The organism is Sphingopyxis sp. (assembly GCF_034380315.1).
In the GTDB taxonomy this organism is placed as follows: Bacteria; Pseudomonadota; Alphaproteobacteria; order Sphingomonadales; family Sphingomonadaceae; genus Sphingopyxis.
In genome coordinates, this window is sequence record NZ_JAXMPB010000008.1 from 113604 (window position 1) to 171274 (window position 57671).

General features: G+C 61.6%; 40 protein-coding genes, 1 tRNA gene and 1 pseudogene (2 of these 42 cut by a window edge). 25 read left to right on the forward strand and 17 right to left on the reverse strand.

What is annotated here, in order from left to right:
* The 5 genes from U0S50_RS14870 to U0S50_RS14890 all read left to right on the forward strand — a co-directional run.
* Positions 1 to 29, forward strand: partial view of a class I SAM-dependent methyltransferase gene (locus U0S50_RS14870; RefSeq protein WP_322309519.1) — the 3' portion only. 1009 nt of this gene lie to the left of the window's left edge; the window shows 29 of its 1038 coding nt (coding positions 1010-1038); the start codon falls outside the window, past its left edge; its stop codon occupies positions 27 to 29.
* A complete protein-coding gene (locus tag U0S50_RS14875; RefSeq protein ID WP_322309520.1) occupies positions 26 to 544 on the forward strand; it encodes a GNAT family N-acetyltransferase in 519 nt (172 codons plus the stop codon). The genes U0S50_RS14870 and U0S50_RS14875 overlap by 4 nt, the downstream gene beginning before the upstream one ends.
* Positions 541 to 1311 carry a peptidoglycan editing factor PgeF gene (gene pgeF, locus U0S50_RS14880; RefSeq protein ID WP_322309521.1) on the forward strand — a complete coding sequence of 257 codons (771 nt, stop codon included), beginning with the start codon at positions 541 to 543 and terminating at the stop codon, positions 1309 to 1311. Before U0S50_RS14875 ends, pgeF begins: the two co-directional genes overlap by 4 nt.
* Positions 1312 to 1377: 66 nt before the next feature.
* On the forward strand, positions 1378 to 2784 hold the full coding sequence (locus tag U0S50_RS14885) for a DASS family sodium-coupled anion symporter (RefSeq protein ID WP_322309522.1): 1407 nt from the start codon (positions 1378 to 1380) through the stop codon (positions 2782 to 2784).
* A gap of 58 nt (positions 2785 to 2842) precedes the next feature.
* Entirely contained in the window at positions 2843 to 4168 is a 1326-nt protein-coding gene (locus U0S50_RS14890) for a cystathionine gamma-synthase family protein (RefSeq protein ID WP_322309523.1), read from the forward strand.
* A 29-nt stretch (positions 4169 to 4197) separates the two neighbouring features.
* On the opposite strand, the gene U0S50_RS14895 is transcribed toward U0S50_RS14890, so the two are convergent.
* Complete coding sequence (locus tag U0S50_RS14895; protein WP_322309524.1) at positions 4198 to 4917, reverse strand: HAD-IB family hydrolase; 720 nt, start codon at positions 4915 to 4917, stop codon at positions 4198 to 4200.
* Between the two features lie 89 nt (positions 4918 to 5006).
* Between U0S50_RS14895 and U0S50_RS14900 the strand changes: the two genes are divergently transcribed.
* From U0S50_RS14900 to U0S50_RS14925, 6 genes are all read left to right on the forward strand, one after another.
* Positions 5007 to 6113, forward strand: a complete 1107-nt coding sequence (locus tag U0S50_RS14900; RefSeq protein WP_322309525.1) for an ABC transporter permease — start codon at positions 5007 to 5009, stop codon at positions 6111 to 6113.
* Entirely contained in the window at positions 6113 to 6979 is an 867-nt protein-coding gene (locus U0S50_RS14905; protein WP_322309526.1) for an ABC transporter ATP-binding protein, read from the forward strand. Before U0S50_RS14900 ends, U0S50_RS14905 begins: the two co-directional genes overlap by 1 nt.
* Complete coding sequence (locus tag U0S50_RS14910) at positions 6979 to 7920, forward strand: MlaD family protein (RefSeq protein WP_322309527.1); 942 nt, start codon at positions 6979 to 6981, stop codon at positions 7918 to 7920. Before U0S50_RS14905 ends, U0S50_RS14910 begins: the two co-directional genes overlap by 1 nt.
* An 11-nt stretch (positions 7921 to 7931) precedes the next feature.
* Positions 7932 to 8531 (forward strand): ABC-type transport auxiliary lipoprotein family protein, encoded by a 600-nt coding sequence (locus tag U0S50_RS14915; protein ID WP_322309528.1) that lies wholly within the window; start codon positions 7932 to 7934, stop codon positions 8529 to 8531.
* A gap of 111 nt (positions 8532 to 8642) precedes the next feature.
* A complete protein-coding gene (locus U0S50_RS14920; protein WP_322309529.1) occupies positions 8643 to 8963 on the forward strand; it encodes a multidrug efflux SMR transporter in 321 nt (106 codons plus the stop codon).
* Positions 8964 to 9023: 60 nt separating this feature from the next.
* Positions 9024 to 9287, forward strand: a complete 264-nt coding sequence (locus tag U0S50_RS14925) for a hypothetical protein (RefSeq protein ID WP_322309530.1) — start codon at positions 9024 to 9026, stop codon at positions 9285 to 9287.
* A 15-nt stretch (positions 9288 to 9302) separates the two neighbouring features.
* On the opposite strand, the gene pepN is transcribed toward U0S50_RS14925, so the two are convergent.
* The gene (gene pepN, locus U0S50_RS14930; RefSeq protein WP_322309531.1) at positions 9303 to 11897 is read right to left on the reverse strand and encodes an aminopeptidase N; all 2595 of its coding nucleotides are present in this window, start codon (positions 11895 to 11897) and stop codon (positions 9303 to 9305) included.
* Between the two features lie 46 nt (positions 11898 to 11943).
* Here pepN and U0S50_RS14935 point away from each other — a divergent pair, with 46 nt between their 5' ends.
* Complete coding sequence (locus tag U0S50_RS14935; RefSeq protein WP_322309532.1) at positions 11944 to 12735, forward strand: SDR family NAD(P)-dependent oxidoreductase; 792 nt, start codon at positions 11944 to 11946, stop codon at positions 12733 to 12735.
* 36 nt (positions 12736 to 12771) lie between these two features.
* On the opposite strand, the gene U0S50_RS14940 is transcribed toward U0S50_RS14935, so the two are convergent.
* From U0S50_RS14940 to U0S50_RS14980, 9 genes are all read right to left on the reverse strand, one after another.
* Positions 12772 to 13779 carry a PhoH family protein gene (locus tag U0S50_RS14940; RefSeq protein ID WP_416195001.1) on the reverse strand — a complete coding sequence of 336 codons (1008 nt, stop codon included), beginning with the start codon at positions 13777 to 13779 and terminating at the stop codon, positions 12772 to 12774.
* A 129-nt stretch (positions 13780 to 13908) separates the two neighbouring features.
* On the reverse strand, positions 13909 to 15246 hold the full coding sequence (gene miaB, locus U0S50_RS14945; protein WP_322309533.1) for a tRNA (N6-isopentenyl adenosine(37)-C2)-methylthiotransferase MiaB: 1338 nt from the start codon (positions 15244 to 15246) through the stop codon (positions 13909 to 13911).
* A 7-nt stretch (positions 15247 to 15253) separates the two neighbouring features.
* Positions 15254 to 16051: a lysophospholipid acyltransferase family protein gene (locus U0S50_RS14950; protein ID WP_322309534.1), complete on the reverse strand. Its 798-nt coding sequence runs from the start codon at positions 16049 to 16051 to the stop codon at positions 15254 to 15256.
* Entirely contained in the window at positions 16020 to 16445 is a 426-nt protein-coding gene (locus U0S50_RS14955) for a Fur family transcriptional regulator (protein WP_322309535.1), read from the reverse strand. Before U0S50_RS14955 ends, U0S50_RS14950 begins: the two co-directional genes overlap by 32 nt.
* Before the next feature lie 141 nt (positions 16446 to 16586).
* Positions 16587 to 17018 (reverse strand): MucR family transcriptional regulator, encoded by a 432-nt coding sequence (locus U0S50_RS14960; RefSeq protein WP_322309536.1) that lies wholly within the window; start codon positions 17016 to 17018, stop codon positions 16587 to 16589.
* Between the two features lie 110 nt (positions 17019 to 17128).
* A complete protein-coding gene (locus U0S50_RS14965; protein WP_322309537.1) occupies positions 17129 to 17608 on the reverse strand; it encodes a GNAT family N-acetyltransferase in 480 nt (159 codons plus the stop codon).
* Complete coding sequence (tsaB, locus tag U0S50_RS14970; protein WP_322309538.1) at positions 17605 to 18222, reverse strand: tRNA (adenosine(37)-N6)-threonylcarbamoyltransferase complex dimerization subunit type 1 TsaB; 618 nt, start codon at positions 18220 to 18222, stop codon at positions 17605 to 17607. The genes U0S50_RS14965 and tsaB overlap by 4 nt, the downstream gene beginning before the upstream one ends.
* A 19-nt stretch (positions 18223 to 18241) precedes the next feature.
* A complete protein-coding gene (locus U0S50_RS14975; RefSeq protein WP_322309539.1) occupies positions 18242 to 18835 on the reverse strand; it encodes a malonic semialdehyde reductase in 594 nt (197 codons plus the stop codon).
* Positions 18836 to 18861: 26 nt separating this feature from the next.
* Complete coding sequence (locus tag U0S50_RS14980; protein ID WP_322309540.1) at positions 18862 to 19440, reverse strand: NifU family protein; 579 nt, start codon at positions 19438 to 19440, stop codon at positions 18862 to 18864.
* Positions 19441 to 19501: 61 nt separating this feature from the next.
* Here U0S50_RS14980 and U0S50_RS14985 point away from each other — a divergent pair, with 61 nt between their 5' ends.
* From U0S50_RS14985 to U0S50_RS15010, 6 genes are all read left to right on the forward strand, one after another.
* Positions 19502 to 20374 carry a hypothetical protein gene (locus U0S50_RS14985; protein WP_322309541.1) on the forward strand — a complete coding sequence of 291 codons (873 nt, stop codon included), beginning with the start codon at positions 19502 to 19504 and terminating at the stop codon, positions 20372 to 20374.
* Positions 20375 to 20454: 80 nt separating this feature from the next.
* A tRNA-Thr gene (locus U0S50_RS14990) sits at positions 20455 to 20530 on the forward strand.
* Between the two features lie 484 nt (positions 20531 to 21014).
* Positions 21015 to 22532 (forward strand): hypothetical protein, encoded by a 1518-nt coding sequence (locus U0S50_RS14995; RefSeq protein WP_322309542.1) that lies wholly within the window; start codon positions 21015 to 21017, stop codon positions 22530 to 22532.
* 2 nt (positions 22533 to 22534) lie between these two features.
* Complete coding sequence (locus U0S50_RS15000) at positions 22535 to 23146, forward strand: C39 family peptidase (protein WP_322309543.1); 612 nt, start codon at positions 22535 to 22537, stop codon at positions 23144 to 23146.
* Complete coding sequence (locus tag U0S50_RS15005) at positions 23143 to 23676, forward strand: hypothetical protein (protein ID WP_322309544.1); 534 nt, start codon at positions 23143 to 23145, stop codon at positions 23674 to 23676. Before U0S50_RS15000 ends, U0S50_RS15005 begins: the two co-directional genes overlap by 4 nt.
* Positions 23677 to 23721: 45 nt before the next feature.
* The gene (locus U0S50_RS15010) at positions 23722 to 23904 is read left to right on the forward strand and encodes a hypothetical protein (protein WP_322309545.1); all 183 of its coding nucleotides are present in this window, start codon (positions 23722 to 23724) and stop codon (positions 23902 to 23904) included.
* Between the two features lie 15 nt (positions 23905 to 23919).
* On the opposite strand, the pseudogene U0S50_RS15015 reads toward U0S50_RS15010, so the two are convergent.
* The 6 genes and pseudogenes from U0S50_RS15015 to U0S50_RS15040 form a co-directional block, all read right to left on the reverse strand.
* Positions 23920 to 25047 (reverse strand): annotated as a pseudogene (locus U0S50_RS15015) (IS3 family transposase).
* Between the two features lie 394 nt (positions 25048 to 25441).
* Positions 25442 to 26986: a M81 family metallopeptidase gene (locus tag U0S50_RS15020; protein WP_322309546.1), complete on the reverse strand. Its 1545-nt coding sequence runs from the start codon at positions 26984 to 26986 to the stop codon at positions 25442 to 25444.
* A gap of 42 nt (positions 26987 to 27028) precedes the next feature.
* Positions 27029 to 28333: an MFS transporter gene (locus tag U0S50_RS15025; RefSeq protein WP_322309547.1), complete on the reverse strand. Its 1305-nt coding sequence runs from the start codon at positions 28331 to 28333 to the stop codon at positions 27029 to 27031.
* 38 nt (positions 28334 to 28371) lie between these two features.
* Entirely contained in the window at positions 28372 to 29469 is a 1098-nt protein-coding gene (locus U0S50_RS15030) for a serine hydrolase domain-containing protein (RefSeq protein WP_322309548.1), read from the reverse strand.
* Positions 29466 to 31823 (reverse strand): S9 family peptidase, encoded by a 2358-nt coding sequence (locus U0S50_RS15035; protein WP_322309549.1) that lies wholly within the window; start codon positions 31821 to 31823, stop codon positions 29466 to 29468. Before U0S50_RS15035 ends, U0S50_RS15030 begins: the two co-directional genes overlap by 4 nt.
* Before the next feature lie 54 nt (positions 31824 to 31877).
* Positions 31878 to 34166, reverse strand: coding sequence for a TonB-dependent receptor (locus U0S50_RS15040; protein ID WP_322309550.1), 2289 nt, complete (start codon positions 34164 to 34166; stop codon positions 31878 to 31880).
* Positions 34167 to 34320: 154 nt separating this feature from the next.
* On the opposite strand from U0S50_RS15040, the gene U0S50_RS15045 reads away from it, so the two are divergent.
* The 7 genes from U0S50_RS15045 to U0S50_RS15075 all read left to right on the forward strand — a co-directional run.
* A complete protein-coding gene (locus tag U0S50_RS15045; RefSeq protein ID WP_322309551.1) occupies positions 34321 to 34923 on the forward strand; it encodes a TetR/AcrR family transcriptional regulator in 603 nt (200 codons plus the stop codon).
* A 453-nt stretch (positions 34924 to 35376) separates the two neighbouring features.
* Positions 35377 to 37554, forward strand: a complete 2178-nt coding sequence (locus U0S50_RS15050; RefSeq protein WP_322309552.1) for a TonB-dependent receptor — start codon at positions 35377 to 35379, stop codon at positions 37552 to 37554.
* A gap of 187 nt (positions 37555 to 37741) precedes the next feature.
* Positions 37742 to 39853, forward strand: a complete 2112-nt coding sequence (locus U0S50_RS15055; RefSeq protein ID WP_322309553.1) for a phosphocholine-specific phospholipase C — start codon at positions 37742 to 37744, stop codon at positions 39851 to 39853.
* Positions 39854 to 40342: 489 nt separating this feature from the next.
* Complete coding sequence (locus tag U0S50_RS15060) at positions 40343 to 47554, forward strand: SpvB/TcaC N-terminal domain-containing protein (RefSeq protein ID WP_322309554.1); 7212 nt, start codon at positions 40343 to 40345, stop codon at positions 47552 to 47554.
* Positions 47555 to 47577: 23 nt separating this feature from the next.
* The gene (locus tag U0S50_RS15065; RefSeq protein WP_322309555.1) at positions 47578 to 55890 is read left to right on the forward strand and encodes a neuraminidase-like domain-containing protein; all 8313 of its coding nucleotides are present in this window, start codon (positions 47578 to 47580) and stop codon (positions 55888 to 55890) included.
* Positions 55891 to 55949: 59 nt separating this feature from the next.
* Positions 55950 to 57356, forward strand: a complete 1407-nt coding sequence (locus U0S50_RS15070) for a hypothetical protein (protein WP_322309556.1) — start codon at positions 55950 to 55952, stop codon at positions 57354 to 57356.
* 57 nt (positions 57357 to 57413) lie between these two features.
* Positions 57414 to 57671, forward strand: partial view of a hypothetical protein gene (locus U0S50_RS15075; protein ID WP_322309557.1) — the 5' end (the start) only. The gene runs 408 nt beyond the window's last position; 258 of the gene's 666 nt are visible here — the first part of the coding sequence; its start codon is at positions 57414 to 57416; its stop codon lies beyond the right edge, outside the window.

The following is a 57671-nucleotide window of genomic DNA, read 5'->3' on the forward strand; positions in this document are numbered from 1 at the left end:
GTTTTGATGTCACAGGAAGAACCGCATGACCCAGATCAACCTCGCCACCGAGGCTGAGGCCGAGGAAATCTCGCGCTTTGCCGAGGCCAGCTTTGTCCACACCTTTGGGCATATCTATGATCCGGCCGATCTTGCCGCCTTCCTCGCCGAATGGAACCCGCCATCGCGCCTCCGCGCACAGATCGCCGACCCCGACATGGCGATCGCGCTGGTACGCGGCGACGGCGGCGCGTTGCAGGGGTTCATCAAGCTTGGCCCGATCGATTTCGACCTTCCCGAGGGGCAGCCGACCGAGCATGCGACCGAACTCCACCAACTTTATGTCGCGCCCGAAGCCAAGGGCAGCGGAATCGCCGCGGCGCTGATGCAATGGGGCATCGATTGGGCGCGCGAGCGGGCATCGATCCTTTACCTGTCGGTGTTCACCGAAAATCCTCGCGCGCAGGCCTTTTACCGTCGCTTCGGCTTTGTCGATGTCGGGCGCAATCCGTTCCGGGTCGGCAATCATATCGACGAGGACCGCATCTGGAGGCTGGACCTGTGACCCCGCCCTGTACCACAGCGGCCGCGCTCGGCGGGACGCCGCACGGTTTTTTCGGGCGCCGCGGCGGCGTGTCGGAAGGCGCGCTAGCCTCGCTCAACTGCGGGCTTGGTTCGGGTGACGACCCGGCACTGATCGCCGAAAACCGGCGCCGGGTGGCCGAAGCGGTGTTGCCTGAAGCACAGCTCACCGGCCTCTATCAGGTACATGGCGATCGCTGCATCATCATCGACACGCAAAGCGACCTTGCGGCCCGCCCAGAGGCCGACGCAATGGCGACGCGCACGCCAGGAATCCTGCTGGGCATCCTGACCGCCGACTGCGTACCGGTGCTGTTCGCCGATCGCGACGCCGGTGTCGTCGGCGCCGCCCATGCCGGGTGGAAGGGCGCGATTGCGGGAGTAACCGACGCGACGCTCGACGCGATGGAAAAGCTTGGCGCGCGCCGCGACCATATCGCCGCGGCAATCGGTCCCTGCATCGCCCGCGCATCCTATGAAGTCGATGACGCTTTCGTCGCGCGTTTCCTGTCCGACGATCCGGCCAACGAGCATTTTTTTGCCGCCGCCCCGCGACCCAGCCACGCGATGTTCGACATCGCCGCCTATGTCGCGGCACGCATCGCGAGAGCAGGCGTAGCGACGGTTGCCATCGGCGGCGAAGACACCTACGCCGGGACGCAAGAATATTACAGCTATCGGCGTGCGTGCCACCGAAACGAAAATGGCTATGGTCGCCAATTGTCGGTGATCGGGCTGGCGCAGCGCTGACACCGAACAACCTATCGCCGCGGCATCATGGCAACGGCTGGCAATGGAATGGGAATTGGGGGACCGATGACACGCACGCGGCTGTTGGGACTGATCGGCGGCGCGCTGGTCTTTTTCGCAATGCTGATGCTGCCCGCTCCCGAAGGGATGGCGCTGCCGGCATGGCGTATTGCCGCGCTGACGATCTTGATGGCTATCTGGTGGATGACGGAAGCTCTGCCGCTGACCGTCACCGCCCTGCTCCCTTTCCTGGTCGTTCCCTTTGCCGGGGTGATGTCGGCGAAGGAAATCGCCAATCAATATTATGACCCGATCCTGTTCCTGATTCTGGGCGGCGCCTTTCTCGCACTGGCGATCGAAAGGGTCGGATTGCACCGACGTCTGGCGCTGGCGCTATTGAAACTCGCGCCGCCAACGTCGAGCGGACTGCTCTTTGCCTTCATGGCGTCGACCGCCATCCTGTCGATGCTGATCTCCAACACCTCGACGACGCTGATCATGGTGCCGATCGCGCTGGCGGTGCTGCGCGCAGGCGGTGTCGAAGCGGCGGAGACGCGCGGCTTTGCAGGCGCGGTGATGATGGGCATCGCCTTTGCCGCGTCGATCGGAGGGCTAGGCACGCTGGTCGGCAGCCCAACCAATGCCATCGCTGCCGGATTGATCGAGCGCGCACTTGGCCTTCACATCGGATTTGCCACCTGGGCCCTGTATGGCATCCCCGTCGTTGCACTGGCGATCCCGGCCGCCATGGCGGTCCTGACGCGTGTACAGCGGTTGAAGCATCACCCGTTCGACGGGCAGGCCGCATCGACCGCACTCGGCCATCAGGCGATCTGGTCGGCGGCCGAACGCCGCGTGGTGCCTGTCGTCCTGTTGGTCGTCAGCCTGTGGATGCTCCAGCCGCTGCTAGAGCCCATGGTGCCCAAGGGCGCGCTGACCGACGGCACTATAGCGGTGGCGGGCAGCCTGTTGCTTTTCGTTCTGCCCGACGGCACCGGCCGTCCGCTGCTGGTCTGGAAAGAGGCCGACCGTGCCCCCTGGGGGGTCATCATGATGTTCGGTGGCGGCCTCGCGCTCGCGGCAGCAATCACCGCCAGCGGACTCGCCGCCTGGCTCGGCAGCGTACTCGCACCGCTGGGATCGATGCCGACGATCGCACTCGCCGCGATCATCGTCGCGCTGACCATCCTGATCACCGAATTTGCAAGCAATGTCGCGACAGCGAGCGGGATTATGCCGGTGCTCGCCGCGCTGATCGCCGCGACCGGAACCGACCCCGTGCTGCTGGCGCTTCCAGTCGCGATGGCGGCAAGCTGGGGCTTCATGCTGCCGTCGGGAACCGGCCCCAACGCCATTGCCTGGGCGACCGACCATATCGCGCTGCCGCGGATGCTGAAAGCCGGCCTGGCGCTTGACATCATCGGCGTGCCGCTGCTGATCGGGGTGATCTGGGCCATTGCAATGCTGGGGTGACGGGCCTGTCGGGGAACGCTAGTTTCGTTCGAAACCGTCTAGCGCAGGAGTCCCTCTCATGCCCCCAATCGACAATAACGATCTGACCGGCACCCCGCAGCGACGTGCGCCGAAGGCCGATGTGACTGAAATCGGCGGTCGGCCGCTATCCCCTTCAACGCTGATGATGGGATATGGCTATGACCCGATGCTGTCCGAAGGGTCGCTGAAGCCGCCGGTTTTCCTGACCTCCACCTTTGCTTTTGAAAGCGCGGCGGCGGGTAAGCGTCATTTCGAGGGCATTACCGGCAAGCGCCCCGGCGGCGCCGACGGTTTGGTCTATTCGCGTTTCAACGGCCCCAATCAGGAGATTTTGGAAGCGCGGCTCGGCGTCTGGGAACAGGCCGAAGACGCGCTGGTCTTTTCATCCGGCATGTCGGCAATCGCCACCTTGTTACTTGCGCATGTCAGCATGAACGACGTGATCGTCCATTCGGGTCCACTCTATGCGGCGACCGAAACGCTGATCGCGCGCATTCTGTCGCGCTTTGGCGCTAGCTATGTCGACTTCCCCGCCGAAGCCTCGCGCGCCGAAATGGACGCGATCCTTGCACGGGCACAGGCCATGGCGGCAGCCCAAGGCGGCAAGGTCGCGATGGTCTATCTTGAAAGCCCCGCCAACCCGACCAATGCGCTGGTCGATGTAGAAGCGATGCGCGCGGCGGTCGACGCTGCCTTTGCCGCCGACAGTCGGCCACCGATCGCCATCGACAACACATTTCTGGGCCCGCTGTGGTCCGCGCCGCTGCGCCACGGCGCCGACATCGTCCTTTATAGCCTGACCAAATATGCGGGGGGGCATAGCGATCTTGTCGCGGGCGGCGTGCTGGGGTCGAAGCAGTGGCTGGGACCGATCCGCATGATGCGCAACACGATCGGCACGATTTGCGACCCCAATACCGCTTGGATGTTGCTACGCAGCCTGGAAACCGTCGAACTGCGGATGAGCCGCGCGGGCGAAAACGCCGAAAAAGTATGTGCCTTTCTGCGCGATCACCCCAAGGTCGCCGGGCTCGGCTATCTCGGCTTCCTGAAGGACGGACCGCAAAAGGATATTTTCGAGCGGCACTGCACCGGCGCCGGATCGACCTTTTCGCTGTTCATCAAGGGCGGCGAGGAAGAGAGTTTCCGTTTCCTCGACGCGCTCAAGATCGCCAAGCTGGCGGTCAGCCTCGGCGGCACCGAGACGCTCGCAAGCCATCCTGCCGCGATGACGCATCTGTCGGTTCCCGACGAACGCAAAAAGGCGCTGGGGATCACCGACAATCTGGTGCGTATCTCGATCGGTATCGAGAATGCGGACGACCTGATCGCCGATTTCGACCAGGCACTGGCGGCGGTATAACCCTCCGCCCTTCCCAAGAAAGGAAGATTTCAGCGTCTGGCGCGCCAATCCACCACCTGCCAGCCCATTTTGGGCGCGAGCAGGCGGAGCTTGCGCGACGGGGTGGTGGCGATCGCCTCATCGGCGAAATGCAGCATCGGGTGGTCGGAGACATGGTCCGAATAGGCGCGGATATGCGCTTCATCACGGGTGATCGCATTGCCCTCCAGCCAATCGGCGATGCGGGCGAACTTCGCCGCGCCATAGCAATTGTCGCCAGCGAGCCGCGCGTGAATATGATCGGCGCCATCGGGTTCATCGAGGCGGGTCGCCAGCACATCGTCGATCCCCAACCGCCGCGCGATCGCGTCAACATAGAGGTGGAAGGACGCGGTCGCGAGAAGCAGCCGGTATCCCGCCGCGCGGTCGGCGGCAATCTGTTCGAGCGCCGCGGGATGCAGCCCCCGCTCGACGACATGGTCAGCGTAGCTTTCGGCGAGCGGCATGATCTCGGTGCGCTGGAACCGCCCGCCGACGAGCAGGCGAAGATTGATAGCTTTGAGCCGCGACCGGTCGATCAGGCGGAGCATATAGGCAAGCCCGGCAATTCCGACGAGCGGCAACAGCAGGAGCCGCCATTGCTGGCGTCGCCGCGCGACATGTATCAGAAATCCGCTGTAGGTTCCCGACCGGGTGATCGTGCGGTCCATGTCGTACATCGCGACGCGATGCGCATGAATCGGCGAGGCGGGAGGCGAGCCTTTGTCCATTCGGTGGTCCATAAGCGGTGTGCAGGCCGCGGCCAAGTCGCGGGATTCGCTTGCCGTGATAGGCCAAATAATACAAGGTCGTCCGTGCGATGGTGGCCAGGGCGGACTTCGAACATAGCGACGGCGCTGGTGGTGCCGAGGTTCGCTTCACCGGTCGGCTGACGCTCGCCCGGCTCGGCGACGTGCCCGAACGTCTTGATTCGCTGGGAGCTATTTCCAGCCTCGATCTGTCGTCGATCGACCGCATCGACACCGTCGGGGCGTGGATCGTCACCCGCAGTGCGCGCGCGCATGGCGCAACCGTCACCGGCGCCAGCCCGGAGGCCCAGCGTCTGCTCGACGCGCTGGCCAGCGACACCAGCGAATATCGCGTTCACCGCGATCGCCGGTCGATGTGGATGCGCATGCTGGAGCAGGTCGGCACGGCCAGCGTTTCGATATGGCGCGAATTGATCGGCATCATCGATTTCTTTGGCGCGATGGTCATCGCGCTGTTCAATCAGATCCGAGCCCGACGCAGCATCCGATGGCACGCCATCGTCACGCGCTTCCAGACCGTCGGGGTCGACGCGCTGCCGATCATCGGCCTGATGAGCTTTCTGATCGGGATCGTCATCGCACAGCAAGGCGCCGTGCAGCTTCGCCAGTTCGGGCTGGAAGTGTTCACGATCAACCTGGTCGGGCGCGTGTCGATCCGCGAGCTGGGCCTGCTGATGACCGCGATCATGGTCGCGGGCCGATCAGGTTCGGCGTTCGCCGCCCAGATCGGGACGATGAAACTGACCGAAGAGGTCGATGCGATGCGCACGATCGGCGTATCGCCGATGGAAGCAATCGTGCTGCCGCGCGTCGCGGCCTCGACGATCACCATGCCACTGCTCGGCTTTTACGCCAGCATCTGTGCCATTATCGGTGGCGGCGTGTTTTGCTGGATCGGACTCGAGATTCCGCCGCTTACCTATATTCAGCGGCTGCGCGAAATCATCCCCATGACCGATTTCTGGGCAATGCTGATCAAGGCGCCGGTGTTCGGCATATTGATCGGCGTGACCGGCTGTTACGAAGGTATGCAGGTACGCCAGAACGCCGAGGAAGTGGGACAGCGCACGACCTCTGCCGTGGTCGCCGCTATTTTCCTGGTCATTGTGCTCGATGCCTTTTTTGCGGTCTTCTTTTCATCGATCGGCTGGAACTGATGAGCGAAGAAGAAGCTGAACTGATCGCCGAGGAACAGGCGGCGGCCGACGCAGTACGGCCCGAAAAGTTCGAATATGCGATCCGCGTCCGCGGCCTGGTCAACCGGTTCGGCGATGCGGTGATCCACGACCAGCTCGACCTCGACGTACGTTCGGGCGAGATATTGGGCGTGGTCGGCGGATCGGGCACCGGAAAATCGGTTTTGATGCGGTCGATCATCGGGCTCCAGATCCCCGCGGCCGGCGAAATCGAAGTCTATGGCAAGACGCTCGACGCGATCACCAATGAAGAGGAATCGCGCGACCTCCGCCGCCGCTGGGGCGTGATGTTCCAAGGCGGCGCGCTGTTTTCGACGCTGAGTGTCGCGGAAAATATCCAGGTGCCGCTGCGCGAATATTATCCGCGCATGGATCAAACGCTGCTCGACGAAATTGCCGCTTACAAGGTCGCGATGGTCGGGCTTCCCCCCGATGCGGGACCGAAATTCCCGGCCGAACTATCGGGCGGCATGGTCAAACGCGCCGGCCTCGCGCGGGCTCTGGCGCTCGACCCGGCGCTCTTGTTCCTCGACGAGCCAACCGCCGGCCTTGACCCCATCGGCGCGTCCAAGTTCGACGAACTGATCCGCGAGCTTGCCGACACGATGGGATTGACGGTCTTTCTGATCACCCACGACCTCGATTCGCTATATGCGACATGCGACCGCGTCGCGGTGCTCGCGGAAAAGAAGGTGATAGCGGTGGGCACCATTCCGGAACTGCTTGCCACCAAGCATCCCTGGATACAGGACTATTTTAACGGCCCGCGCGGACGCGCCGCGGCGGGTTGCAATCAGGCCGCCGAGCGGCCGGACAGGAAAAGCTGATGGAAACGCGCTCGAACAATGTCGTGGTCGGGGCCTTCGTCCTCTTCTTTACCGTTGCGCTCGCAATCTTCGTCGTATGGCTTGCCAATGACAGCGGCGGGGCGAAACGCGAATATGACATCTTCTTCAAACAGTCGGTCGACGGTTTGAACAAGGGCGCGCAGGTGCAGTTTTCCGGCGTCCCGGTCGGGCAAGTACGCCAGATCGAACTATGGCGCGACGACCCGCAATTCGTGCGCGTGCGCATCGAGGTCGAGGAACAGGTGCCGATCCTGCAGGGAACGACCGCCGCGCTGGAAGGCGTCGGCTTTACTGGCGTGTCGCAAATCTCGCTCGACGGCGCAGTCAAGGGCGCCCCGCCGATCACCGACAAGGGGCCTGCTGGCAAGCCGGTGATCCCCAACCGGGTCGGCGGCCTCGGCGAACTGCTCAACACCGCGCCGCAATTGCTCCAGCGTCTTTCGACGCTGACCGAACGGCTGGCCGAACTCGCCGATGATGAAAATCAGGCGAGCTTTTCGGCGATCCTGAAGAATGTCGAACAATCGACCGCGATCCTGGCGCGCAACGGCCCGGCGCTTGAAAAGGCGCTCGCCGACACGCGCATCGCCATTCAGCAGACCGGCACCGCCGCCGAACAGATCGGCAATCTCGCCGCCGCGACACAGGGGACGATCGACCGCAATGTCGATCCCGCCATGCGAAACCTGCGCGATACGCTGGCATCGGCCAATGCGTCGATGAAAACGCTGGAATCGGCGATCGCCGACGCCCGGCCTGGCCTCCAGACCTTCAGCGAGACGACCATTCCCGAAGCCAATGCGCTGATCCGCGATTTGCGCCGTACCTCTTCCTCGCTGTCGAGCCTGACAGACAAGCTCGACCAGCAGGGCGCGGGTGCGGTCATCGGCGGCGCCAAGCTGCCTGACTATAAACGATAAGGATGCCGACCATGATCCGCCGCCTGTCCGTCCCGATGCTCGCCGCGGCGAGTGCGCTCGCCCTGTCCGCCTGCGTCAGCCTGGGTGGCAAACCCCCACCCTTTCTGCTGACGCTCGACGCCGATGCCGCCCCCGCCGCCGGACAAGCGCGCTCGTCGACGGCCCAAACCCCGCTCACCATCCTGATCCCGACCGCGCCGCAAAAATTGCGCACGCAGCGTATTCCGGTGCAACAGGATGACAGCAGCATCGCCTATGTAAAGGAAGCCCAGTGGGTCGAAGCGCCGCAGCGGCTCTTCCAGCGGCTACTCTCCGAAACGATCGCCGCCAGCAGTGCGCGCGTCGTCATGGACGAGGGGCAGTATCTTGCCGCCCCCGGCGATCAGCTCGCCGGGCAATTGATGGAATTCGGCGTCGATGCTCGAACGAACGAGGCCGTCGTCGCCTATCAGGCGATGCTGGTGTCCGCCGAAGGCAAGGCAGTGACGCAGCAACGGTTCGAAGTCCGCGAACCCATTGCCGGAAAGGTCGAGGCAAAGCCCGTCGGCGAAGCACTGGCCCGCGCGGCGAACAAGGTTGCGGCCGATGTCGCGGGTTGGGTGGGCGGCTGACCCGCTTGCCAAGCCGCGCCGGGGCGCCTATCGGCACCGGCGCGCACGGCCTCTTTCGGGTTTCCGGTCTGCGCCTTCCCGACGAGCCCGCCGACCGGAAAGGACTCGCTCGTGGGATGGATCATCCTCGCCATCGCCGTTTTCACTGAAATCTGCTGGGCCCTCAGCCTGAAATGGGCAGCAACGCTCGGGACATGGCAAGCCTCCGTCGTTCCGATCACGCTCAGTTTTCTCAATATGGCGCTGCTCGCTTTTGCCATGCGCGAAATTTCGGCAGGAACCGCCTATGCAATCTGGACCGGGCTGGGCGCGGTCGGCGTCATCATCGGCGGCACCATATTCTTTGGCGAAAAGGTAAGCACGGTGCAGGCCGGATTCATGACACTGATCGTGATCGGCGTGGTCGGGACGAAGTTATTCGCGTCAAACTGACGAGATACCCGCGCTATCTCCACCCACTTATCCCGAGCGACCAGCAAGGAAAATCGCACGATGGAATATTCTGAGGCCAGCCTGAGCGCTGCGCACCGCCATTCGAGTCGGCATCGCGCCGAACTTGAGCGCAGCGACCGCTGCGGCTGTTTCCACTGCGGCGCCGGTTTTGCCTTCGACGCCATCACCGAATGGATCGCGGATGAGGCGGGCAGCGCATTATGCCCGCACTGCGGCATCGACGCCGTTCTCGGCTCCGCGTCGGGTTACCCGGTCGGCGATCCCGCTTTCCTGGCCGCGATGCGCCGACGCTGGTTCGGATAAGGGGCGGCGGCGGCCTTAGCCGGCCAGGCTTTTCGACGCCTGTTCGGTCACGTCGCGCGAAAGGCCCGGCTGCGCAAGGATGCGCTCAAGCTCTGTCCTCATCAGCGCTTGCCGCGCCTCGTCAAAGCGCTTCCAGCGACCGAGCGGCGGGATGAGCCGTGCCGCCGTCTGCGGATTTTTGGGATCGAGCGCAATGACCAAATCCGCAAGCAGACGATATCCCGCGCCATCGGCCTGGTGAAAGGCCGCCTGGTTCGCTGCAAAGGCGCCATAGAGCGCACGAACGCGATTGGGGTTCGCCAAGGTGAAGTCAGGGTGGCGGGCCAGCGCCTCGACCGCAGCGACGGTATCGCCGCGCTGCGACCAGGCCTGCACCTGGAACCATTTGTCGAGCACCAGCGGATTGTCGCGATAACGCTGATAGAAAATATCGAGTGCGTGGGCGCGCTCGTCGCTGTCGCCATGCGCCAGCGTCGCCAGCGCGGCCTGCCGCTCGGTCATCCCGTCGGCCGCAGAAAAGATGTCGAACGCGAGCACGGCGGCATCGACAACACCGGCTGCGGCCAGATAGGAAAGGGCGACACCGCGCAGGCGGCGGCGCCCCTTTGCCGTCGGCGACAGGTCGGTCGCGGGCGGTACGACCCCGGCCAGAATGGCGCGCCATTCGCTTTCGAGTGCAGCACCGATCGCCGCCTGCAACGCCATCCGCGCTTGGCGGATCGCATCGGGATCGACCGTCACCATCTGGTCGCCGACAAAGGCCTCGCTGGGCAGCAAGAGCGCCTCCGCGACGAAAGCCGGGTCTTCGTCCGCCCCGCCCAGCGTTCCTCGCACCGCCTCGATCACCGCCGGCGCATCGCCTGGCTCGCCCGAAACCGCGGCGACCAGCGTGTCGAGCATCAGTTGCTGGAGCGCTTCATAGCGGGCGAAGGGATCATCGTCATGCGCCGCGAGCCAGGCGAGTTCACCCGGCGCGCGTTCGAAATCGACGATCACCGGGGCCGAAAAGCCGCGGTTGACCGATAGTGCGGGCCGCGCGGCGAAACGGCCGAGCGGCACCCGCTGTACCGCGTCGGTCAGCACCACCAGCGTATCGGCGAGCGCCGCACCGCTGCCGTCCATCGCAAAGGCGGCAAGGCGCAGCGGCATCATCATCGGCACCTTGTCGGGCTGCCCCGGCGTCGGCGGCACCGTCTGGGTGATGTCGAGAACCCATTCCTCCCCCTGCTGCGTCAGCGCGAGGTGCAGCTTCGGCGTCCCGGCCTGTTCGTACCAGCGACGAAACTGACCCAGGTCGATGCCGCCCCCCTCTTCCATCGCGCGCACGAAATCCTCGCAGGTGGCGGCGTCGCCATCGTGACGGTCGAAATACAGATCGCTGCCGCGCCGAAACCGTTCAGGGCCGAGCAACGTCGCTATCATGCGGATGATCTCCGCTCCCTTGTTATAGATGGTCGCGGTGTAGAAGTTCGATATTTCCTGATAGCTGTCGGGCCGGATCGGGTGCGCGAGCGGCCCCGCATCCTCCGGAAATTGCGCGGCACGCAGCAGGCGGACATCCTCGATCCGCTTGACCGGCGGCGACCCCATGGCCGCCGAAAAACTCTGGTCGCGATAGACGGTGAAACCTTCCTTCAGCGACAGCTGGAACCAGTCGCGGCAGGTAACGCGATTGCCCGACCAATTGTGGAAATATTCGTGCGCAACGACGCCCTCGACGCCGTCATAGTCCACATCCGTCGCTGTGTCGGGATCGGCGAGAATATAGCGGGTATTGAAGACATTGAGCCCCTTGTTCTCCATCGCCCCCATGTTGAAATCACTGACCGCGACGATGTTGAACAGGTCGAGATCATATTCGCGGCCATAAACGTCTTCATCCCATTTCATGCTGTGCTTGAGCGCGTCCATCGCATGATGGGTGCGATCGAGGTCGCCCTCGCGCACCCAGATGCCAAGCTCTACCCGGCGACCCGACGCGGTGGTGAAATGGTCGCGGTTGACGACAAGATCGCCCGCGACGAGCGCGAAAAGATAGCTCGGCTTGGGCCACGGATCTTCCCACAGCGCCCAATGTCGGCCGCCCTCTCCGTCGCCCGCCGCGATGCAATTGCCGTTCGAGAGCAGGATCGGAAAAAGCGCCTTGTCGCCTTCCATCCGCACCTTGTAGCGGCTGAGCACGTCGGGACGATCAGGGTGAAAGGTGATGCGGCGAAAACCCTCGGCCTCGCATTGGGTGCACAGCATGTTGTTCGAAGCATAAAGCCCCATCAACTGGCTGTTCGCGGCGGGGTTGATACATGTATCGACCTCCACCACTGCGGCGGCGCGGTCGCCGAGGTCGACGATCAGGTCGGGGCCGTTCATCTGCCAGCCGTTCCACACCTCGCCATCGACGCGCACCGCCTGCGGCCGGATATCGTCGCCGCGCAGAACAAGTGCCGAAGGCACCTCTGCGGCGCGCACCACCGAAAGAGCCGCCGTGACCCGCGTTTCGTCGATCCCCAGAGCAAAATCGAGCGCGATATCGGGCATCTGCCATTCGGGCGGACGATAATCGCCGCGATGGATGGTGACGGGAATGGCGGGAACGGAGGAAGCGTCGGTCATAGATGCGGTCTAGGCGCGGCGCCGCAACCGCGCAATAAGGGGCGCAATGGGACATATGGTGATTTTCGGGCTCGGCTATGCGGCGGGGCATGTGGCGAACCGCTTGATCGCACGCGGGTGGGAGGTGACCGGCACGACGCGCGGCGGGGGCGACGGCTGCCTCGCCTTTGACGACCGAAACGCCGTGCTCGCGGCGCTGCGTTCGGCGACGCATATCCTGTCCTCGGTCCCGCCGTCGGACGGCTGCGACCCGGTGCTCGACCTGTATGGCGAGGCGGTCGCGCTCGCCCCGGCGCGCTGGGTCGGCTATCTTTCCTCCACCGGCGTCTATGGCGATACGGGTGGCGCATGGGTCGATGAAAGCGCCCCCGTCAAGGGCCGCCGCCAGGACCGCAATGCCGCCGATGCCGCCTGGTCGGCGCTGCGCGGCGATATGCGCGTCTTTCGCCTGCCCGGCATCTATGGTCCCGGCCGATCGATTCTCGATCGCATAAGCGAAGGCCGCGCGCATCGCATCGCCCTTCCCGACCAGATATTCAGCCGCATCCATGTCGACGACATCGCGGGGGGCATCACCGCATCCTTTGGTGGGCCGCCGGGCATCTATAACCTCTCCGACGAGGCCCCATGCCATCAAAATTGCATCGTCGAGTGGGGCTGCGCAATGCTGGGGGTGCCTTTGCCGCCGCTTCAAAGCCTCGACGAAGCGGGTCTGTCGCCCGCCGCGCGCGCCTTTTATGCAGAGAACCGCCGTGTCGCGAACGGCAAGGCGAAACGGCTGCTCGGCTGGACGCCGCGCTTCGCGACCTATCGCGAGGGACTGGCCGCCTGCCGCTAACCCGCTGGAGCCGCGGCATTCGATCCGGCGCGGAGCCTAGGCGCCCGGCCCTTCATAGGCTTCGACGATGCGGCCGACAATCGGGTGGCGGACGACGTCGGCGCTGGTGAAGCGGCTGACGTTGATGCCTTCGAGCCCCTCGAGCCGTGCCACCGCATCGGCAAGGCCCGAGGTCGCGGGCATCGGCAGATCGACCTGTTTCGGATCGCCGCAGATCACCATGCGGCTGTTCATCCCGAACCGGGTCAGGAACATCTTCATCTGCGGAATCGTCGTATTTTGCGCCTCGTCCAGGATGATGAAGGCGTCGGCCAGCGTGCGGCCGCGCATGAAGGCGAGCGGCGCAATCTCGATCTCGCCGCTCGCAATGCGGCGCTCGACCTGCTCGGCGGGCAGGCAGTCGTGGAGTGCGTCGTAGAGCGGACGCAGATAGGGATCGACCTTTTCCTTCATGTCGCCCGGCAGGAAACCCAGCTTTTCGCCTGCTTCGACCGCGGGGCGCGAGAGGATCAGCCGCTGGACGCTACCGGTGATGAGCTGCGCCACCGCCTGCGCCACCGCAAGATAGGTTTTGCCGGTGCCCGCCGGGCCAAGCGCGAAAATGACGTCGTCACGCGCCAGGGCCTGCATATAGGGAACCTGCGACGGCGCGCGCGGAACGATCGTCTTCTTGCGGGTGCGGATCATCACCGGCGGCGCTTCGTCCTTGTCGTGGCGGATGATGCCGTCAAGCGTCGGCTGTGCCGACATGGCGATCACACCATCGACCATCCCGGCATCAATCTCTTCTCCGCGTTCGATCCGGCCATAAAGATCGGTCAACACGTCGCGGGCGCGGGCGGCGGCTTCGGCCTCGCCCTCGATCTGGACGCGGTTTCCTCGTGCCGAAATATAGACGCCAAGGCGATTTTCGATGGCGACGAGATTGCGGTCGAATTCGCCGAAAAGAATGCCGAGCAGCTGCGTTCGTTCAAATTCGGCCGTCAATCGGACGCGGTCGCCAGGTTCGGCGGGGGAGGCAGCGGTCAGCGGGCGTTTCGACACGTGGGCAGATCTCCTAGCTTGAAGACATAAACTGTGTACTCCCGCGAAGGCGGGAGTCCAGAGCGGGACGTTCGTGCTGTAGCGCAATATGCTCCCACCGACGCGGGATCGCGCGCGGTGCCAGGTGCACTAGCCAATCTCGGCCATCAGCGGTTCGGCGCCCAGACTGTTGGGGCCTGCCGACGTGATGCGGACATCGATCATGTCGCCGATCGCGAGGCCCGGCGCGGTGACATGCACCGATTGCAGCCAGGGCGATTTGCCGATCAGCTGGCCCTCGCGCTTTCCCGTCCGTTCAAGGAGCAGGCGGGTCGTGCGTCCGACCGTCGCGCTGTTGAACGCCTGTTGCTGCTCGTTGAGCAGCGCCTGAAGTCGCTGAAGCCGATCATTCATCACCGCTTCGTCGACCTGCTCGTCCATCGTCGCGGCCGGGGTGCCGGGGCGGCGCGAATATTTGAAGCTGTATGCCATCGCGTAATTGGTCGCCCGCACGATGGCGAGCGTCGCGTCGAAATCTTCGTCGCTCTCCCCCGGGAACCCAACGATGAAATCACCCGAAATCGCGATGTCGGGGCGCACGGCGCGGACACGCTCGATGATCCGCAAATAGCTGTCGACCGTGTGGCTGCGGTTCATCGCGGCCAGAATGCGGTCGCTGCCCGCCTGCACCGGCAGGTGAAGGAATGGCATCAGCTTTTCAACCTCGCCATGGGCCGCGATCAACCCGTCGGTCATGTCATTGGGATGGCTGGTGGTATAGCGGATGCGTTCGAGGCCATCCTCGCTTGCCAGCGCGCGGATCAGCCCGTCGAGGCCGATAGCCCGTCCCTTGTCGTCTTCCCCGTCCCAGGCGTTCACATTCTGGCCGAGCAAGGTGATTTCACGAACGCCGCCGGCAACCAGCGCGCGCGCCTCGGCGATCAGGTCGGCGAAAGGACGGCTGATTTCCGCGCCGCGGGTATAGGGAACGACGCAATAGGTGCAGAATTTGTCGCAGCCCTCCTGCACGGTCAGAAAGGCGGTAGGACGCTGCCCCCCGGCGCGCTTCGGCAACGCGCCGAATTTGCTGTCCACCGGCATATCGAGGTCGATCGCCTTTTCGCCCTTTTCCGCGCGCGCGATCAGATCGGGCAGGCGATGATAGGCTTGCGGGCCAACGACGACATCGACGCTCGGCGCCCGGCGGGCAATTTCCGCGCCTTCGGCCTGCGCGACACAGCCCGCGACCGCGATCGTCGGGCGGCTGCCGTCCTCGCGCTTCAGCCGGCCGATATCCGAATAGACTTTTTCCGCTGCCTTTTCACGGATGTGGCAGGTGTTGAGGACGACGAGATCGGCGTCACCTCCCTCGGCGGCGGGCACATATCCCTGTGCACCCAGCATTTCCGCCATGCGCTCGCCGTCATAGACGTTCATCTGGCAGCCGAAGGATTTGACGTGAAAGGTTTTGGGGGAGTCGGATTTCATCGGCGCGCTATAGGCGAAGCGACGCCGCGGCGGAAGGGTGCGCGGTCGCCGCCATGCAACCCGAGATCGCGGCGCGGGCCGCTTCGCTCAACGCCTTGCGATCCTGTTCGACCGCGTCGGGGAGTGGATCGAGATAATGGATGGTGAGCGCTATCGGACGCTTGCGCGCGAGCAGTCGCTTGAAATTGTCTAGCCCCGATTCGGGGTCGAGCCAGGCGACATCGGGCGCCTCGACGCCGTAATCTAGAAGCACGGGTTGGACCTGGAGCCGCGGCGGCGTTGGGATCACGGCTTGCAGAAGCGCGGGACGAAAAGGCAAAAGTCCGTCGCCCGGCCCCGTCGTACCTTCCGGAAACAGCGTCACCGGACGGCCCCGCGCCAACGCGACCCGCAGACTATCGGCCTGGTTGTGAATCTCCCGCTTCGCCTCGCGCTGAACATAAATAGTGTGATTCTGGTCGGCGAGCCAACCGACAAGCGGCGTCGTCCCGACCTCCGCCTTCGAAACGAAAGCCGAGCGCGCCGCGCCGCCCAGCGCCAATATGTCGAGCCAGCTGACATGGTTCGACACGAACAGCACATCGCGCCGCAGCCGCGTACCGGTGGTGCGGATGCGCAGCCCGGCGATCCAGCCCACTGCATTCAAAAAAGCCATGACCATCGGCGACGGACGACCGACAGCGCGATAGCAAAGGTGCGGGACGATCAGAAAAACAAGCGCCAGCACCATCAGCAAAAGGCGCGCGACAACGCGCCACGTAATGCGGGCGGGTTCAGCCCTTGTCGCGACCGATGGCGACACCATAAAGCTCCATGCGATGATCGACGAGGCGATAGCCGAGGCGTTCGGCGATAACCTTTTGCAACGCCTCCAGCTCCGGATCGACGAATTCGATCACCTTGCCGGTTTCGACATCGATCAGATGGTCGTGATGCGCCTCGGGCGCGGCTTCATAACGCGAGCGGCCGTCGCCGAAGTCATGACGGTCGAGGATACCCGCTTCCTCGAACAGCCGCACGGTACGGTAAACGGTCGCAATCGAAATGCCGCTGTCGATCGCCGATGCACGCTCATAGAGGGTTTCGACGTCGGGGTGATCCTGCGATTCAGAAATCACGCGCGCGATCACGCGGCGCTGTTCGGTGATGCGCAGCCCCTTTTCATGGCAAAGGGCTTCTAGGTCGATGGTACCGGACATGCGGGCCTTTCCTGCATTCAGCAGTCGTGTCGTTATCTTGTCACCTCTGTATAGGGTTAGCGCGCCCATAGAACAAGGGCGGCACCAATGGCGCCGCCCCCTTCTACCCCGTGGACGAGGTGATTATGGATGCAGGAAAGCTCAGGCCTTCTTGCGCTTGCGACCGCCGCCGCGGCCCTTGGTTCCAAGACCGATCTGCTTCGCCAGTTCGCGGCGCTTTTCGGCATAGTTCGGCGCGACCATCGGGTAATCGGCAGGAAGCCCCCACTTCGCGCGATAATCCTCGGGCGTCATTCCATAATGCGTCATCAGGTGGCGACGCAGCATTTTCAGCTTCTTGCCGTCCTCCAGACACACAATATGGTCGGGCTTCACCGATGCGCGGATCGAAACCGCCGGGACCGGCTTTTCTTCCTCAACCACTTCGGTTCCAAGCGCCGACAGAGCCGCATGGACATTGTTGATGATCAGCGCGAGATCCGAGATCGCGACACTGTTGTTGCTGACATGTGCGGCGACAATATCCGCCGTCAGCGTGACGAGCATTTCATTGCTATCGGCCTGTTCCGACATAAGACCATTCCTTTTATTCTGAGACCGGCTTTTGCTTTGGTTATCGTTGGGAGTTATGCCCCCGTCCGACTTGATGCCATTCTGGCAGCAATTTCGCAACGCCAGTTTTGCTAATTATCATTCAAAATTGTCCTTCGACGCATGGTAATTGCGTCCCGCAGGACACCATCTTTTCCCTTATAATAAGATGGCCGACGCCCACATTCAGAAAATCCGGCGCCATTATAAAGATATACCGCATCATTGTCAGCGCGCATCTCGAGGAAATAGTCATCGGCGCCATGCTCATGCGCCCAATTCTGCCAATCGGCCATCAAGCGTCTGCCGATCCCGTTTCCACGCCAGGCCGGGTCGACGGCCAGCAGCAACAGCTCGCTTTCCGGTCCGGCGATCCGCGCGGCATAGAATCCGCACGGCTGCTCCCCATCGCGAGCGAGGCCGACCCGCGCCGCAGGAAGCGCGAACAGCGTCAGCAATTGAGCCGCGCTCCACGCCTCGCCAAAAGCGGGGTCGAACGCCGCATCCATCACGCGCATCACGTCGCCGACATCACTGATCCGCGCCGCATCGAGCCGGATGTCGCCGCTCATGACACCGCCATCGGCTTGGCATCGGGCGCTCGCCCATAGATGGGCGATGGGTGATCGAAGCATGCCGTTTCGGGAAGACGCAAAAACGCCCGAGCGTCGGGAAGCAATGGCAAGGCGCGTCCAAACCCGCGACGCGCGACAAAGGCCTCCGCACGATTGCCTATGATCAGCGCATCCTGCTCCAATATCGCGGCATCGGGGACCAGCGACCGGACATTCTGGCGCGGCATCAGATCAGCGGCGAAGGGCTGCACAAACCATTGCCCGTGCCCGCCTTCCATCACCACCAGCGCTCCATCCGCCGCCGCAATCTCATCTGCGGCGACCGCCGCGACCAGCGTCAGCGTGGAAAAGCCGCGCACCGACGCGCTCCAGCCGAGCGCCAGTCCGCGCGCCGCGGCGACACCAATGCGAACCCCTGCAAAGCTGCCTGGGCCACAACCCACAAATATCTGGTCTGCGCGGCCACCATTCGCCAGTTCCGCAACAAGCGGCACGAGCCGTTCGGCATGACCGCGACCGATCACATCATGCCGATGATCGATCAGCATGCCGTCGTCGAACAAGGCGACCGAACAGGCTTCGCTGGCGGAATCGAGGACAAGGGACCGCATCGCGAAAAGCGCCGCCCGTTCAGTCGATGCGATTGAAGCGCGCGAAGTCGGGGCGCGGACTGCGCTCAAAAATGCTGGCGGGATCGCCATAGCCGAGCGTCGTAATGAAATTGCTCTTCACCATGGGCTGATCGGCGAAGAAAGCCGCATCGACCGCGGCATTATCGAATCCGGACATCGGCCCCGTATCGAGCCCCAACGCCCGCGCCGCCAGGATGAAATAGCCGCCCTGCAAGCTGCTGTTGCGAAAGGCCGTCGTTTCCGCCAGCACCTGATTGCCCGTGAACCAACTGCGCGCGTCGGTATGCGGAAACAGGTCGGGCAGATGTTCGAAAAACTCCTGATCCATCCCGATGATCGCAGTCACCGGCGCCTGCAATATCTTCTCGCCGTTCGACGGCATCGACAATGCCGCCAGCTTTTGCTTTGCCGCATCGGACACGCACCAGACGATCCGCGCCGGCAGGCTGTTCGCGCTGGTCGGGCCAAATTTCATCAGGTCCCAGATGGCATGCAATTGCGCCTCGCTCACCGGCTTGTCGAGATAGCCGTTATAGGTGCGCGCAGTGCGAAACAATTGGTCGAGGGCGCTATCGGAAAGCGGCTCGCTCATCGGGGTATTCTCCTGTCTCGAATTCGTCAGACGGCGTGAACGGCCGTCACCTCTGGCACATAATGTTTCAGCAAGGCCTCGATGCCATTTTTCAACGTCGCGGTCGAGGAGGGGCACCCGGCGCACGCGCCCTGCATCTTCAGATAGACATTGCCCTTGTCGAACCCGCGATAAACGATGTCCCCGCCATCATTGGCCACTGCGGGACGCACGCGCGTCTCGATCAATTCCTTGATCTGCTCGATGATGTCGGCGTCCGCCGGGTCGTCGGCAAAGCCGCCATCGGTTTCCGGAGGAACGGCGATGCCGGCGGCGCTCGCGGGGTGAAACAGCGGCAGATCAGCCAGGAAATGATCCATGACGATGCCGAGTATGTCTGGCTTCACATCGCTCCACGCCGCGCCAGGCGCGATGGTCACCGAAATGAAATCGCGACCGAAGAAAACGCCGGTGACATCGCCCAGCGTAAAGAGCGCCGTGGCGAGCGGCGATGCCTCGGCCTCTTCCGGGGTCGCAAAATCACGAGTCCCCGCCTCCATCACCGCCCTGCCGGGCAGGAATTTCAGCGTTGCGGGGTTGGGCGTCGATTCGGTTTCGATCAGCATGGGGCGCATGTGGGCGCGCGGCGCCCTTTGTGCAACCCGCAAGCGGCGCTAAACGTGCCCGATGCGCCGCTTCCGACATTTCGCTGCAATCGACTGGTCCGGCGCACGCGGCGCGCGCCAACCCGGCATCGCCATCGCGGCGATGAGTGACGGGGCCGCGCCGGCGCTGGTACGCCCCCGTCATGTCTGGTCGCGCGCCGAGGCGCTCAACTGGCTCGAATCGATTGCACGTTCGGGCGAAGACACGCTGATCGGTGTCGATTTCTCGGCAGCATTCGCATTTGCCGACCATGGCGCCTATTTCCCGGGCTGGGACACGAGCCCCGCCAGCATGCCCGCCTTGTGGGCACTGGTGGAGCGCCTGAGTGCAGCAGATCCGCATTTTGAAATCGGCAGCTTTCTGGCGCATCCCGAAGCCCGCCGGCATTTCCGGCACGCACGCGGCGACGTCGGCGATCGTTTCGAGGCAGGCACCGGGCGCCTGCGGCTGGTCGAGCGATATCAGCGCGACAGCCGCCAGGCCGCAAGTGTGAGCAATTTCAATCTGATCGGCGCAGCGCAGGTCGGCAAGGCAAGCCTGACGGGCATGCGCCTGTTGCATCGCCTGCGCGGCCATATGCCCTTCTGGCCGCTCGATCCGGTTCCGGCCACGGGACCGCTGATCGTCGAAATCTATACCAGCCTTGCCGCACGCGCCGCAGGGGTTCGGGCGGGGCGGAGCAAGATTCGCGACGGACAAGCGCTCGACACAGCCCTGTCCGCTTTGGGCGCTCCTCGGGTCGGGATCATCGGCCCCATTCGCGACCATGACAGCGACGCGCTGCTCTCCGCCGCCTGGCTGCGCACGATCGCACACGACCCGGCCCCTTGGTCCCCCGCCCCACTCACCAGCGCAATCGCACGTACGGAGGGCTGGACCTTCGGGATCAAATGAACGGATTTTCCGGCATCCTGCATTTTCGCAAAAGTCGGATATTCCCAAATGCCCCAAAAATGCTCTAGGGGGCAGTCAGCGCCGGCTTAGCTCAGTTGGTAGAGCAACCGCCTTGTAAGCGGTAGGTCGTCAGTTCGAGTCTGACAGCCGGCACCACATGACCCGCAAAAAATGCGATTTTCTCGCATTTTTGTAGATTTTCCGGTATCACCGTTCGCATCGGCGGTTCCAGCTTTTCTCCGTTTGCTCCTAACCGGAACAGCTCAGTAGGGTCGAATAGAAAGAGCCATACCGGGCTGAAAACACGGAACAAGACCGTCAGACAAAGCGAGCGCGGCTACAAACGCCGAAATCGCATTGGAATCATGTTCAGCTTCATCATTGAGGTAACGTCATGGACGATGCCAGGCATCGTCTATAGGAGGCCAGCGCCTCGCAACACGACGCTACGACAGATACCCAAAAGCCTTCTTCTCCACCGTAGCGTTCTCCGCAACCGTCGACTTCTGGCTCTGATCTTTGAATCCGAGTGCTAAATACTCCCCCACACCACTGGGGCATGAACACTGTCAGATTGGAACAGTCCTTTCTTACATTGCGCAGTCAGTTATGCGACAAATGCCGATCATTCTGTGGGGGAATGGCGGTGGATACGACATATCCAAACAAGCGGGCAGGATATTTGGCAGCGGCCGTACTTGCACTCTTGCTGACGTCGGGTTGCAAGGTGGCTTTGACCAGCAAGGCTGACCCCTCGGCCTATGCGGTACCGGCACGCGGCTTCCCCTACCGTCTCCCGATATCGCAATTCACGGTGACCCTGTCCTGGACGCTCAAGGACTGCCCGTCAGCACTGCCCACATCGGATGTCTCGACGGCGTTTGACGTGGCTGCAACCTACAAGAGTGACGTCATCGAGGGCGAGACGCTAAGCATAGATTATGAGAAGCTCAGCAAGCCGTTCAAGACAAGTGATCTCAAGATCGAATATCATGAGGGCACTCTCATCCTCAAATCCATAAACGCGACGATCACCGGCAAGGAGCCCGAAGCGATCGGCGCCGCGATCAAGCTCGGTCTTAATGTCGCGCGCATCGGGATCGGCCTGCCCGTGCCTGGGTCGGGCGGTGCCGCTCCGGAACGCCCGAACGAAATTCTGCTTTGTCCACCGGCGATCGCTGCCATGGTCCAGGAAATGGATCGCGCCCAAATGCGGATCAAAAGGATACCGGACGAGGCGCAGGCGATCGAGGACCAGCTTGTCGTGCTGCGCCTGCGCATCGCCAGCAATATGATCAGCCCATCTGACCGGAAAAGGTTCAACGCGCTGCAAACGCAGGCCGACGATCTTGCTGAGGAACTCGCCTCGCTGAAGAAAAGCCTCGACAAGATCAAAACCCGCCTCACCTATTCCGAGGAGTGGAAGCTCCCCGAGACGGCTGTTCCGGACAAGGAACCCAAGCTCTTCTCAGCCAATTCGGCAAAGCTCAAGCGGTGGCTCGCCTCAGTGTTGGGCGACGAGGTTGCCAATGATGTAAAGTCCGACAGCTTCCACTTTTTCCACTCGTTGAAACCGCTGATCGCACAGGCGGAATGCGACCCCGAGCACGGCTGCCCCAAGGTGGAGGGCGGCAGCGGGATCATCTTCCGCGACCCTGTCCAGGCATCGCTCCTAGTGACTACAACAGGTGCGGCCAAGCCGCTGCTCTCGGAAACCGTCAGCGTCGCCCAGTTCGGCAAGGTCCGAATGCTGGGGCTCGAAAGCGACTTTGGCGAGAGCAACAGCCTCTCGGCCACGTTCAGCAAGGACGGCCGCCTGACCGGTGGCAGCAACAAGTCGATCGAAGCGTCGGGCGTTCAGGCAATCGACCTCGCGAATGACGCCGCGAGCGGCGTCCTCGGCCTTATCGAGGCTAGCCGCGCGAAGCGCGAGGCCGAGGAGAAGGGAACTGACGCTGACGTGGCTGCGGCGCGCAAGGCCGAACTCGACGCCCTCACACACCAGATCACGATGCTCGAGAACCAGGTAAAGCTTACCAAGCTGCAGGGACCGGCATCCCCCGACGTCGATGCCCTCAATGCAGAACTTGCGGTCCTTAGACTCCAGAAAGAAAAGAGCGACCTCGAGGCTGCGATCAAGAAAAATCAGACGCCCTGACCATGCTCACCCCGCCCGCCTTCGCGCGGCCGGAGCCGCTCGCGATCCCATCGGATGGGACATTGAAATCGGACCCGGTTGTCCCGGGTGGCAAAGTCATATCCGATATCGCGTCCGACACGCAGGCACGAACAAACTGGTGCTGGGCTGCCGTCGGGGCTGCACTGTCGCGTTTTCTTGGGAGTCCCATGACGCAAGTTGACGTCGCGGTCCGCTGGTATGCGCCGGCCCAAGCCGGCAACGACGTCCAGTCGCTCTGGGCCGTCGTTCACAAGATTTTCGGCGTTTCGATGGAGAAAAGGCGAAGCGACGATCTTAAGAAGACCGAGAAGTCGCGCATTCGGATTGTAGCGAGCATCGATGCCGGGCACCCGGTCGGTGTAAATATCATCTGGGACGCTGGCGGCGGACATTTCGTGTGTATCTTCGGCTACGACCGTCTCGCTGGCGAACAGGCGTTCTGGATCTACGATCCCACTGGCCTGGACGGAAACAGCAGCAACTGCGAACTCCGACTGGTTTCCGAGATGGCCCGCTATCCCGAGCCCGCCGGAACACCCGGGCAATTTGGCCACTGGGCCGAGGCCCTCTTCCTCCCCGACAGCGGCGCATGACGATCGCGCGGGTCCGTGAGTCGCCGGTCGCCAGGCGCATCGCGATCGAGGTGCTGAACGACCGGCTCGCCAAGGATTTCGCGGCCCACCCGGTCGTCGGCACGATGGCCGTCCTTCCACTCTATGCCATTCCTGATATCCATATGAAAACCGGGGAATATCATCACAGCTGGCGGTGGGGGTGGCGCTATTTCTGGATTCATCCGCACATGGAGGAAGGCGCGATCGTCGACATCCGCCGCACCGCAGGCGGGCGAACGCGGCCGCAGCGTTACGCCAAGAGCTGCTGGGGCCTGCGCGTCACCAATGTAATGGCAAACGCCGCCATTCGCTACGCGGGGCCCGACGCACTCTATCGCCCTAGGATATTGAGGCTTCCCGACATCCATATGGAGGCTTTCTGGTTGAGCCCGTCGCGGCGCGAAGGCCATCATCATTTTACCAGTTTGACCGATGACGTCCCAGAGGATCGGTTCGTGACCGAAGCGCGGTCGAGGCTGTTCGCTTCGGGATCCGGGCTTCGCGAATGAGCAGCCCGAAACGCTGTTTCGCGCCAGCAGACAGCATGGAAACCAATGGCGCCGATGATCGACCATAGCCCGATACCCTACTACATTTTTAGACATATCAGTGCGGCACGCCTCATCCCCGCGGGCGCCATCCCATCAATCCAGTACCCGGCAGCGATCAATCTCGTCGATGTGATCGAACGATGGCGCTTGAGGGGAACCAAAAACGCAATCGTGACCGCTCACTGAATAGCCCCTAGTTTTCTAGCCGCCTTCTGCTTTCAAAATCTGCTGCCGTTCGAATTGTTTGGGTGACAGCATCCCGTTCCTGACCTGTTTGCGCACCGGGTTATAGAACATCTCGATGTAATCGAACATGTCCTGCCGGGCTTCATCGCGTGTTTTGTAGGTGCGGCGCCGGATATGTTCACGCTTGAGCGAGGAGAAGAAGCTTTCAGCCACTGCGTTGTCATGGCAGTTGCCGCGTCGGCTCATCGAATGCTCAAGATTGTGGGCTCGGATGAAGGCCGCCCAGTCCATGCTGGTGAACTGCGAGCCCTGATCCGAATGGATCAGCACCCGCTCGGCTTGCGCCGCCATACCGCCATGTGCAGCGCCTGCAGCACCACATCGGTGGTCTGCCTACTCTAGCCCACCATGCGGCGGGAGTAGAGATCAATCACGACGGCCAGATAGGCAAAGCCCTCCACGGTGCGGATGTAGGTAATGTCGGTCATCCAGGTCCTGTCGGGGGCCGCGACCTCGAACTGCCGGTCCAGAGTGTTGTCGACCGCCAGGGATGGCTTGCCGCCATAGCTCCCCGGCCGACGCTTGTAGCCGATCTGCGCCTTGATACCTGCCAGTCTGGTCAGCCGGGTAACGCGGTTCGGACAGCAGCTCTCGCTCTGATCCAGCAGGTCGTCGTGCAACTTGCGGTAGCCATAGACCTTGCCGCTGTCATTCCAGGCTTGCCGGATCAACTTGGTCTGCCGCGCATCTTCCCGGGCTCGCTGGCTCAGCGGATTCTTCTGCCAGGCATAGAAACCGCTGGGCTGGATGCGCAGGCACCGGCACATCGACCGAACCCGGAACCGGTCACGATGCTCGGCAACAAATGCGTATCTCACTTTGCATCCCTGGCGAAATACGCGGTGGCTTTTTTAGTATATCGCGCTCCTCGGTGACTCGGGCCAACTCGCGCTTCAACTGGCGGATCTCGGCATCTTTGCCAGCATCGCTAGACACCACCTTCGCCAGTTGCCGCTTCCACGCGTACAGCGAATGCTGACTGACGCCGAGCCGCTCCGAAACCTCCGCTACCGGATATCCGCGCTCGGTGATCTGCGCCACCGCATCACGCGTGAACTCATCACTGAAATTGGGCTTCCCCATCGTCGTCTCCTGTCCTCAAAATTAGGATAGAAGGCGTCCAGAAATCTACGGGCTAATCAGCCGCGGCTGACTGCCTGCCCCTTCGCGCTGGACGATAGCGTACGACAGCAACGACCGCGGCAGCCAACATGGCTCAGCCAAATGTACCTAGCATCTCGCTGGCGCCGGGATCGAGGCATCGACGGTATTCGCAGCCGGGTCCTGCGTCTCGTGCATGGAAACATCGTTGCCATCGATGATGACACAAACCTTGCCAACCGCAGCGCAGCCGGGACGCCATCGGCTCCCGAACGCGCCGAAGAAAGCGCCTCCATGCTTCATACCGCCCACCATGGCTCTACCGATGCTCAAAGGAAGCGGTCACTTGCGCACGGAGAGCGGGGGTCTCATCAGCTCAGCCGATTTGGTGAATTTCCGGCCAACGCATGTACTGTATCGGCCGATCCGTGACGAAGGCGGCGTCGCGGCGGACAACTTTCAATAATCGATAAGGAATATTCTCAAGGCTCATATTCAGTGAACCGGGAGCGTCACAGTAGATGGTGCCGCGGGAGAGGGAATCGAAACCGGCCCTGAAATGCTGGCTAGACTTCACAACAACAATCGACTTGTCCTGCAGGTCAATACCCAATCCAGTAAAGCACTCGGGCCCGAACACCTGCTGCCTGACGGCATTGATGACGATCTCTATCCCCGAGATACGCAGACGGACAGCTAAGCCAATGGGGCGCTCGGGTCCCGTTCCGAACATACGCTGCCGGATATCACAGCGGACTGCGACTACCTCTGCGTCGATATCGATCGGATCACCGGAAAAAGGCCCGACTTTGCCGCCGATCCGGATCGGAAGGCGCGCGCCGACGCCGGCATCCGCCGCGATCTGCGTTGCCTGTGGATCCCAGATCATTCCAATCGCCGCGGCCTCGCAGCGGCGTTCAATCAACTCGCGAAGCAGGAACGTGCTGTCGCAGCCGCAGCCTCCGCCGGGATTGTCCGAGCTATCAGCGATGACGACGGGCCCGCAGCCTGCAGGCCAATCCAGAGCTCGCTGAACCGCATCGGGTACGGACGGCCTGTCGATGGCTGCGTTGCCGATAATCGACAAATAGCCTTCGGCCAGATTGTCGCAGAGTGCCTCCATGGCGGCCGCGTCGCGGTTCTGCGATACGACGAGAACACAGCCTCCCGTATGCTCGGTGTCCGACCATGGAAAACCATGCATCAAAGTAACCGACCTTATGCCTTCCTGACTCTCTATCGTCTTGAGTCGGCGCACGAAGCCGCTCATCGGTTCTTCCGTTGTCCCGAGGAGATTGAGCGCGGGTATCGTGCGGTAATGCATCGACAGGCGGTCTCCCGCCGCCATGTCCACGAGGATTTGATATAGCTCGGCGGCGCGCTCTCCATAATCGATATGCGGATATTCCTTGACGCCCACGAGTATCGCCCCGCTTTGCACCATCGCTGGCGAGACATTGCCGTGGAGGTCAAGAATTGCGCCGATCGGCACCGACGGCCCAACCGCTGCGCGGACTGCATTTAGGAGGTCCGCCTCACAATCCGGATTGCCTTGCGCCATCATGGCACCGTGGAGAACGAGCAGCACCAAGTCGACAGGTCCGCCGTCGCGAAGCGCTGACAGGATTTCGTCCTTCAACTCGCTATAGACTTCGGAAGAAACCGGCGCGGATGGCTGGGCCCAGAAGCAGGGCCCCTCGATCACTTGGTCCCCATTGGCCTGCGCAAGGCGGATCGCATCGCCATGACCGGGCGCATTCAACGCGGACTCGCGGCCGATACCGGTGCGAGGGACATAATATAGCTGTTCGCGAAAGTTCCGGATACTCGTGGGAATGGGAGAAAAACTGTTAGTCTCATGTGCCAGGGACGCGACAAATACGCGCAAAGGTCTGCGTAAGCGGCTGGAATCGGCGGTCATAGATTGCTCGCTGTCGATGGAGGGTAATTGACGTCGAGGTCGTCAGCTGGCGACCTTGTCCGGCGTCGAAGGTGAATTCACGCGCGCAGCCATCCGGAAGCAGATATAGGCGCCGAATGAACAGGTGAGCCCGACGGACAATATGCCCGCGCCCAGCATATGGTCTCCCCCGAATGCCGAGGTCGCTGCGCCGACCATCGGCGCCGCGATTCCTCCGACAATTGCGAAGAGTACGACATATCCTGCCATGGCTAGGCCGCGCAGATCGTTAGGGATTCGGTAGTTGATCGCTATGACGGGAACCGAAATCGCAATCGCGTAAGTGAAGTTGGAAAGTGTGAGCAAAAACGCAAAGCCAATCACATTGGGCATTACCGCCATGAAGTTTCCGATGCTGCCGACAAGCGCGGCCGTTATGGCAGGAGCGAGAAGTTCGCGCATGTCTCCGGTCCGTACCCTTGCCTGCACCAACCGGCCGCCGACGATCATCCCGGCGATGCCGACAACAAGTGAAAGAGGTGCGAGCCAAGTCGCGAGATCGGCAGGACTTTGACCATAAAGACGCATCAAGGCCGGGACCGACCAAACCATCACGCCGCTGGCAAGTCCTGACAGGAACATCATCCCTCCGTAGAGCGGAAGCAGTTCGGCACGCCTGTCCCAGAGAATACGGAATTTTTTTGCGCCTTTCGCCGCGCTCCGTTCCATCCGTGGCGGCTCACGCACCGTGAGCAAAAGAGGCACCAACAGAAGGCTGCAGACCCCAAAAACCAGCGTGACACCCCGCCACGGCGTCAGCGGTTGCAGGAAAACAGGTTCGCTCACCACCATGCCAGTCAGTGCCGACAGCCCGAGACCGCCGACTAGAACTGCTCCAGCGCCGCCGAGCGTCTGGCCGACCGGAAAGCTCGCTGTGGCTGTCGCCCGCCGATCGGGAGAGAAATAGTCGGAGAACAGCGACATGGCGGAAGTGTATGTCAGGGCAAGCGCAGCACCGAGAATGAATTTTCCGAGTAACAGCACCGCCAGTCCACCAGACAGCGCAACAGAGCCTAGACCGACCGCCCAGAGGAGCATGGCAAACAGGAGAAGACGAACGCGGTTGAGCCGATCGGCAAGAAGGCCCGCCGGGATCGCGCACAGAGCATAAGCCAAAGAGCTTGCGGTGACATTGATGAAGCCCGCCTGGGCGTCGCTCAGGCCGAGTTCGGCCTTCATAGGTTCAAGCAGCAACTTGCTGACATGCACATCCATCGCAGTGACGATAGCGATGACGACGAGTACGGCCTGCGCGAAGCGAGCCCGCCCCCTTGCTGGATAGCCATCGGATTCAGGACTGTTCGCCATTGATGACTATCCCCAGACTTGCGGTCGCACGATGTCAGTCATCGGTCAGCAAGAGCATAGGCAGTCGCCAGCGCCATCGCGAACAGCTGGTCACGAGGGTATCGAAGGTCGCTTGTCCCAGCGACTGGCGACATTTCACGCGTCACGCATGTGGCCACGGCAATATCGAGTTCGGAGTCGATCCACGTCGACGTCAGATAGGCGAGGGTCGACCCCGGATGTCCCCAGACCTCACGCCCAGCCCAAGCCCTGCGTTCGATTCCGAGCCCATATTCGGTACCGACGCTGAGGGCAAAATGGGGATCGGCGCTAGGGCGCCCAAGCTGCCGTGTCAGGTCCGCCAGCGATACGCCGATCGGGCTTTGGGGTGCGTTGAAACTCCGATAAAAGGCCACAATATCGCGCATGGTTGAAATGCCGTTTCCTGCGGCATTCGCCCAATCCAGGTAACCGGAAACATCGATCGGATCAGGCGACACGGGCGTCACGATATAGCCCTTCAGCATGTCTTCGGTCGAATAGTCAGATGTGAAACTCGTTTCAGACAGGCCGAGCGGGGCGCAGATCATATCGCCAATTACTTCGCCAAAGGGCCGCTCGCACAGTTTCTCAATGATCAGCCCGGCGATGATCCATCCCGTATTGCAATAATCGAAATGTTCACCGGGTGAAAACAGCTGTCCCTGCGGCAGGGCTAGCGCGACCAGATCGCGCGAGGAATAACCGATCCGCGGATCAAGGAGTCCAACGGGAAACGCCTTGGTGAACTCGCCGAGACCGGACATGTTCATAATCAGGTGCCGACTTGTGATGCGCGGATCGATCGGCAAATCTACATATTCGGTGACCGGGCGGTCGAGGTCCAAAACATCTGCGCGGTCAAGCAGAAACATCGTGACCGCGACGAACGTCTTCGTCTGGCTGCCGATCTGGAAACGGTGTTCGGCAGAGACAGGGCTGGCCTTTTCGCGATCGGCAAAGCCGGCCGTGAAGGATATCATGTCGCTGCCTGGAAGGCTCAGGCTCACGACGACTCCCAGATTACCGAGCACATCAACGAAGTCCTGCACAACGCGGTCGAGCCGCGCTGCAGCGCCTTTGGCGGTCGATCGCGTAAGATCCAGAGGTGTAGTCATGACAACGCTTCCAATGTGAACATCCTCTGGAAGTGAAGAAGTTCGCTTTGAGAGTAGTTTAGGGTTTCCGTGTAGATGCAGCCCTCGCGGATCAGGTGCTCGTTGAAATAGCACCACACTCGCTCCTGAACGGCAGGGTTTGTCATCAGGAGAAAGTGTCCCTCGTTAGGGACGATCATGAGGTCCACCCAGCGACGATGACGCTGAATTTCTCCAGCGAGCGCTATGGTGTGGGAGACGTGGACATTGTCGTCCATGTCTCCCGATACCAGGAGCAACTTGCCCCGCAGGCCGCCTGCCAGCGCCAGATTGTCGAGCGGTGCGTCATCAGATCGGGCAGTCCCGACATATTTGTCAGTCCAATAGGAGCAATATCGATCAGGGTCATGATTGCCGCAAACAGCGACCCCGACATGAAAGAATTCCGGATAGGCCAGCAGTGCGCGGGCCGCCGCATAACCGCCTCCAGATTGGCCGAATATCCCGACCCTGGCGCCGTCAAGATAGGGCCTGCTGGAGAGGAGCTGACGCAATACCGCCACATGATCCTCGAGTTGCGGTTCTGCAAGGCTGCCATAGCCGGCATGGTGAAAGTTGCGCGACTGGAGAGGGAGGCCACGACTGTCGAACATGGCCACAACGCAACCGAGCTCGGCGATGGCTTGCGCCTGACCGGCCATGATCGACTGATATTCGCGCGGTCGATAGGAGGTTTGAGGACCCGGGTAGATGAAGTCGACAAGGGGATAAGACTTGCCGGGATGAAAGTCTGCCGGGCGGAATATTGCTCCATGCAATCGTGTCTGCCCGTCGGCAGCGAAGGCGGTGAAGCGTTCAGGCTCCGGCGACACGGAACCTGGCTGTTCATGCATCAGGGCAAGTTCGAATGCCCTCTTGCTCGCAAGATCGAATGCGATCGTGCGGGCGGGATCGCGGACGCCTGAATCGCGGATGATGACGTGCTGGCCGCCTGGCGCAGCGCCTGAAGATCGATATGCGGAGCTGTGCGGATTTCCGTGATCGAGACGCATCAGGGGCTGCTGGGATACGGCGATGTCGCCACAGCCGGAATATTCGACCCGAAAATCTTCACCGCCGAATCCTATCGAGCATAGTGAACGGCGCGCAGGATCGTCGTCCGGGTCTACTGCGCCCGCTGTAAAGAAAATGCGCCGCGCCGTCTCGTCGACATGGACGATATCGCGAACGAGATAGTTCCCCGTCGTGATCTGGTTTTTGAGGTCGCCGCTGGCACGGTCATAGAGATAAAGATGAGCCCAGCCATCCCTTTCCGAATACCAGATGATTTCGGCGGATGCGCAAAGGCACCTGATATTAGGCTGTCCGACGATGTTCTGGCTGAAGTCGAGATAGCCGGCCTTCGTTTCATCGGTCAGGATGACCCGGGAAACCCCGGTAGAAAGGTCCACTTCGACCAGTTCGACAGTCCGAACATAACGATCGAACCGAAGAAAGAAGAACAGCTTCGCGTCGGCGGAAAACCACCCATGACCGAGGAAAAAGGGCGAAGAAGCCGTGCTGATGATCGGATACTCGGCCGTGTTGATCCTTCTACCACTTGGAACATGGAACAGAATAAATTCGATCTCCGCGCAAGGCTCTCCAGCGATCGAATATTTGAAGCTATGGCATCTGGGCTTTTCACCCGGCCCCGGAAAATGCTGCACCAGCGTGACTTCAGGAATGTTACGTTCGTCAGCCCTTAGCGTTGCAAACCAGCAGGAATCCGGCGACCAGATACCGGCTGGCTGAGGTGCCGCGCGGGCCGCGAGCGCGCCTATCGCGGACTCTGGTTGCCTGCCATATGCGAAATAGGGAGCACCGTCGTTCGTCAGACGGGAGGTCTTACCGGAGCGACGATCTTCGAAAGCGAGATTTTCGCCATCCAGAACGATTGTGTACCGGCCATCGGGCGCAAATGCGCGTTGCGAAGGAGTTTCCCCCAAATCCTCCAGCGCAAGAGGATTTGAAACAATCCTGAACGAGCGCTGGCTATAGCGGAGAATCATAGATTCCCTGTCATCGAGATCGACAACGCCTCCGAATGCCTCCTTTGCCGACCGCCCGAACGCGGCGTGGGAAAGTGCCTCGAGATCCTCCGCCGCTATCAGGGTTTTAGTATCTTGCCGGTCCGCGTGAAAAATGCGCGGCTCGAACAAGTGTCGACCGTCCTTGTCGAAGAAGTCAACGACGTGGAAGAACCTGTCCCCGTTTATCCAATATCCGTGCAGATGTCGGCTTGCGAAGGCGTTGGCTCGTTTGATGGGAACCTGCGCTGCCGCACGAAGCAGGCGCGCGTCAGGGCGGCTAGACATGCTGTTGGGCATAATCATTGGTCTCGCTGAAAGTGCGGTGCATCCGTCCGGTCAGGACGGATGCACGAATGCTCAGAATGCGACGTCGAGTCCCGCGCCTACCGTGCGCGGTTGGATAATCGAGAAATCGACCGCAACCGGGACCCCCGAGGTCGGCCGAACCGCCGCCCCCTGCTTGCCGCGGGAGTTTGTGAGATTGTTCACGAACAGCTTCACCGTAACCTTGCCCCAACTCACGCTCGCATCGACGTTGACTGTCGTATAGGCGGGGAGGACCGTCGCAGCTGATGCCGCAGCCGAGGTCCGTCCAACGGTGCTGGCATAGATGTCGGTCACATGCCGTATCTGTGCTCCCAAATGCCCTTGCGCCTCACTGGAAATCGTCCAGTCATAGCTGCCCAGTCCCGCAAGTGACCATTTCGGAATACCGGGAAGCTGGTAACCAGGCAGAAGATAGGCAGCGCCGGGATCGACATGCTTCAAATGGGAATCGGTATAGGCCGCATTGAATCCAAGTGACAGCCCCAGCGCCGGCCTGATCGATGTTGTGAATTCGATGCCCTTCGAAACCGCAGTACCGCCATTGGCATAGAAGGACACGGCGCCAGCCCGCTCAAGCAACTGAATCTTTTTCCAATCGATGTAAAAGCCAGCAAGGTCAAAGCTGAGCTTTCGATCGAGAACATCCGCCTTCACTCCGACTTCGTAATTGGTGAGGCGGTCCGAATCATATCCAACGGGCGCTCCCGGTATGACGGTATTGGGTCCGCCGGGGCGGTAACCGCTCGCGATACGAGCGTAGGTCGTAACATTGTCCGTCACCTTGTACTTCGCGGAGACCATATAGGTCGCCACGCTTTCGGACGTCTCGCTAGAAACGGAGGCGGTGGGAATGATCGCGCCATAGGATTCCTGCATGAAATCCTGCTGGTTGCGGGCCCAGCGGCCGCCACTGGAAAGCTCGAATCTGTCACTCACGCGCCACGTAAGACCACCGAACACCGCATATTCCCGGTACCGCGTGGGGACGTTCGCGAAGAAGAGATAAGGCTGGAACGCCGGGATCAGATTATAGTCATTATCATATGCGACGGCACGTTGATCGAGAAAAGCGCGCTCATTGGTGTAGAAGGCGCCGACCGTCCATCGTAGCGACCGCTCGGTCGGCGACGTGAGACGAATTTCCTGCGTGAATTTGACGACTGAGGTCAACAGCGGAAAGCGTGCAAGTCCGGCCGGTATCGCTCCGCCGGATACCAGGGGATACAGGGGGCCGTAATTGTTGCTGGCGTCGGCCACCGCGTCCGAATGCGTCTTGGACCAACTCGTGACAGAGACTAGATCGGCGAAGCCCAGACCCCAATTGACCTCAGCTGAAAATATGTTGACCTTCTTCGTGAACGGCTGCGCAAATGCGTGGGCTTCCGTGAGATCCCCGACGCCCTGCCTCCCGATAATGATGTTGGCACCATCTGCGGTGTTCACAGGCGCGAACCCCGTATAAGTAACCACGCTGAGATCATTGGCCTTCGAGCGGTGAATCTGAGCACTCATCCGCAAAGAAAAGTCGTCGGCGGCCTTCCAGAGCAGCGACACCCGGCCGCCATATTCCTCACCGCTGTTAACATTCTTTGTACCGAGAGCGACATTGTCGATATAGCCGGGAAGACTTCGGTAAAAGCCGCTCCACGTCAAACCGAGCTGGTCGGTGATAAGCGGAGCGTTTACGCCCCCCCTGAGTGCCGTGCCAGCTTTTGACGCCCCCTGGATCGCAAACACATCGCCGCCCATACGGGCGGAGAAGCCTTGAAGGTCAGGTTTCGATGTGGCGTATTTTATGAGCCCCCCCATCGAACTCGCACCGTAGAGCGTACCCTGAGGGCCGCGGAGCACTTCAAGGCGTGATATGTCATAGGGAGGGAGATCCAGAGCTGTAGAGCCCCCGCGACCCCATCCGCTACTGGATCCGATCGGAATATCGTCGACATAAGTTCCAACGAGCGAACCGTTGCCCAGCGAGGCGACCCCGCGGATAACGACGGTAGACAGACCCGGCGCGCCTCCGCTGACGATGTTTAAACCTGGGACACGCGCCTGATAGTCGGTGAGCCGCGTAAGATTGGCGGCCTGCAAATCCGACCCAGTTACCACACTGACGCCGCCCGCGACGTCGCGTGCGGCCTCAGGCCTCCGGTTGGCGGTGACGACAATCTCGTCGCCTAGGTCAGGAACGGCGGGACCGACGACGGAACTTCCGTCGGCATCGTCTTGCGCGTGAGCGGCCTGCGGCGAGGCAACAAAGGCTACGACCGCCAGCGCAAGAGTGGAGCAGCCGGAATAGGATTTCGCCAAAAGTCCCATGATATCCCCTACATTTTATTTTTTTGGTGGTTGACCAACAAATGAATATCGAAAATGGAGTCAGAGTCAATGGGGTCATTCGGCAATTCATTGGCCTTGACTTCACGCCAGCCCTCGCGGACGCGGCGGCGGCGATAACGGGAAAGCAGATGGAATGCGCAAGGTCGACGAAGAGAAAATACGCCAAAAAAGGCTTCATATTATCCGGTCGGCAATGCGATGCTTCTCGAGGCAGGGCCTGCTAGCCGCCAGCCTCAATGATATCGCCAAAGAGGCCAAGATGAGCGCCGGGCTCCTGTATTATTATTTCAAATCGAAAGACCTCATTATCGAGGCCGCGTTCGAATATACTACCGACGAGACAATCGATCTTATCGAACACATGCTTGACCGCCGAAATTTCGTGGATGCAGTGCTCAGCGTTTCAGAAGACGCAGCGCGCGAGCGAGCTGAACTACAGATTTCGCCCGGTCTTCATCTTGAATTCAATGCCGAGGGAGCTCGCAATCCGGTAATTCGCGAACTGCTCCAACGGCGGATCGGGGCGGTCGCTAAGGCCTTAGCCGCCGCTGTGGATCGTGCGATAGCCGCAGGGCAGGTTGCGCCCAACGTCGACAAGAAGACGCTGGTCGATGGCATATCGCTTTTGTGGACCGGCCTCGCGACCATGCGTGCCGATCCAAAGCTCGATGTGTCACGCTATCAGGCTGCGATGCGCGAAGTGCTCACGACATGGACAAGTGCGAATCGGCAATAGCAGCGCTCACGGCGCTATCGCGGTTGCGAAGCGTCGATCTGAGCCCCCGAATTCCCTCCAGAGATAATTTAGGGTCCGCCCCTGATATGGAAGACGGGGGAGGTGAAGCGAGCAGTTTCAGCCGGAAGCATGCTGCAAGAGCAGGCCTCTTTTCACCCGAAACTCAACAAATTTGGGATAATCCGGTTCCGATTGTCCGCCACCACCCGCCCACATCGAGGGGCCTTGCTGGGAGGGGCATTGCTGGACATTTTGCGCCATCGGCACATGCTGGCCCGCACCCAAAAATGCGATAATTTCATTATTGAAATACAGAAATATGAGAATATTTCATTTAACTGTCACACGCGCCTCCTAGCGGAACCAGCGCACATTGACGGCAGCATCGAGTCGCGGTCGCGTCCGATCCCTGCCCCGCCAATGTGACCGGGATCCTTCATAAGGGGCATAATTGTGCAGAACGCTTCCAATTTTCGTGGCGCCATTTTCCTTGGCCTTTTGCTGTCGGCCAGCATGTTGCCGTCCGTAGCCTTCGCGGCGGCCGACGACGCGGCGATGGACAGCGCCGGCGACGCCGCCGACGCGGTGGACGAGATCATCGTGACGGGCACCGCAACGGTCGAGGCGACGCCGCTTGCCGCGCAGGCCGTGGAATATGGCAATGCCGTCCAGATCATCAGTTCCGAAGAGATCGCCGCGACCGGCGCCACCAATTTTGCAGAAATTGCCCAGTTTCTGATCAAGGGCGCCAATGTCGGCTATTCGCCGGATGAAGGCGAATATACGATCCGCCTCGATGGCGGCAGCGACCGCGACACGCTGGTCGTTCTGGACGGCGTTCCGCTTTACGACCGTGGACCGGCGCTGGAAACGATCTGGGGCACGACCACGATCGATCCCCACATGATCGAGCGGGTCGAAGTGTTCCGCGGCGGCAACAGCCTGTTCTTTGGCAGCAATGGCGGGATCGGCGTGGTCAGCCTTGTCACCAAGCGCCCCGACGGCACGAGCAAGGCCGAGGTCGGCGCCCAATATGGCGCGTTCAACACGCGCGAAGTCTGGGGCAATGCCAGCTTCCCTCTCGACGCCGATGGGCGGCACAGCGTGATGATCTATGGCGGCAGCATCCAGACCGATGGTCCGCGCATCTTTGCCCCCGAATCCTATGTCGACAATGTCGCAAAGGCGGGCGGCATCCAGAAATACCCCCTGAACCGCAACAACATCGGCATCAAGTATCTGTGGCAGGTTGACGACAAGAGCGATTTCCGCGTCAACGCGCAATATACGCAGCTGGAGTTTCAGGATGCGTTTCCTGACAACGAAACCTATTCGCCCAATCGCACCCGCTATCCGATCGTCGATTTTTCACTCGACCGGCGCTGGTCGGACAGTCTTTACACCGAACTTTCCGGATATTGGAGCAACCCCCGGCTGAACAACACCGAAACCTATCCGGAGATCTGCCGCAACGCCGCGGGATGCGTGGACCCTTCGACAGGCAAGAGCATCGCGTTCGGCGACGCGACCGGAAAATCGATCCCTTATCCCAACAAGGGATTCGGCGAGGATTCCAAGGTCGGCGGCTTTCGCGAAATGGGCCTGAACCTGCGCAACACGCTGACGATTCCGAATGCGCTAGAACTCGTCGCGGGCGTACAGATGGTTTCGTACCGGAACGATTCCGATCCCGTCTTTCCGATATCGAACAAGGCCAATACGATCACCGGCGTTTATGCCGACGTTCGCCCGGTCATCCCGTTCAGTCCCGACACGAAACTGTCACTGGCCGTACGGACCGACTTTGCCGACAGTTTCGGTTCACGCACAATCTGGAAGGTCGGCTTTCGTCAACCGATCGGCGATTTCTATATTCGCGGGAACGGCGGCACATCGTACAGCCTGCCGCAGACAAATGAGCTGTTCGCCCAGAGCGCCACACTGGTCGGCAACCCCGACCTCAAGACCGAAGAGACCGAAACCTACAACGGCGGGATCGGCTTTTCAAAATCCTTCGGCGGATTCCAGGTCAGCGCCGAAGTCGGGGCATTCCGGACCGACGTCACCAATCGCATCCAGACGACGTCGGGACTGACCCCGAACACCTATTTCAACAACGATCGCATTACTGAAATTCGCGGGTTGACCGCCGAGCTCGACGTTCGTGTCGGCGGCGGCTTTTCCTTCAACGTGAATTACACCAAGCAAAAGGCACGCCTTGACGGCAGCGACCGCCAGATCAACGAAACGCCGGAATATATGATCGGCGGCAACGTCAATTGGCGCAGCCCGGACGACCGCTTCTCGATAACCCTGTTCCCCCGCTATCAGGGACCCGAATATGCGACCGGCGGCGTCAACAGTTCGCTGCGCCACAATTTCGGCAATTACTTCCTGCTGAACGGATCGGTGGGATATCGCTTCGGCGACGACAGGCAACATCAGTTGCAGCTGCGCCTCGTCAATATTTTCGACAAGAAATATGCCGAGCGCTACGGCTTCGGCAACATGCGCTACAGTTCGGCGTTCATTCGCGGCGAGATCGCCTTGAACAGCCCCGAATATTTCTATGGCTACGCCTTCGAAGGCAAGCCGCGCAGCGTCTATGTCTCTTTTACAACCAAATTCTGACCCGGTCGTCCCGGCGCGCTCGTCGCGCCGGGACACTCCACCTGCAACGCGAACCAGCTCTCGCGGCGACACGCCCCATCAGGATGGCCCCATCCTTTGCCGCCCTCTGGTTCGCCTTGCCGGCCGTGAAATTCCTGTCCGCACGCCGCGATGACGCGCAGCTTCCTTTCAAGCCGGAGTAAATGGCATGAGCAATTCAAGACGTGATTTCCTGAAAGCCGCCGGCGTCGCGGCAGGATCGGCCGCCGCATTCCAGGCCAGCATCGGACGCGCGCTGGCCATTCCCGCCAGGCGAACGACGGGCACGATCAAGGATGTGCGCCATATCGTCATCCTGATGCAGGAAAACCGGTCCTTCGATCATTATTTCGGAACAATGAAGGGCGTTCGCGGATTTGGCGATCGCCATCCGATTCCGATGCCGGGCGGCAAGACCGTCTGGTCGCAAAGCAACGGCGTACGCGATTTGCCGCCTTTCCATCTCGATACCGCGCGCACCAACGCCCTGAAAGTGCCGGGCACGCCCCACAGCTTTTCCGACGCGCAGGCGGCCTGGAATCAGGGCAAGTTCGGCCTTTGGCCGAAGTTCAAGACCGACTATTCCATGGGTTATTACAAGCGCGAGGACATTCCTTTCCAGTTCGCGCTCGCCGAAGCCTTTACGATCTGCGACGCCTATCATTGCTCGATCACCACCGGCACCGACCCCAACCGCATCGTTTTCTGGTCGGGCTCCAATTTCGACCCTGCGGTTGCCGCGACCGGAACCGATTGCCGTGACGACAGGTCCGAACCCAATAACCTGCGTTGCTGGATCAAGGGCGCACTGCCGGAACCCGGCTACACCTATGCTGGAAATGCCCTCGAATGGGCCACCATCCCCGAAGTGCTCGAAGAAGCGGGGATCGACTGGCGCATCTATCAGGATCCCAATGACAATTGGACTGGCGCGATGCACGGGGGCTTGGCCTTCAAGGGTTTTCGCGATGCAAAGCCCGGCTCCCCCATCTACGAACGCGGCATGTCGCACCATTCGCTGGAAAAGCTGGCGGAGGATGCACGGAACGGCACCCTGCCCGCGGTGTCGTGGGTGCTGCCGCCCAAGCAATGGTCCGAACATCCCTCCGCATCGACCCCGATCGAAGGCGCCGAGTTCACCGCCCGCGTCCTCGACGCGTTGACCGCCAACCCCGATGTGTGGAGCGGCACCGTCTTCTTTCAAACCTTTGACGAGAATGATGGCCTGTTCGACCATTTTCCTCCGGCGGCACCGCCATCCTTTAATGCCGACGGCACGCTGGCCGGCAAAGCCACGCTGGAACTGCCGGGCCATTATTTCGACGACCATGAGGACAAATATCTGTCCCGTGACGACACCATATCCGGCACGACACGTCCCTGGGGCCTCGGTCCGCGCGTTCCCATGTATGTCGTCTCGCCCTGGAGCAAGGGAGGCTGGGTCAGCAGTGAAGTGTTCGATCACACATCGGTCGGCCAGTTTCTGGAAAAGCGCTTTGGAATATCCGTTCCCGCCATCAGCCCGTGGCACCGTGCCGTTTGCGGCGATCTGACATCCTGCTTTGACTTTTCGAAAAGGGCCGATTCCGCCTTTCCCGACCTGCCCGACGTGACGGGATCGCCCGCCGTGCGCGACGATCATCTGCAACGTCCCAAGCTCCTCCCCCCGCGCGCGCCAGAAAGCTTGTTCCAGGAACAGGGCGTGCGGCGCTCGCGGGCCCTGCCCTATATCCTCCATGTCGATGCACAGATGAACGCTGGCGGGCGCTCCATCGACCTCGATTTCATCAATGCGGGAACCGCAGGAGCTGTCTTCCACGTTTATGACAAGCATGCGCTCGACCGCATTCCGCGGCGCTTTACTGTCGAAGCGGGCAAGACCATCAAGGATCGCTGGTACGTTCAGCCCGACGGTGCCTTCGACCTCTGGATCCTAGGGCCGAACGGATTTCACCGTTCGTTTACGGGCATGCTGGCCGAAGCGGTGGAGGCGCCGACCATGGCCGCGCGGTACGACGTCAAGCGGCGCGGGCTTTCCTTTTCCTTCGTCAATACCGCCAACCACCCCAAGACGGCGCGCATCATCCACGATGCCTATCGCCAGGCCGCCGATCGGGACGTATCGATCCCGGCACGCGGGCGCACGGTAGAAACCTGGCAAAGCGCGAAAGAGCATGACTGGTATGATATAACCATATCCTTGCCGGGGATGGATGTTCGACTGGCCGGGCGCATCGAGCGCGGCGTGGACGGCGTCAGCGACCCACTCACCTATATTTGACACCAGGCCATTTGCCACACGTACGCCGGGCGGCCGATCAGCGCCGCCCGGCGTCGTGGCGACATCAGCTGATCCCGATCCATTCCCCGCCGCAAAGCCCCGTCCGCCAAAGCGCATCGTTTCAGGAACCGGGACAGGAATGCCGGCTTTCGCTTCGATCGTACAAGAATTGCGCGAAAGAAATAACATGGCCATCCACGCCAAAAGGCCATGACCGGTCGTCAATTGACGACGCAATGGATCTATTTTCCGAAATGACAACGGACTCCCTTGGCCATTGCATCAGATATGAAACATGTTCCCGTTGCGCTTGATAAGACGTGGTGTGAACATTTCACAATATCGAGAATCAAGAAAACTAACAAAATATACCAAATTTTACCTCGTCGAACGTGAAATATCACAATAAGTTCAAAACTTATCGCGCCAATATGTCGATGAATTATTTAGTTATATTGAACGGTCTCTGTTGGAGGGGGTGGTTGGCATATGGAGCTTGCCCAGCCTGATGGCTATGGCGTTGCGCAAGATGCCGCCCGCTCCCCGGAACGCGGCTCCGATGCAGCCGTTCGCGCGCCGCAGATCGTTCTGCCGGAAGGCGGCCGTCTGAGCGGCTATAGCGAGGCGCTGCAATCCGACCCCGCGACCGGTTCGCCAATCTATGCGATCCCCCTTCCCGCCACGCCGGGGCGCGGATCGACGCCCGAACTGGCGCTGCAATATAGCACCGCCTCGGCGAACGGGATTTTCGGCGTCGGCTTTTCGCTGACGCTGCCCGCGATCAGCCGTCAGACCGATACCGGCATCCCGCAATATGCCGGCGGCGACCGCTTCCTGTTCGCGGGGCAGCAGCTGGTACCCCGATATGAGGAAAGCGCGCCCGGCACCTGGCGTCCCGCAACCCGCTACGTCACCGGCGGGCCGGGCGGCGCCGATGTCGAATATCGGGTCACCCCCTATCGCCCGCGCGTCGAGACCGCGTTCGACCTGATCGAACATTGGGAGGACATGGCGACGGGGATCAGCCATTGGCGGATCGTCGATGCCCAGTCGAACGAGACGCTGCTGGGCACCAACGATCTGAGCCGCGTCTATGACCCGGCCGCCCCCACCCATATTTTCGAATGGCTGATCGACAGCCATGCCGACACCCACGGCAACCGGACCGAATATCGCTACAAGGCCGAAAATGGCGAAAATGTGCCCGACACGCTCGCCAATCGCGGGCGCGACCATCGCGCCCGCCGCTATATCGAGCGAATCTCCTATGGCAATTATCACGAAGCCGCGGGGACGGAGACCTTCGGTTTCCACATCCTGTTCGACTATGGCGAATATGATCTTGCGGCGCTGGCCGACAATCCCGACCTGTTGCCGTCCCGTCCCTGGCCGGTGCGGCCCGATCCTTTTTCCAGCTATCGATCGGGGTTCGAGATCCGCACCTATCGGCGCTGTAATGCGGTACTGATGGTCCATGCCTTTCCGGCCGAAACCGGAATCGCCCAGTGCGTGACCGCGGTGACGCAGTTTCAATATTCGGATGACGCGACCGGATCGCAGATATTGTCCGCCCAGCGCAGCGGCTATCGCTATGCTGGCGGCGCCTATGCCGTCCGCCCGGCCCCGGCGACCGGTTTCGATTATGTGCCCTTTCAACCCGAAGCCTATGCGCTGGGCGAGTTGCAATGCGCCGGGCAAACCGATTTCCCGGGGATGCTCGACGGCGGCCTCTATCGCTTGGTCGATCTTTATGGCGACGGAATTCCGGGCATTCTTTATGCGTCGGCGACCAGCCTTCTGTACTGGCGCCCGCTGGGCGAGGGGCGCTATGACGATCCGGTTCTGCTGCCCCAGGCGCCGAGCGAGTTCCGGCTGGAGCAGCCCGGCTATGGGCTGATCGACATCAACGGCGACGGCGCGCTCGACCTGGTGGTCGGCACCGCGGCGCGCGCCGGTTTCTATGCCAACGACGGCCATGGCGGCTGGCGCGGCTTTCGCAGCTTCCGGCGCTTCCCGTCGGGGTTCCTGCAGGATGACAGCGTCTTTTCCGACCTTACCGGCGACGGGCTCGCCGATCTTTACGCGCCAGCCCCTGGCCGCGTGCGCTTTTATCCCTCGCTGTCCGATGCTGGCTATGGCCCGCCGCGCGCCGCGCCCAATGAGACCGCGGTTCCCGAGCAGGATAGGGACGGGCAATCGGGCTTTGTCGGCTTTGTCGATATTTTCGGCGACGGCGTCCCGGCCCGGCTGATCCTGACCAGCGGCCGCGTCCAGGCTTGGCCGAACCTGGGGCATGGCCGTTTTGCGGCACCGGTGACGTTCGCGGGCGCGCCGATATTTTCCACCCAGCTTCGCCTCGACCGTGTGCTGTGGGCCGATGTCGATGGCAGCGGTTATCCCAGCCTGTTGCTGGTCTATCCCGGGACGATCGAAATCTATCGCAACGAATCGGGCAACGCCTTTGCAGCGCCGATCCGCGTCGACATCCCGATCGATCTTTCCGACACCGACCAGCTGTCGGTTGCCGACGTGTTCGGCAATGGCAGCAGCTGTCTGGTGATCTGCCGCGCCGGGGCGCCGGTGCGCCATTTCTATATCGATCTGTCGGCCCGGACCCGGCCGAAGCTGCTGCGCCGGGTGGACAATCATTGCGGGCGGCTGATCGAGCTCGCCTTTCGCAGTTCGACCGACTTTTATCTTGCGGCACGGGCACAAGGCGCCCCCTGGGTCACGCGCCTGCCGACGCCGATCTGGCTGCTGACCCAGATGATCGACACCGATCTGGTGGCGGTGACGACAGCCCAGCGGGCGTGCGAATATCGCGACGGCTATTTCGATCCGGTCGAGCGCAAATTTTTGGGCTTTGCCTATAGCCAGAGCCAGGACACCCAGCGTTTCGGCGACGATATCTGGCAATTTCCCGCCCCGGTCCAGGTTCAGGCCCCATCAGCCGCGGGCGCGCGACCGGTGCGCGGCGCCTTTACCCGCAGCTGGTTCGAAAGCGGCGCCTTTGTGCTCGGCCCGGCGCTGGCAGCAGAGGCGCGCGCCGACTGGTTTTCCGAAGGGCCCGATGCGCTGGTCCTGCCGCCCGACCAGTTCGCCCCCGACATATTGGCCAGCGACGCCGAGACCCGCCGCCAGGCCTGCGCCGCGCTCGCCGGATCGCAGCTGCGCCAGGAGCTTTACCAGATCGACGAGCAGGGGATGCCCGGCGCTGCCCCGCTCAGCGTCACCCAGTCGAACCGCTATGTTCGCATGCTGCAGCCCCGGGTCGACGGCCATTATGCCGTGTTCCAGATCGTGCCGCGCGAAAATGCGACGAGCCAATATGAAGCGGCGGCGGACGATCCGCGCATCACGCACAGCTTTACACTGGAAAGCGATGGCTTTGGTTTGCCGGTCCTGACCGCCGACATCTGTTATGGCCGCCGGACGCTGCCAGCCGGAGCGCCGCCCCGGCAACAGATATTGCTCGCCTCCGCCACCCGCACCCGCTTCATCAATGTCGAAACCCCCTTTCACCTGATCGGCCGCGATTATGAGGAAATCGCCTATACGTTGAACGGGCTCTCCCCCGCGCCCGGGCGTTATTTCAGTTTCGATCAATGCCGGACGCAGGTAGCGCAGGCGCTGGATAACAGTGTGGCATTCGGCGAGCCGTTCCCGCCCGCCACCCCCGCGGCACGGGTCGAGCATTGGCGCCGAACCTTGTTCTGGAACGCCGAGCGGACCGCCGCCCTGCCACTCGGCCAGATCACACCGGAAGCGCTGCTCTATAACGAAAGCCATGCGCTGTTCCCGCAAACGCTGGTCGATCATGTCTATGACCCGGCGATCGTTACACCGGCGCTGTTGACCGGGCGCGGCGGCTATCTGTTCGACGCCAGCAATGGCTATTGGTGGAACCCCGGCGAGATCGCCCATTATGGCGGGGCGGACAGCTATTATGCGCTGAACACCACGGCCGACCCGTTCGGCGCCGAAACCAGCTATGGCTATGACGCCTATTGGCTGGCGGCGATCAGCAGCACCGACGCACTTGGCCAGACGGTCCGCTCCCGCTTTGACTATCAGGCGATGAAGACCGCCGCCGTGACCGACCTCAACGGCACGGTATCAGAGGTGTGCTTCGACCCGCTGGGCCAGGTAGTGGTCGCCACCCGCTATGACCGGCAGGACGGCGTCCTCAACGGCAACCAGCCGCTGGCCGACTATGTCGAACAGCCGCTCGCGACCGGCGCCGCAGTGCTCGCCGACCCGGAAAAATATCTGCAGGGCGCGAGCAGCTTTTTCGCCTATGACCTGTTCGCCTGGGAACGCGACGGGACGCCGGTGAACAGCGTCAGCCTGTCGCGCATCGACTGGTATTATCGCGCCGACGGCAGCCCCGCACCGCCTTCGTCCATCCGCCGCACGGTCGATTATGTCGACGCCTCCAGCCGTCCGTCCGGCACCGTGACGGCGGTGGACAGCGCGGCGGTTGCGCCCGGCGATGCCCCGCCCGCGGCCAGCGACGGCGAAGACCCGCTTAGTTGGATCGTTTCCAACCGCACGCTGCTGAATGAACGCGGCGAGCCCGTCCGCCGCTATGCGGCCTATTTCGCCGCGACCCCGGGCTTCGGACCGGTGCCCGATGCCCCCTTCACCGCCTATATCTATGATGCTGCGGGACGGCTGGTCCGCACCGACACGCCCGACGGCTATTTCCGTACCACCGCCTATCACGCCTGGAGCGAAGTGATCCGCGACGAGGACGACAATGTCCTGCTTTCCGAACCCTATCGCCGGATCGTGATCGACAATGGCCCGGCAACGCCCGAACTGCGCGCCGCGCTGGAAAGGACCGCCTTGCTTGCCGACACGCCGACCAGTTGGGATGTCGATCCGCGCGGCAACAAGATCCAGCAAACCCAGATCAACACGCTCGACGACAATGGCACCATCGGCCGCTTTTCGATGATCACCTCCTATTGGGTGAATATGGCGGGCGACAATTTGCGCATCGCCGACCCGCGTTTCTATGACCCCGCCCACCCCGACACGCCAAGCGCGTTCAATTTCGTCAATATTCTGGACATGGCGGGAGCCGTCCTGTCCTCGCACAGCGCCGATGCGGGACTCGCGACGATCCTGACCGACGCGCTGGGCGGCATGATCGAACATTGGAACGCGCGTGGCTTTCGGCTGAGCACCACCTTCGACACGCTGCACCGCGAAATCGACAAGCGGGTCATTGGCGGCGGGATCGACCAGATCGTCGAGCGCCACGAATATGGCACCGCCCCTGCAACGCGCAGCGTCAACCGCATCGTGCGCAGCTATGGCGAGGCGGGGGTGGTGGAGGTCGGCGGCTATGACCTGTCCGGCGAACCGCAATCGACCATCACCCAGCTGGCCCGGGACGGTAAGAGCCTGCCCGATTGGGACGATCCGGCAGCGGTGCCGATGTTGCCCGAACGCTGGCCGCAAAGCTGGCAACGCAATGCGCTGGGCGAGATTCAGCGCGCCGGTAATGCCGACGGCAGCGAGACGCAATATTCCTGCTATCTGAACGGCTGGCTGCGCGCCCTGTCGGTCGCCTTGCCCGGCGCCGCCGCCCCGACACCAGTGATCGCGGCGCAGAGCTTTAACGCACTGGGCGGCCGGCGGGTGGCCGCCTATGCCAATGGCGTCCGCACCGACTATCGCTATGACCCGGCGACCTATCGCCTGACCGGCATCCAGTCGGTGCGCAGCGCCGATGCGCGCCTGCTTCAGGATGTCAGCTACACCTATGATCCGGTCGGCAATGTCAGCAACATGACCGACGCGACCCAGCCGGTCTGTTTCTTTGACGGACAGACAAGCAGCGGCGCGCACAATTACAGCTATGACGCCATTTATGCGCTGATCGAGGCGACGGGGCGCCAGCAGGTCCCCGATGCGCCCGGCCAGCTCGAACCCTATCGCCGCAGCTTCACCTATGACCTGTCGGGCAATATCACCCGGATACGGACAGCAGCGAACAGCAGCGCGGGCAGCGGGACGAGCGACTTCGCCGTCGCTGCAACCTCCAACCACGCAGTGCCCGCCGATATGATCGAGGGCGGCAAGACCCCCGATGATTTCTATGACGCGACCGGCAATCTGATCGGCCTGCGGCAACCGGTGCCCGACCCCGACCTGTCCGCGCTCGCCTTTGATTTCCGCAATGCGCTGGCCTCGGCCGTGATCACCCCGCGCGCCAGCGGCGACCCCGACGCCGCCTGGTTCAGCTATGACCCGGGCGGACGCCGCATGCGCAAGCTGGTGCAGCGCCTGACCGCCAGCGGCAACCGGATCGAGGACAGTTTCTATATCGGCGATGTCGTGATCGTCCGCGCCGCAGCGGAGGGCGAGCAGCCCAGCGAACAGACGGTATCGCTGAAACTGGTCGTCGCCGGTCAATGCGTGCTCGTCACCAATGCCACCCAGCCGATCGACCAACCGGACGGCCCGCGCACCTTTCGCTACCAGCTCGACGACCTGCTCGGCTCGGTGAATTTCGAGGTCGACGACCAGGCGCAGATCATCAGCTATGAGGAATATTATCCCTATGGCGCGGCGGCGGTGGTCGGAGGCGTCAACACCGCAGAAGTGGAGCGCAAGCGCTATCGCTTTACCGGCAAGGAACTCGACCGCGCCACCGGCCTCTATTATTTCGGCGCGCGATATTATTCGCCGTGGATGGGGCGCTGGATCACGCCCGATCCTGCTGGGCCGGTCGATCGCATCAACCTCTATACCTATGCCGACAACAATCCGGCAACGCTGGTCGACCGGACCGGCAACAACCCGCTGACGCCGGAGGAGGAGGCTTATTGGCTGAACCTCATCGACACGCAATATCGTTTCCTGACACCGCAAGAATGGGACGCCAACTCCGTCGTCGCCCTGTACGAGAGTCAGGAAATACGGATGTCCAATTCCTTGCTGTTCGCCGATGAAAACCAGCGCTTCTCGCCCACGCTGGAAAAAACCATCGTCGACAAGTTCAGCGAGTTCGGCGGGCTGTTCTTTTTCAACAACCCGGTCCTCGCCAATTATTGGGACACCGCCAATTCCCGTCTGACATTCCCTTCCACCGGCAGCGACATGCGCAAGGATTATGCGCTTACCCGCAGCCATCTGACCAAGGTCGTCTCCGACGAAGATTTTGGCCTCGAATTTTCCAGCCCGTTCGAAACCCATCACTTGCAGTTGAAATCGATCCACCCCGAACTCGCGGTCGAGACGATGAACTTTGCGCTGACCACCCGCGGCAGCAGCTCAAAGGGGATGATCGGGCTGCACGAGGGGCTGTTCCATACCCTGACCGCAGGCAATATGGGCAGCCTGTTTTCGACCGAAGTGCCAGCAGTAACCGGACTGATCAAGCGGATCACCGCCAATCAACTCGGCCTCGACATCACCGACACCAGCGCCTTGCAGGCGGCGGGATATGGCTGGCTGGAACTGGAAGATCGTTCGAAGGGCAAGCCGGTCAAGATCTTCGACATCTCCACATCCCAGAAAAAGAAGGAACTTCAGGCGCATAAGCTCAAGCTCGATCGGGTGAGCAAGGCATATAAGTTCCGCGACGGCGGCATCCTGAAATCGAACCGACGCGCCAAAGTTCAAAAACTTGCCAAGAAGGCGACGGTTTCGTCGTCGCAGTTCCAATTCTCGTCCGATGATTTGTGAACGCGCAGGATGGAGGTCTTGATATGGTTAGCCTCGCAGCGATTGCCGGCCCGATGTTCACCGATTTCGAGGTGCGCAATCCGACCTTCGACCTGTTAACCGCCGATCTGATCCATCCCGACAAAGTCGGGGCGCTGGACTGGACCGGGCTCGACCGGGAAACCGACCTTGCGACGATGCGCCTCTATCAGCGCGTTCTGCGCCTGAGTGACAGCAAGGAGGTCGCGCAGCGGCTGGTCCTGCACGGGCTGAAGTCCGCCCACGACATCGCGCATCAGCCAGAGGCCGTGTTCATCGACCGCTATGCTGGCGCGCTCGGTCTGAATGACGCCGACCTTGCCGCCTTGCACCGACGGGCGGTGGAAACCAAGATCCGCACCCGCCACCTGTGGGCCGCGTTCCACAACAGCATCGGATCGCCCCACTATATGAGCGGGCGGATGAGCAACATCGATGATGGCGCGCTCGACTATCTCTATTCCATTCCCAGCTATGCCGATTTTTTCGGATCGCTCGATTATTGTTCGTGCGAACATTGCGCATCGATGTTCGGACCTGCCGCCTATCTGGCCGACATGCTGCGCGTCGTCGTTCAATATCTCGACAATGCCACCTACAACCCCGACATTCCCGATGGCTATCACCTGTTCGAGCGCCGCCCGGATATAGAGAATATCCCGCTGACCTGCGCGATGACCAACGATCTGGTGCCCTTTCTCCAGATCGTCAACGAAGTCCTGACCGCCAGCATCAACCAGCGCGAACCGTCGCCCGACGTCTTTTTCACCCTTGCCGGGGCTCCCTATCCCTTCGCCCTGCCTTTCAACCTGCCGCTCGCCCAGATCCGCGCCTATCTGAACACGCTGGGCAGCGCGCTGTGGCAGGTTTACGAAGCCTGTATCGGCACCGCAGACGGGAATCCGGAGGCCGCGCTTCCCTCGCTGTTCGCGCTGGGAAGCGAAGCGATCGGCGTCAGCCCGACCCAGTATCAGGTGGTTTCGACAAGCCTCGACACAGCAGCGGCGATCGGCGCGCAATATGGCGTTCCCGATGGCCGCATCCTGACTATGGCCGCATCAGGAACGGTCACGGTGACAGCGGCATCGGCGGCGGTGACGGGCACTGGCACCAGCTTTGTATCGCAGGTTTTTCCAGGCGACGCGGTCCAGATTGGCGCCGAACGCCGCGTCGTCGTCAAGGTCGACAGCGACACCGCGCTGGCGGTCGACAGCCCCTGGCTGACAGCGGCGAGCGACGCCGCGATGACCATCTATCCGCTGAACGACCTGTCGTGGAGCGTCAACTTCAACTATCGAACCGGGCTCAGCTTTGATCAGCTTCAGGACCTGCTGGTGCAGGATCTCGATACCGCCGAGCTGGCGGCCGGGATCGCCGACGGCTTTTTCATCAATGGCGCCAACAGCGCGGGCCAATATCTGCGGACGGAAATCGACCGGTCGGATCCCGCGCAACCGGTCAACCGGATCGCCAATCAATCGCTCGGGACGCTCGACCGGCTCAACCGCTTTGTCCGTTTGAGCCGGATCAGCGGCATTGCGTTCAAGGATCTTAATCTCGTGCTCGAAGCGGTTGGCGACACGATCAACGCCAATGCGATCGAGGCACTGGGCGGCATTGCTCTCTTCAACCAGCGCTTTCGCAGCACCGTGCCCGAAACGCTTGCGCTGGTCGGCGACATCGCGACCATCGGAGTCAAGGACCCGGCCGATCCGGTGGACCTGTTCGACCGCCTGTTCAACAGCCCCGGCTTTCTGGGCGTCGCGGCCGGGGCGCTGCCGCCCTATACCGCCAAGGGCACGGTCAGTATTGCAGCGACGACCACCATCGCCGGCAGCGGCACCGATTTTTCGGCCGTCAAACCCGGTATGCGCGTACGCATCGATGGCGAACTGCGGATCGTGTCTGCCGTCGATGTCGGCACAAATACGATCACCGTGTCCCAGGCGTTCACCCAAAGCGCCAGCGCCGTATCGATGATCGTCTATCCTTCCGAAGGGCTCACCGACGACGCCCTGCCGGTCTATCACCCACAATATGACCGCAATCCGCTCTATACAGACCCGCTCCTGCAATGGACGGTCGATTCACGGCTCGACCAGCGGCCCGAAACGCGCGGACGGCTGGCCGCGGGGCTGCGGGTCAGCGACGATGATCTGACACTGATCGGCCAGCAGGGGCTGCTGGCGCTGGGGATCAGCGACGGCATCATACCGCTGACGGTACCGAACATGTCGCTCCTCTACGGCTATGCGCGCATGGCTTCGCTCACGGGTATTCCGGTCGCAAGCTATCTGAAGCTGCTCGATCTGATCGGGATAACGCGGATCGAAACACTGCTGGATGCCTTCGCGGTCGCGGAGGATGCAAGCTGGCTCAAACGGAGCGGGATCAATCCCTTTGCGCTCGAATATGCAATGCAGGGGGAAAGCGGCCGACAATTCGACCCCGGCCTGACGGTCGAAAAGATTGCCGGCTTTCTTACCACAAACTGGGCGCAGGCAGCGGCATGGCTGATGACGGACGCGAGCTTCGTCAACGAAGACATTACCGCCGACATGTCGCAAGCCTATTACACGGACCTGGAATCCGCCCCGACGCCGTTCATCAACGCTTATGGCGTGGTTTTACAGGTGGCGATCGACTTTACAGCCGTTGCCTTTGTCGATCCACTCACCGAAGCCAGCTTCGTCACGCCCGACATTTCGGTCGAACAGTCCCAATCGGCATTCACCGAACTCACGGCAAAGGGCGTGCTACTGGAACATGGTGTCCTGTCGAGCGCCTTCAACCGCGACACCGACCTCTCCTATCTGTTCCCCGAAGTGGAGAAAACGCAGCGCGAGATCATGATCTCGCAGGTCCGCGGAATCCTGCTCCTTGTGAAACGGCGGATCGAACATGTCGTCGAGATACTAGAGACCTTCGGCGGAGCGCCGAGTGTGGAATATCCGAACCACGGCACCCAGCAATCAAGCCTGTGTGAACAGCTTGGCCGCTTCCTCAGTGCATCGACAGACCGGGTGCTGGCGATTGCCCCTACCATCGCACAGAAAGTCGGCCCCGCCGATTATGTCGCCGCGTTCCTGCAACCGCCGCCCAGCGACCCCGACGCTCCCTTCCCGCCGCCCGACCTCGTCCAGTTTATCACCATTCTCAATCGCGCGCTGGTCATGGCACGCGAACTGGACCTGTCGGCGGCCGAGATTGCGGCAATCCTGCGCAATCCCGACGCCTATGGAGTCAGTCTGGAAACGCCGCCAAGCCTGGCATCGGTGCAGAGCCTGTGGCGTTTCAAGACGCTGACGCGCGAATTTCGCGATGTGCATTCCAAGCTGATCGCCTATTTCGAAATGCCGGCGACCGGAGGGTGCACCGCCGATCCGAAATTCGCGCTGCTTGCCTCAATCACCGGGTGGAGCCAGGCCCAGATCTGCACGCTGGTCCAGACCTTTTTCGCTACCGGCACGGGCTATAATACGGTCAATGGCATTGTACGGATGCAGCGCGTGTTCGACCTCTGCCGGCGGCTGGGCACCGACGTCAATGCGCTGCTGACCCTGGCGCAGCTCAACGCCCTGCCCCCCACCGTCACTGACGAGAGCTGGGCCAGCTATAATGACGCATCGGCGATCGCGCTTGGCATATTGAAGGCTAAATACACCCGCGAGGAATGGCCCGCCGCCTATCGCCCCGTCGTCGACACGTTGAACAGTGCCAAGCGCGACGCGCTCGCCGGTTATGCGATCGTCGTCCTGCAGCCCGATTTTCCCAACATTCAGACGATCGACGATCTTTACACCTATTTGCTGATCGACGTGGAAATGACCGGATGCGCCGACATTTCCTATATCAAACAGGCGATCCTGTCGGTGCAGTTATACATGCAACGCGCGCGCATGATGCTCGAACCCGGCATCACCAAGGATCCCGTTCCGCAAAGCTGGTGGCCCTGGCTGTCCAATTACCGGACCTGGGAGGCGAACCGGAAAATCTTCCTCTATCCCGAAAATTACGTCCAGCCCGAACTGCGCAAGGACAAGACCCCGCTCTTCTCCAAAATCCAGGACGGCCTGTCGGCCAACGAGATCACGCCCGAGACGGTCAACGACAGCTATATCGAATATTTCGACGGCTTTGCCGAACTGGCCGCGCTGCAACAGGTCGCCGCCTTTTACGGGCCCGCGCCAAGCCCGACGAGCGCCAACACGCTGGTCAACACGCTGTTCCTGATCGGCCGCACCGCGACCGAACCCTATACCTATTATCTCCAGCGCCAATATGACGCCGGCCTGTGGTCGGCGTGGGAAAAGATCGACGCGACCATTGGTGCGCCCACGGTTTCGCCGGTCCATGCGTTCGGCCGCCTTTTCCTTTTCTGGGTCGAACCGAACAATGCCGCCGCTTCGCAGGTATCGGGAGGAAGCGCGCAAAGCGCACAGGTGACGCGCGCCTCGCTGCGCTACAGCTTCATCAATTTTTCCGGCCGCTGGACCCCGCCGCAGACGATGACCGAATTGGTCACCAATTTCGACCCGATGCAAGACGGGTACAAGACCGATCAGGTCGATCCCGCGACCTTCGTGATGTCGCAAATCCAGTGGCACAAGGTATCGCCGCTGGTGCTGACCGGCACCAATATGGCCGACGGCGCGATCCTGATCGATTATGGCCAATTTTTCGCCCTGCCCTCGGGCAGCCCGGCCCCACCGACACCGCCGTCGCAGCAGAATATCCCCAATCCGGAAGCCTTCACGCTCGCCACCGCCATCTATCAATCGTCGGACCTGTCGGTGGCCGCAACCGGAAAGGGCATGGAAGGCTATACGTTCGTCAATCCCTCATCGCTGATCGGCAATGCACTCAACCATTCGCTGACCCGCACGGTGATGCTGAACTACGGCAGCTACAACGGCGATCAAATCTATGGCTATGTGCCGCTGATCCCGCGCGTCGTGCAGCCGTCGGGTACGGTGCCGACACTGCGCATGGCGCAGATCGAAAATCTGTTCGCGATGGATTATGTCGGCCAGGGCGCACCCTATACGCTGACGCCGCCAACCGCGCCGCTGCCCTTGCTCTATAACGTGTCCGATCGCGCCAGCATCACCGTGCCGGTCGACAACCAGCCTTTCTGGTACATTTTCGGCAATGGCGATGAGAGTTTTCTCGTCCGCTCGATGGAAACCGGAATCAAGCTGTTGAGCGAGATTACCCGCGTCAAGCGCGACATGTCGGGCCAGACCAATGAAACCGACCTCGTCCCGCTGCTCTATTCGGCAACGCCGCAGACCTTCGGCGCCTTCAAATGGTCGTTCCAGCGATTGAGCACCGGCGCTGCGACGCGCATGAACCGGGCGCTATTCGCGGGCGGCGTACCGATGCTGCTGTCGGTCGATGTGCAGGTGACGCCGCAAACCCCGCTCTATCCGTTCAGCCGCTTCTATCAATCGCCGGCCAGCGGCCCCGGCGCGAACACCCAGCCGCCGCCGATCCCCGACGGCGACACCATCGATTATGACGGACCCTATGGCACCTATTTCTGGGAGATATTCTTCTTCACGCCCTGGCTGGTCGCCAACCAGCTTCAGGCCAACCAGCGTTTCGCCGAGGCGCAGGACTGGCTGAACTATATCTATGACCCCACTATTTCCGCCGATGCCGATCCCACCGCCGCGACGCCGCTCGACCGGTTCTGGCGCTTTGTCCATTTCCGCGACTTTACCGTCGAGACCTTGCTTGCCTCGCTGAGCAGCCCGGCGCAGCTCGCCGTCTATAACAACGACCCCTTCGACCCCAATGCGATCGCCCGCCTGCGCCAGACCGCGTACCAAAAGGCGATCATCATGCGCTATGCCGACAATCTGCTGCGCTGGGGCGATTACGAATTCACCAAGGATACTTGGGAATCGATTACCGTCGCGACGCTGCTCTATACGCTGGCGCTCGACCTGCTCGGCCCGCGGCCGGTCGATGTCGGCCCCTGCTCCACGCAGCCGCCAATGACCTTCGCCGACATATTGAAGGAGTATGGCACCGAAATTCCGCAATTCCTGATCGGTCTGGAAAATGCCTTGCCGCCGGTGGCACCCGCCGCAACCCCCGGCCAGGCCGACCGCTATGTTCCCTATAACGACCTCAACACCTATTTCTGCGCCCCCGAAAACAGCGAACTGCTCGGCTATTGGGATCAGGTCGAAGACCGGCTTTTCAAGATCCGCAACTGCATGAATATCCAGGGCGTGATGCGCCCGCTCGCGCTCTTCGAACCGCCGCTCGACGTCAATGCGCTGGTGCGCGCCGGGGCGGGCGGCGCCGGACCGCAGGTTGCGCAGCAGCCCCAGGCCGGAGTGCTGCCCTACCGCTTCGATGTCGTCATCGGGATCGCAAAGGATTTCACCAGCCAGCTGACCCAGATCGGCAGTCAGTTGCTTGCCGCCTTCGAGAAAAAGGATGCCGAGGCGCTGAGCCGCCTGCGCGCCGCACAGGAACTGCGCATCCTGAACATGACGACCAAAGTGCGGCAGCTTCAGATCGACGAAATCACCCAGAATATCGCGGGTTTGCAGATCAGCCGCCAGGCGGCCGACACCCGCAAGCGCTTCTATCAGACGCTGCTCGACACCGGCCTGTCCCCGGCCGAGCGGCTGAGTATCGCGTCGACCGTGCTCGCGGGCATTTTCTCCACCACCGCAGGCGTGATGAAGACCGCCTCCGCCATCGCGCACCTGGCGCCCAATGTCGGTTCGCCCTTCGCCATGACCTATGGCGGGGTGCAGGTGGGGTCGAGCCTCGACGCCGCTGCCGCCGCCTTTGAAACGGTCAGCGGCCTGTTCAGCGTGATCGGCAGCGTCAGCCTGACCGTCGCCGGATATGAACGCCGCGCCGAGGAATGGCAGCAACAGCTGACCCAGGCCGAATTCGATATTCAGGTCATCGACAGCCAGATCAAGGCGGCCGAAATCCAGCTGCAAAGCGCCACCCAGCAGCTGCGCATCCATGAAGAAACGATCGCGCAATCGATCGAGGTCGACAATTTCCTGACCAGCAAATTCACCAATGCCGAACTTTACGAATGGATGGTCGGGCGACTGAGCGGGGTCTATTTCCAAGCCTATCGCGTCGCGCTGGAAATGGCGATGGGGGCCGAGCTTGCCTTCCAGTACGAACTCAACACCACCGACAGTTTCATCAGCTTCGCCTATTGGGACGGCACCCACAAAGGCCTGCTGGCGGGCGAGCAGCTGATGCTCAGCCTCAACCAGATGCAAAAGGCCTATGTCGAACGGAACACCCGTCCCTTCGAAATCGAAAAGACGGTCTCGCTGCTCTCCCTTTTCCCGCGCGCGGTGATGGATTTGCAGAACAAGGGCGTGTGCGAATTCGCGTTCGACGAGGCGATGTTCGATTTCGACTTCGCCGGCCAATATGCGCGGCAGATCAAATCGGTGTCGATCACCATCCCGGCGCTGGTCGGCCCCTATCAGAATATCCACGCCACCCTGACCCAGCTCGGCAGCCAGACACTGATCAAACCCTCGCTGAACGGCGTCGCCTTCCTGCTCGGGCAGACCGCACAGACACCCGACCTTGCCACGCTGCGCGTCAACTGGCGCTCAAACCAGCAGATCGCGCTCTCCACCGGTATCGACGACGCCGGCATGTTCTCGCTCAATTTCGGCGACGAACGCTATCTGCCCTTCGAAGGCACGGGCGCCGTTTCACGCTGGCGGCTGGAAATGCCGAAGGAAGCGAACCGGATCGACTATTCGACCATTTCCGACATCGTCGTGAAACTGCGCTACACCGCGCTTGCCGGCGGTCAACTCTTTACCGACGATGTGCGCGGCCTGTTGCAGGACGTTCCCTATCTCGGCCGTCTGGCGCTGAACTGCGCGCTCGAATTCCCGTCGCAATGGTTCGCCTTCCTGAACCCCGGCAGCGGCGCGACGCAGCAGCAATTCTCGTTCGTTGCGGCGCGCAGCATGTTGCCTGCCAACCTGACCATTGGCGAAGCCAGCGAAATCTACGTCGAATTGCAACTGGGCGATGGCCGGAGCCTCGACGGCACGCTGATCGCAACGCTGACCATCGGCAGCGGCAGTGATGCGACGACGCAGACGCTGAGTTTCGACAACAAGACAAGCGCTCTGCTTGCAAACCTCACCATCGCCGACTGGGTCGACCAGCCCTGGACACTGACCGTGGAACAGGAGGGGGTGCCGAACGGCATCAAGGATCCCGCGACCGGCCTGATCGATCCCACGGCGCTCCGCACCATCGGAATGATCGTCACTTACGAAGCGACGCGCGGATAGCGTCGGACGCCAAAACCCGTTGCCCTTGGGGAAACAGGGGCTGATCGAAGGAGGAAAATATGGCCGACGATACACCCATGTGTTCTGCCCAGCATTGTTCGGGCGTGAGCAGCCAGATCAACAACACCTGCAAAAAGAACGGCTGGCCGGTCAATCATCTGGTTCTCGTCTGCGATCCGGTGACCGGTGAATGCTGCAATTGCACCTGTTCCTGCCTTGCCTATGGCACGCCCGTCGCGATCCCCGACGGCACCAAGGTCATTCAGAGCTTTGCGCTGGGCGACCCGGTTCTGGCCGCCGACACCAATTTCAATTGGACCGAAATGCCGGTCGAGTTCAGCGATGGTACCGGGCCGGACAGCGTTCAGCCGCAGATGGTCTTCCTCAGCTATGGCCAGCCGGAACAGACGATCATCGTCACGCTCGACCACACATTCCTGCAGCCCGGCGGCAAATTGATCCGGGCCAAAATGCTGACCAGCAAGGACGTTTTGCTCGATCCCGACGGCAATGAGGTCAAGATCACCAAAACGCCCGAAATCAGAAACTATGTCGGCGGTGTCTGGAATATCGCAACCACGCACGAACAGCCGTCCAGCCTCGACGGTCATCTGATCAACACCCAAGGGATAATTTCGGGCGACTATGCGGTTCAGCTATTTTACGACGACCTTGGCGAGCAGGGCCTGACTGTCGAGCCGCGCGACGATACGGTGGGCAGTGATGCGCACCGCGCCGCCGAAGGCCTGCCCATGCGGCAAAGCCTGCCCGAAAGGCCGATCACCGAATTGTTGCAGGCCGGCTCGGGCCGACTCTGGAAAAACAAGCGCGTTCACCTGCACCTCGATCACGCCCATGTACTCGGCGTCCCGAGCCAGATCGAAGGCTATCTTACATCGACCCAGGCCGCCGAAGTGCGCGACCTGGTTCCACACCGCACGCCGACAGAGGCGGCCCGCGTCGTCGAATATACGCGCTGGGCCTTCAGCCTCTTTTCGGGTTTCTACCCCGATGTGAACTTCGTGCTCGATTGGCCCAACGCCAATTGCAACGTCTTTTCGATGGTGCTCGACGGCCAAAAGAACGTCCTTATCCAGGGCGGACTTCTGCGATCGTCGATGCTTGGATGGGAAGCCACGACCTTGCTCATGGCATATTCGGTAAACCGCTTTGCCGAATATCCGCCCTATGGCGCCGATGGTCTGCGCTGCAAGCCGCAGTGCGATTATGATGTCGTCCCGGCGCTGATGAACGTCTTCTACCCGCTTTATCCGAACGTGATCTTCACCGCCGTCAACCAGATGGAATCGCTATTCAAAGAGATTCCGACCAAGGATGACATACCGTCGGGAGAGTGCAGCCCGACGACACTCGAATGCCGGATCGAAACCTATCGCAACTCGATCCAGATGTTCCCGCTACCCGAATGTGCGGAGGTCGTGCCGTTCGTTCCACCCGCCCAGTAAGACACCGTCGGGGGAGCCATCCGTCCGGCTCCCCCGGCACCCTGCCAGAGGTTGCCGATGCTCGATCCCGATACCGCCCCGCCCTGTCCCGACCCGTTCGCGACGACGATTGCAAACAGCGTCAATCGCAACTGCACCAGCCAGGGCTTGCCACCTGGCAAGCCGGTGCTCACCCTCAATTCGCACAGCCAGCAATTATGCTGGACCCGCTGCGGCGCGCAGGCTGGGGTCGTAACCGTCGAAACGCCCGATGGCGCACGCTGGACCAGCCAGCTTTGTGCCGGCGATCTGGTGCTTGCCGCCGGTCCCGACCTC

What these genes read in the sequence shown, in the direction of transcription:
- U0S50_RS15025 (WP_322309547.1), bottom strand. Translation starts at nt 28,333, where the DNA reads ATGGCGAACAGTCCTGAATCCGATGGCTATCCAGCAAGGGGGCGGGCT.
- tsaB (WP_322309538.1), bottom strand. Translation starts at nt 18,222, where the DNA reads ATGCGGTCCCTTGTCCTCGATTCCGCCAGCGAAGCCTGTTCGGTCGCC.
- U0S50_RS15035 (WP_322309549.1), bottom strand. Translation starts at nt 31,823, where the DNA reads ATGATTATGCCCAACAGCATGTCTAGCCGCCCTGACGCGCGCCTGCTT.
- U0S50_RS14890 (WP_322309523.1), top strand. Translation starts at nt 2,843, where the DNA reads ATGCCCCCAATCGACAATAACGATCTGACCGGCACCCCGCAGCGACGT.
- U0S50_RS14885 (WP_322309522.1), top strand. Translation starts at nt 1,378, where the DNA reads ATGACACGCACGCGGCTGTTGGGACTGATCGGCGGCGCGCTGGTCTTT.
- U0S50_RS14955 (WP_322309535.1), bottom strand. Translation starts at nt 16,445, where the DNA reads ATGTCCGGTACCATCGACCTAGAAGCCCTTTGCCATGAAAAGGGGCTG.
- U0S50_RS14925 (WP_322309530.1), top strand. Translation starts at nt 9,024, where the DNA reads ATGGAATATTCTGAGGCCAGCCTGAGCGCTGCGCACCGCCATTCGAGT.
- U0S50_RS15060 (WP_322309554.1), top strand. Translation starts at nt 40,343, where the DNA reads ATGGAGCTTGCCCAGCCTGATGGCTATGGCGTTGCGCAAGATGCCGCC.
- U0S50_RS14975 (WP_322309539.1), bottom strand. Translation starts at nt 18,835, where the DNA reads ATGAGCGAGCCGCTTTCCGATAGCGCCCTCGACCAATTGTTTCGCACT.
- U0S50_RS15010 (WP_322309545.1), top strand. Translation starts at nt 23,722, where the DNA reads ATGGCGCCGATGATCGACCATAGCCCGATACCCTACTACATTTTTAGA.
- U0S50_RS15065 (WP_322309555.1), top strand. Translation starts at nt 47,578, where the DNA reads ATGGTTAGCCTCGCAGCGATTGCCGGCCCGATGTTCACCGATTTCGAG.
- U0S50_RS14875 (WP_322309520.1), top strand. Translation starts at nt 26, where the DNA reads ATGACCCAGATCAACCTCGCCACCGAGGCTGAGGCCGAGGAAATCTCG.
- U0S50_RS14900 (WP_322309525.1), top strand. Translation starts at nt 5,007, where the DNA reads ATGGTGGCCAGGGCGGACTTCGAACATAGCGACGGCGCTGGTGGTGCC.
- U0S50_RS14935 (WP_322309532.1), top strand. Translation starts at nt 11,944, where the DNA reads ATGGGACATATGGTGATTTTCGGGCTCGGCTATGCGGCGGGGCATGTG.
- U0S50_RS14995 (WP_322309542.1), top strand. Translation starts at nt 21,015, where the DNA reads ATGGCGGTGGATACGACATATCCAAACAAGCGGGCAGGATATTTGGCA.
- U0S50_RS14985 (WP_322309541.1), top strand. Translation starts at nt 19,502, where the DNA reads ATGCGCCGCTTCCGACATTTCGCTGCAATCGACTGGTCCGGCGCACGC.
- U0S50_RS14915 (WP_322309528.1), top strand. Translation starts at nt 7,932, where the DNA reads ATGATCCGCCGCCTGTCCGTCCCGATGCTCGCCGCGGCGAGTGCGCTC.
- U0S50_RS15030 (WP_322309548.1), bottom strand. Translation starts at nt 29,469, where the DNA reads ATGACTACACCTCTGGATCTTACGCGATCGACCGCCAAAGGCGCTGCA.
- U0S50_RS14950 (WP_322309534.1), bottom strand. Translation starts at nt 16,051, where the DNA reads ATGGTGTCGCCATCGGTCGCGACAAGGGCTGAACCCGCCCGCATTACG.
- U0S50_RS15055 (WP_322309553.1), top strand. Translation starts at nt 37,742, where the DNA reads ATGAGCAATTCAAGACGTGATTTCCTGAAAGCCGCCGGCGTCGCGGCA.
- U0S50_RS15005 (WP_322309544.1), top strand. Translation starts at nt 23,143, where the DNA reads ATGACGATCGCGCGGGTCCGTGAGTCGCCGGTCGCCAGGCGCATCGCG.
- miaB (WP_322309533.1), bottom strand. Translation starts at nt 15,246, where the DNA reads ATGAAATCCGACTCCCCCAAAACCTTTCACGTCAAATCCTTCGGCTGC.
- U0S50_RS15045 (WP_322309551.1), top strand. Translation starts at nt 34,321, where the DNA reads ATGCGCAAGGTCGACGAAGAGAAAATACGCCAAAAAAGGCTTCATATT.
- U0S50_RS15020 (WP_322309546.1), bottom strand. Translation starts at nt 26,986, where the DNA reads ATGACCGCCGATTCCAGCCGCTTACGCAGACCTTTGCGCGTATTTGTC.
- pepN (WP_322309531.1), bottom strand. Translation starts at nt 11,897, where the DNA reads ATGACCGACGCTTCCTCCGTTCCCGCCATTCCCGTCACCATCCATCGC.
- U0S50_RS15000 (WP_322309543.1), top strand. Translation starts at nt 22,535, where the DNA reads ATGCTCACCCCGCCCGCCTTCGCGCGGCCGGAGCCGCTCGCGATCCCA.
- U0S50_RS14905 (WP_322309526.1), top strand. Translation starts at nt 6,113, where the DNA reads ATGAGCGAAGAAGAAGCTGAACTGATCGCCGAGGAACAGGCGGCGGCC.
- U0S50_RS15070 (WP_322309556.1), top strand. Translation starts at nt 55,950, where the DNA reads ATGGCCGACGATACACCCATGTGTTCTGCCCAGCATTGTTCGGGCGTG.
- U0S50_RS14965 (WP_322309537.1), bottom strand. Translation starts at nt 17,608, where the DNA reads ATGAGCGGCGACATCCGGCTCGATGCGGCGCGGATCAGTGATGTCGGC.
- U0S50_RS14895 (WP_322309524.1), bottom strand. Translation starts at nt 4,917, where the DNA reads ATGGACAAAGGCTCGCCTCCCGCCTCGCCGATTCATGCGCATCGCGTC.
- U0S50_RS14910 (WP_322309527.1), top strand. Translation starts at nt 6,979, where the DNA reads ATGGAAACGCGCTCGAACAATGTCGTGGTCGGGGCCTTCGTCCTCTTC.
- U0S50_RS15040 (WP_322309550.1), bottom strand. Translation starts at nt 34,166, where the DNA reads ATGGGACTTTTGGCGAAATCCTATTCCGGCTGCTCCACTCTTGCGCTG.
- U0S50_RS14980 (WP_322309540.1), bottom strand. Translation starts at nt 19,440, where the DNA reads ATGCTGATCGAAACCGAATCGACGCCCAACCCCGCAACGCTGAAATTC.
- U0S50_RS14960 (WP_322309536.1), bottom strand. Translation starts at nt 17,018, where the DNA reads ATGTCGGAACAGGCCGATAGCAATGAAATGCTCGTCACGCTGACGGCG.